This is a genomic window from Tistrella mobilis (genome assembly GCF_039634785.1).
GTDB classification, from domain to species: Bacteria; Pseudomonadota; Alphaproteobacteria; order Tistrellales; family Tistrellaceae; genus Tistrella; species Tistrella mobilis.
In genome coordinates, this window is sequence record NZ_JBBIAB010000025.1 from 1 (window position 1) to 57,671 (window position 57,671).

Sequence of the window (57,671 nt, forward strand, 5' to 3'; positions counted from 1 at the left end):
CCAATCGCTTCGCCCAAGGCCCCACACGGTTCCATCCATCCCTCCCAAGCCAACAACGTCGACAATGAGAGATTCAGACTTTTTCCGTCCTGTCACGCACAGTTTCACCCGATTGCCCTGGCCAGCCCCGCTCTCCCCATAGCCCCCCACCCCCCCCCCTGCTAGAGTGCCAGCCCCATCCCGCACGCCTGCCCCGGAGCCGTCACGATGTCCGCCCCCACCCCCCGTTCTCAGGCGCCGGCCGGCCGTGGCAAGCCGCGGGTGTCGCCCTTCTCGCCCAAGGCGCCGGTGCAGCCGTTGTGGAAGCCCTATCTGGCGTTTCTGGTGCCGATGATCGGCAGCAATCTGCTGCAGGCGGCCTCGGGCAGCCTGAACAACATCTATGTCGGGCAGATGCTGGGGGTGTCGGCGCTGGCGGCGGTGACGTCGTATTTTCCGCTGATGTTCTTCATGATCTCGCTGATCATCGGGCTGGGCGCAGGCGCTGCGGTGTTGATCGGGCAGGCCTTCGGTGCCGGCGAGACCGGGCAGATCAAGGCGATCGCGGCCACGACGTTGAGCGTGGTGGTGGCGGCCGGGCTGCTGGTGGCCGTTTTCGGGGGCACGGCCACCACCGCGATCCTCAGCCTGCTGGGCACGCCGCCCGATGTGCTGCCGCAGGCGGTGGCCTATGCGCGGATCATGCTGATCGCAACCCCCGGCATCTTCCTCTATCTGCTCGCGACATCCATGCTGCGGGGCGTGGGCGACACGATCACGCCGCTCTTCACCCTTGGCCTCGCCACGCTGATCGGCATGGTGCTGACCCCGGCGCTGATCCGCGGCTGGGCCGGGCTGCCGCAGATGGGGGTGACCTCACCGGCCTGGGCCTCGATCATCTCGATGACCATCGCCACCACCTGGATGGTGATCCATCTGCGCCGCCGCAACCACCCGCTGGCGCCGGACGGGGTGTTCCTGCGGGCGCTGGGCTTCAACCGCGCCCTGCTCGCCAAGGTGCTGCGCATCGGCCTGCCCACCGGCATCATGCTGGTGCTGATCTCGCTTTCCGAAATCCTGATCCTGTCGCTGGTCAACCGCTTCGGCTCGGATGCGACCGCATCCTATGGCGCGATCACCCAGATCGTGAACTATGTCCAGTTCCCGGCGATCTCGATCGGCATCACCGCCTCGATCTTCGGCGCCCAGGCGATCGGCGCCGGGCGCACCGACCGGCTGTCCGAAATCCTGCGCACCGCGCTCACCTTCAATCTGGTGCTGACCGGCAGCCTGGTGGTGCTGGTCTATGTGTTCTCAGGCCCCCTGCTCGGCCTGTTCCTGGCCGATCCGGCGGTGGTCGCGGAGGCCCGCACCCTGTTGCACATCGTGGTCTGGGCGCTGGTGATCTATGGCATGGGCATGGCCACGTCCAGCCTGATGCGGGCCAGCGGCATGGTGCTGCTGCCGACCCTGGTTTCGGGCACCGCCATCCTGGCCATCGGCCTGCCGGTCGGCTGGGCGCTCTCGGCGCAGATCGGCATCGAGGGGGTGTGGATGTCGTATCCGGTCGCCTTCTGCCTGCTGGCGGCGGGGCAATCGGCGCTCTATCACCTGGTGTGGAAGAAGCGGCCGATCCGGCGGCTGGTCTGACGGGCGGGAAAGCCTTGCCCCGGCATGGCCGCTGACCTAACATCCCGCCCCATGAGCATCATGACCGCCAGACCCAGCGCGAACCTGTTTCCAGCCTGAACATATCGTTCAAGGCTGTCGTACCATCATGCCCGGCGCATGGCGGAAATACAGGACGACGCGCAGCGGAATGCTCAATCAATGACCACACCCTTTCTGACCAATGCCTTCGACAGCCCGTATAAGGGCCGCGAAATCCGCGACCAGATCACCAACCCCAACATCATCGCCGGCCGGTTCAGCTATTATTCCGGCTGGTATCATGGCCACGGTTTCGACCACTGTGCCCGCTATCTGATGCCCGACCGCGATGATGTCGACCGGCTGATCATCGGCTCGTTCTGCTCCATCGGCACCGGCGCCGCCTTCATCATGGCCGGCAATCAGGGGCACCGGGCCGACTGGATCTCCACCTTCCCCTTCTTCTGGTGGACGGGCGAGGCCGCCTTCGCCGGGGCGGAGAACGGCTACCGGCCGGCGGGGGATACGGTGGTCGGCAGCGATGTCTGGATCGGCGCGGAAGCGGTGATCATGCCGGGCATCACCATCGGCCATGGCGCGGTGATCGCAACCCGCGCAGTGGTCACCCGCGATGTCGCCCCCTACACCATCGTCGCCGGCAATCCGGCCCGGCCGGTGCGGCAGCGCTTCGACGACGAGGCCGTGGCCATGCTGCTGGAGATGGCGTGGTGGGACTGGCCGCTGGACGAGATCCGGCAGGCCATGCCGCTGCTCTGCTCGGGCGATGTGGCGGGGCTCTACGGCTTGTGGCGAAACACACGCCAGGCGTGACCGCAGGATGCCCGGCCGTTGATCCGGCCGGGCATCGCCCCAACTCCAGTTCCATGACCGGATATCTGCCCTCCCGCCGCCGGCTGATCACCGGCGGCCTCGCGCTCGCCGCCGCCACCGTCATCGCCCCGCGGGCCGGGCGGGCGGCGGCGCCCGCGCTCGCCCGGCTGCTCGACGATGCCCGGCGCCTGACCGGCCTGCACACGCTGATCGTGGCGCAGGCGGGCGAGGTTCTGGCCGAACGGGTCTATCGCGGCCCGCCGGCCGCGCGACCGGTGAACGTCAAATCGCTGTCGAAAAGCATCATCGCCCTGCTGACCGGCATCGCGATCGATCGCGGCGTGCTGACCGGCACCGGCCAGAAGGTCGCAGACCTGCTGCCCGCCGACCTGCCGGACGATCCCGATCCGCGGCTGGATCGGCTGACCATCGGCCATCTTCTGTCGATGCAGGCCGGGCTGGAGCGGACCTCCGGCCCCTATTACGGCGCCTGGGTCGAAAGCCGGAACTGGGTGCGCACGGCGCTCGCCCGGCCCTTCGTGGCGGAGCCCGGCGGGTGGATGCTCTATTCCACCGGCAATTCGCATCTGCTGTCAGCGATCCTGACCCGCACCAGCGGCGAGAGCACGCTGGCGCTGGCCCGCGACTGGCTGGGGGATCCGCTCGACATCACCATCCCGCCCTGGACCCGCGATCCGCAGGGCGTCTATATGGGCGGCAACCAGATGGCGCTGTCGCCCCGCGCCCTGCTTGCCATCGGCGAGATGCTCCGCCGGGGCGGGGTTGCGGCAGACGGAACCCGGCTGGTGTCGGAGGGGTGGATCCGCGAGATGTGGACGCCCCGCACCACCTCGCCCTTCACCGGCGATGCCTATGGCTATGGCTGGTTCCTGCGTGAGACGGGCGCCCGGCCGGCGGTCTATGGCTGGGGCTATGGCGGGCAGCTGCTCTATCTGCTGCCCGGCATCGACATGGTCGTCGTGATCACCTCGGACCCCGACACGCCATCCGGGCGCACCGGTTATGTCGACGAGCTGCACGGGCTGGTGGCCGGGATCGTGCGGACTGCAACGTGAAACATCGAAGACCGGTCTTGACGTGATCACCCACGCAGGCGCAGGCTTACCGGCTGGGGGGAAACAGCCAATCACCTGAGCGCCGCCGGCCCGATCATCGCTGCATCATGCGGGGCGGATCGCGGTTTTTGTCCGGCTCCTGACGGAATGTCGTCAGGAGGTGACCGGCATCATGTCCGTCCACGTCCATCAGATGTGACCATGCCACGAAACCGATCGCTGCCCGGACCGACCGTCATGCCCGATGCACCCCTGATGTCCCGCCTGTCGAACCTGGCCACGCCCCTTGTCCTCGACTGGATCGAGGCCGTGAACGAGGATGATTTCGACAGTTTCCGCCAGCTGTTCACCGAAGGCGCCGAGGTGGTCCGGGGCGACCGGCTGATCCATGGCCGGCCGTCGATCGGCGCCTGGGCGGCGCACGAGATCTTCGCCATCCGCCTGCGCTTCACCCCGATCGACTGGCAGGAAGCCGGGGCGGAGGTTGCGGTCAGGGTGGCGGTGGCGGGCGATTTCGACCCGACCGGCCTGCCCGACCCGGTGGTCATTCTGCTGCGCTTCACGCTGGCGGCCGACGGCATCAGCCGGCTGGTGGTGGCACCGGTCGGTGCACCGATACCCGGCCCGGCCGGGTTCTGACCGCCGGAGACGAGCTTGCGCCGCTTCCTGCCCAGCCTGTCTGCCCTCCACGCCTTCGATGCGGCGGTGCGCTATCTGAGCTTCACCAAGGCGGCAGAGGATCTGTGCATCACCCAGAGCGGCATCAGCCGCCAGATCCGCAATCTTGAAGAGTTTCTGGGCGTCACCCTGTTCGAACGCGCCGGCCCGCGCATCATCCTGACCGCAGCCGGCCGGGCCTATTACGAGGAAATCTCGCATCTGCTGGACCGGATGGAGGAGGTCTCCATCGATGCGGTGCGCGGCCGGACCACCGAGGATTTCCTGCGCATCGGCATGTCGCCGACGCTTGCCCGGCGCTGGGCCCTGCCGGTGCTGAAACATTTCGCCCGGGCCGAGCCCGAGATCCTGTTCGAGGTGGTGGCCTGCCCCAACACCCAGGATCCGACGGATTTCGACGCCAATCTGTTCTTCCTGCGCGGCGTGGGCAACTGGGCCGCCTGCCGTAGCCATCTGCTGTTCGAGGAAGACCTGGTGGTGGTCGGCGCCCCGGCCCTGCTGCCGGCCCAGGGCTTCCTCGCCGAAGACGATCTGCGGCGGATCACCCTGATCCAGAACGTCTCGCGGCCGAGCCTGTGGATGCACTGGCTGCGCGCGGCCGACATCCCCTTCACCGGGCCGATCCTTGGGCCGCGCTTCTCGGTCACCGACATGATCATCGAGGCGGCGATCGCCGGCATGGGGCTGGCGGTGGTGCCGGAAAGCTATGTCCTGGCGGAACTGGCCGACGGCCGGCTGAAACCCGCCTTCCCCCAGCGCTGTTCTTCAGGCGAAGGCTTCTATATGTGCTGCCCGGAAGCCTTCATGAGCCAGAACGGCGTCGCCGCCTTCCGCCGCTGGTTTCTGGCCGAGGCGCGGCGGCGGAACCTGCTGCCCGCGCCGCGCCCCACCGCCCGAGATGATCCGGCCGCGTGATCACACGCACCGCAGGGATGCGCCGGCCTCAGCGATAGCCGTGATCGGCGCTGTCCAGCGCCATCGGATCCTCGCCGCGCCGGCGCAGCCAGGAATAGACCGGCGGCACCCGCTCGGCCAGGGATTCGATCCTGAGGTCGATGAAGCACGGCCCGTTCTTCCAGGCGAAGGCCTGGGCCAGGACGTCGTCGAGTTCGGCCCCCGTGCGCGCCGTCCAGGCCTTCAGCCCGAAGGCCTCGGCGATGGCCTGACCCTCCGGCGGCAGGAAATCGACGCCGAAACACTGATTGTGGCCCTTCAACCGGTGCAGGCCTTTGATCCAGCCATAGGTACCGTTGTTGAAGAGGATCAGGATCGCCGGCACCTGAAGCCGGACCAGGGTTTCCAGCTCGCCCACGCTCATGCCGAACGAGCCGTCGCCGAACAGGCCGATCGGCCGCTTGGCGGGATCCGCCGCCCAGGCGCCCACCGTCGCCGGCAGGGCCGAACCCAGCCCGCCGAAGGCGCGCGGGATGGCAAAGCGGGTCTCGCGGTCGTTGATCTTCAGGAAGCGGGTCATATAGGGCGTGGGGGTGCCGGCGTCGGAATAGATCAGCGCCGGGGCGCCCGAGGCTTCGAGCGCCCGGTTGAAGGCATGCACCGCCCGTTCGGGCCGCAGCGGCACCCGCTCGTCGGTCAGCAGCGGTGCCGCGCTCTGCCAGAAACGCGCGCGATCGGCATTCAGCTCGTCCACCCAGCCGCCGCGCCGGGCGGGATTGGTGTCGGTTTCCATCTGCGACAACCGCTGGAAGACGAGTTTCGCATCGCCCTGCACCGAGAGCAGGTTTTCGTAATTATTGGCCATCACCTCGGGCGAGATGTCGATCTGGACCAGCCGGCGGTTCAGCGTCACCTGCGGGAAGGTCCAGCCGATGGTGACCACCGATCCGATGCGCGAGCCCACGAAGATCGCGAGGTCGGATTTCTCCAGCGCCAGATTGGCATGGGGGTGATAGCCGTTGTCGCCGATCACCCCGATCGCCAGGCGATGATCGTCGGGGATCGAGCCCTGGCCGGTCATGGTGGTGCAGATCGGGATGTCGTGGCGCTCGGCGAAGCCGGTGATCACATCGCCCGCATCGGCGCGGTTGACGCCGCCGCCGGCGATGATCAGCGGCCGTTCGGCGCGGGCGATCAGCTCCAGCAGGCGGGTCAGCTTGGTCTCGGGCGGCAGGGTCGGATAGGCCGGGAAGGTCCGGCATTCCTCTTCGACATGGAGCGAAATCCGCGCCGGATCGACCTCGGCCAGCAGCATGTCCTCGGGGATCTGGAGATGCACGGCGCCGGGCTTGCCCGAACAGGCGGCGCGGAAGGCGCGGCGGATGATTTCGGGCAGTTTTTCCGGCGACTTCACCTGCACCGACAGCTTGGTCACCGGCTCGAACAGCTTCGCGCAGTCAAGCTCGGTCAGCACGCCCCGGCCCTCGCCCGGCAGCGGGATGTCGATGGTCAGCAGGATCACAGGCACCGAGGATCCGTTGCTTTCGGCCACCGGCGGCAGCGAATACATCGCCCCGGCGCCCGAGGGGCATTCGAACACGCCCGGCCGGTTGGTGAAGCGGCCATAGGCATCGGCCATGAAACCGGCGGAGCGTTCGTCGCGCGCCATCACATGGCGGATCTCGTCGGCGCGCAGCTGCAGCGCCTCGTAGAACGGCACATTGGTGTCGCCGGGCACGCCGAAGATGGTGTCAACGCCGTAACCGATCAGCATCTCGACCAGAATGTCTGCACCACGCATCGTCGATCCTTTTGAGGCAAGGGTCATCGCGGGACCGGTCACCACCGGAAGCGCGTCGCAGCGAACGGCGCGGGCGACAGGGGTGGCGTGGATCCGGTGACCAGGGCGGCGACCAGCGCCGCGCTTTTGGGGCCGGCGGCCAGGCCGACATGGCCATGGCCGAAGGCGTAGAAGACGTCGGGGCTGCGGCGGGCCACCGAAATCACCGGCAGCCCGTCGGGGGTGGAAGGGCGGTTGCCCATCCAGCGGCGCACCGGCAGATCGCGGGCAAGCCCCGGCCAGGTGGCGTAGAGATGGCGGAGCAGGATCTCCGCCCGGCGCCAGTCGGGCGGCGCCCCGGGCCCCGCCAGCTCCACCTGCCCCGCCGCGCGCAGCCCTTCGCGGGTGACCGTATTGGCCATCTTGCCGTCGCTCGGCATCACCGGCAGATGCGGCCCGCCCGGGGCGCCGCCGGTCAGCTGAACGTGATAGCCGCGCTCGGCCTCCAGCGGAACGCGGTCCCCCGCCGCGGCGGCAAGCCGTGCCGAGGCCATGCCCGCCGCCACCACCGCCCGGTCGCAGGCGATCGGCCCCTGATCGGTCTCGACCGCCCGCAGCCGGTCGCCATCGAAAGCGAAGCCGGTGGCCCGGGCGGCAACCCGGCGCACGCCGAGCCGCGCCGCATGCGCGGCCAGGGCGGCGACATAGGCGCCCGGATCGGCGCAGTTCGCCGCTGCCGGCACGTGGATGCCGAAGCCATAGGCCGGCGACAGCGCCGGCTCGAAGGCGCGGAGCGCCGCCGCATCCAGCTCCCGCCAGACCACGCCGGCGGTACGCCGCAGCCGCCAGGACAGGGCTTCGGCTGCAAAGGCCGCACGGTCGGGATAGACATAGAGCACGCCCCGCCGCTCAATCAGCCCCGGCACCTCTGCCGCCGCGGCCAGGGCGGCATGGCGGTCGGGCGCGTCGTGCAGCAGGCCGGACAGGATGGCGGCGGTGCGCTCCACCCGCGCGGTGGTCATGCCGGCTGCCAGAAAACGCAGCAGCCAGGGGGTGAGCCGCGGCAGATGCCGCCAGCGGATGGTGAGCGGCCCGTCCCGGTCCAGCAGATAGCCCGGCACCTTGCGCCAGAGGCCCGGCACCGACATGGGGATGATCGAGGCGGGGGTGATGAAGGCGCCGTTGCCATAGCTCGCCGCCTGCTCGCCGCCCGGCTCGTCCGGGTCGACCAGGGTGACGGCCAGGCCGGCCTGGCGAAGGGCCAGCGCCGCGCACACGCCGACGATGCCGGCGCCGATGACGACGGCCTGCGTCTCGTTCGTCTGGGACATCTCTGCTTCCTGGGGGCGCCGCCGCGGCGCCGGTATCAGGCCCGCAGCGGCGGCATGTCAGGCTTCGGCGAGGATGCGGGCATTGCCGCGCACCGACTGTTCCGTCACCTCGATGCCGAGGCCGGGGCCGGTGGGGACGATCACCCTGCCATTGCGGTTGGGAACCCGCTCCAGCAGCACATCCTCGGTCAGCACGTGATGGGGCATGTAGAATTCGCAGCCGAGCGACATGCCCGGCGTCGCGGCGATGAACTGGGTGCCGGCCGCAAGCGCGATGCCGCCTTCCCAGAGCGTGCCGCCATAGCCCGGCAGATGCAGCGCATCGGCAACCGCCATCAGCGCCTGCGCCTTCAGGATGCCGCCGGCTTTCATCAGCTTGACCGAGACGGCATCGGCGGCACCCAGCCGGGCGATCTCCAGCAGGTCGCGGGCATCGAAACAGCTTTCATCGGCCAGGATCGGCGTGTCGAGGGCGGCCGCGAAGGAGGCCATCGCCGCCAGGCAGTCGCGCGGCACCGGCTGTTCGATGAAGGTGGGCCGGAACCGGTCGACATCGCGCAGGATGGCGATGGCCCCAAAGGGATCGAGCGCCTGGTTGTAGTCGAGCCGAAGATCGACCATCTCGCCGAAGGCGTCGCGGATCGCCTCCAGATGCGCCATGTCTTCGGCATGGGGCTTGACCCCGGTCTTGACCTTGAAGATCCGGTTGCCGGCCGGAACCATGGCCTGCATGCGGGCGAAATCGGCGTCGAAATCGGGGTCCGCGATCGAGAAGGAGAGCGGAATCTCGTCCCGTACCCGGCCGCCCAGCAGCTCGGCGACCGACAGCCCCGACCGCTTGCCCAGAATGTCGAACAGCGCGGTCTCGATCGCGAGCTTGGCCTCGCCATGGCCGACCAGGGCCTTGTCCATCGCCCGGGTCAGCTCGCGGATGCGATTGACCGGCGCGCCGGTCACCAGCGGCCGCAGATAGATGTCGATCGCGGCGAAGGCCGCTTCGGCCGTACCGGTGAACACCTCCCAGGGGGCCGCCTCGCCCCAGCCGACAAGGCCGGAGGTGGAGGTCGCCTCGACCAGGACGCGCTTGACCGTACCCTTGACGTTGCCGACGCCCTGCAGCCGGGCCATCGCGATCGGGCTTTCGATCAGGAAGACGCGCAGTCGTTCAATGCGCTCCATGGCTTGGTCCTAGATGGCTTTGTGGAAATGGCTGAGGAACTGGCGGGTGGCGTCCTGGCGGGGATCGCCGATCACCTGGGCGGCGGGGCCGTCTTCGACCACCACGCCGTCGCGCATGAACACCACCCGGTCCGATACCTCGCGCGCGAAGGCGATCTCGTGGGTCACGATCACCATGGTCATGCCGTCGGCGGCGAGTTTCAGGATCGTCGCCAGCACCTCGCCCACCAGTTCGGGATCGAGTGCCGAGGTCGCCTCGTCGAACAGCATCACCTCGGGTTCCATGGCCAGCGCCCGGGCGATCGCCACCCGCTGCTTCTGGCCGCCCGACAGCGTGTCGGGCATCTGCCCGGCCCGGTCGGCCAGGCCCACTTTTTCAAGCTGGGCCAGCGCCATCTGCCGCGCCTCGGCCTTGGGCCGGCGCCGCACCTGAACCGGGGCCTCCATCACGTTCTGGAGCACGGTCATATGCGGGAAGAGGTTGAAGTTCTGAAACACCATGCCGGTGCGCGCCCGGAAACCCGCCAGCTCGCGATGCGAGGGCAACGGCGCACCGCTGCCGAAGACGAAACGGGCATCGCCGACGCGGATGCTGCCGCGATCGGGCGTCACCAGCAGGTTCATGCAGCGGAGCAGGGTGGACTTGCCCGAGCCCGACGGTCCGATCAGCGAGACCACGCCGCCCGCGGGCACGGTGAAGCCGATATCGCGCAGCACGGCCAGGGGCCCGAAGGATTTCTGCAGGCCGGCGATCTCGATCTTGGTGTCTTGCGGCGCGGTTTCAGCGGCGGTCATGACCGGCTCCCCAGCCTGCGCTCCCGATGGCGGACGAACAGCGTCAGCGGGAACAGGATGACGAAATAGGCGACCGCGATCGCGGTATAGGTCTCGAGCGGCCGGAAGCTGTCATGGGCGGCCATCTGGCCCTGATAGACCAGATCGGGCACCGCCAGCACCGAGACCAGCGAGGTGTTCTTGAACTGCAGGATCGACTGGTTCATCAGCGCCGGGATCATGCGCCGGAGCGCCTGGGGCAGGATGATCCGCCGCATGGTCAGCGCCGGCGTCATACCCAGCGCCGCCCCCGCCTCGCTTTGGCCGGGATCGATCGAAACGATGCCGCCGCGGATGATCTCGGCATAGAAGGCACCGCCATAGCAGGACAGCGCGATCAGCGCCGCGCTGGTGGCGCTGAGTTCGATACCCGCCAGGATCGGCAGGGCGTAGTAGCACCAGATCAGCTGCACCAGGATCGGCGTGCAGCGGAAAACCTCGATGAAGGCGAGGCTGGCCAGGCGCAGCGGCGCGAAACGGCAGAGCAGTCCCAGCGCACCGACCAGCCCGACCGCAAGGCCGCCGGCCACGATGGCCACGGTGAACGACACCGTCACCCACAGCCCGTCGAGGAAGAGCCAGCGATAGCCCCACAACAGGCCGAAATCCCACTCGTACATCCGGATCTCCCGGTCCAGGGTGGCAGCGGATCCGCGGCGGCGGCAGCCGGCCCCGCCGCGGATCCGGGGAGATCAGACGTCGAAACCGGGCGGGAAGTCGGACTGTTTCACGCCCACCAGCTGCATATTGCGGATGATCGCGTCCTTGATGAAGCCGCTCGCACGGTTGGCCTTGATCCAGCCGTCGACGAACTGCCGCCAGGACTGGTCGTCCTCGCGCCGGAAACCGGCATTCGAGGTGGTGTAGTCGGCCGGCGTCGGGATGATCAGCTTGCCGATCTTCGGGTTCTTGGCCCGAAGCGACAGGCCCAGCACCAGCACCAGGCATTGCGCATCCGCCCGCCCCGATTGCAGGGCGGCGGTGGCGTCGCTCTGGTTCTTCAGGCGCACGACGGTGGCGTTGGGCGCATGCCGCGTGACGGCCGCATCATGCGACGAGCCGGCATCGACCGCGATCCGGATTTCGGGCTTGTTCACGTCTTCCCAGCTGGTCGCCTCCAATCCGTCTTTCGCGACCAGCGAAAAGGCGTTGTTGAACACCGGCACCGAGAAGTCGATGACCTTCTGCCGCTCGGGCGTCGGGTTCAGGCCGAAGAAGACATCGACCTTGTCGGCCTGAAGATCCAGCACCGAATTGCCCCAGGTCGTCTCCAGCACCGACAGCTCAAGACGCAGATCGTCGGCGAGCTTCTTGCAGATATCGATATAAAAGCCCTGCCAGCTGCCGTCGGTCAGGCTCTTCTTGTAATAGGGGGCTCCGTCCGGCACGCCGCCGATGCGCAGAACTCCCGAATTCTTCACCCGCTGGAAGGAACCATCGGCCGCAAAGGCCTGCCCCATCCCGATTTTCAGCCCTGCCGCAGCCGAGACCATGCCCGCGCCGAGGAAGGTGTTGAACCGCCTGCGATTCATCATATCCCGCATGTCTCCTGACCTTCATTTTTATTTGTAGGTCGAGTATGGGATCATCCAGCCGGCATCACAACGCATGAACATTGGGCATTGCATGACGAAAAATCATGCTACTGGCCGCGGAGCAGACCGGATTGTCCTCCAGGGGATCAGAGGTTGCGCCCCGACCGGGCAAACATGAATATCTGGAAAATGCTCGACGCGAAGGTCATGACGCCGATCAGTGCGATGAGCACCGAACTGGAGACGATTCTGTCGATCCAGTCAGGGCGCAGAATGACCGGAGTGCCCACCCCGAAATAGGCCACCTGCAGTTCGACCTCACCCCGTTCGGACAGCGCGACCAGGCGCATCCCTTGTTCCGCCGACGGCGTGATATTGCCAAAGAGCGTGGCAGGCATGCCGGCTTTGAGAACCTGAACCGAGCTGCCCAAGGTGAAGTCGCCACGCTTCACCACCTCGGTGACGTCCCGGAACAGAGAATTGGCAATGCCGGTCTGCCGCACGTCCCACCTGCCGGCGCGCAGATAATCGCGGGCCCCCGTTGCCATATCACCGCCGATGCGCGCAGAGCCGACGAAGGTCAAAGCCCCCTGCCTGCCCCATATATCGGCGGGTACGACCAGAAAGGCGCGCTCGGGCACATCGGTCTCCTGACGTCGCCTGATCTCGATCTCCAGCCGCCCCTCGCCGTCGACCGAAACGGCCACCTCGTCGCTGTGGTGCCAGTGGATCGAAAGGTCCGTCCGCTCCACCACTTCGAAGAACGCCGCGCTACAGGCGGTATCCCGATCCGCCGCTTCCGCCGTCACCTGTCGCAAATCAGGTATCGCCCGTGGCAGACACAGGATGGAACGCGGGAAGTTCCAGGTGTTCTGGTCGCCTTGGAAGGTGATCGCTGCCCCCAGGGTCTCCGCCTCGATCTGGAACGAGCGGTCATTCGCGGTCGTCGCCAGAAAGACCACCGTCACCACGACCAGAACGCTGAAGCCCGAGACGAAGCGCCTCAGGAAGGCCATGTATCGCACCACCTATTCCTGCGGCAACCAGAGAATGAAATCGGTGGGCGGTGCAACTTTGCGCGCCACCATGCGAAGGATCTCGATCCGCGTGGGGCCGGCAAGACCGCCGACAGGCAGATCGCAGGCAGCGTCGAAAGCGCTTCGGGCCGGCAGATCGATCGCACGGCAGCGAATCGGCGTCTCACGCCCGGCGACATACAGATAGACCGCATCGGCCCGGAAGGAGTTGAGCAGGACGGTCAGCCTGTCACCGCCTTCACCGTTCCAGATCGCAAAGGACATGTCGCGCCCCAGCTCCGCGCCGCAGGCATTCCGGCTGAGACGGATCGACAGGCCGTCGGATCCGGCACCCAGAAGAACGTCGGCATGCACGGTCGGGAATGGAAGCTGAGCGATCCCACCAGACCAGTCAGCCGGAATCCTGTAGGTCGCCGTTGCCTCATAGAGCCCGTTGATCGTAAGAACAGATGCACAGATGTTTTCCCCCGCCCAACGCCGGGGGACGAAGCCACGCATGGAGATATCGCCCTGTGCAGCAGCATAGACCTGAACACCGGTGACGACCGTACCGGAAATCAATGCGCTCGGCCGGACGATCTCCCTGAAGCCATTCTGGCCGAGTTCAAGTGCCGGTTCGTTCTGTGCCATTGCCTCCGACATGGGAATCAAGAGAGCCGCGAGAACGACAGACATGATCCTCTTCCGTAACGTCACGGCCATAATCCTTTCGGCACTCGCCCTGTCGGCAATTTACGGAACATCCGCACAGGCACAAACCGTTTCGGTGAAAAACGGTGAAGGCGAGAACGGCTTCGGCTGGATGTTCGGTCAGGCAGGCACCTGCTATGCGGTGATGCCCCGCCATGTGGCAGGCATCTTTCCGCGGGTGACCATCTCCACGGCGGCCCCGGTGCAGACCGGGACAGGCACGGTGATTGCCCCCTTCTGGGAGGGGATCGACCTGGCGATCGCCGTCGTGCGGGGCATAGAAGAAGATCGCTGCACCGAGCGGCTGGATACTCTCAATATCGATTCTGCCGGCCGACGGGCTGCCGAAGCCAGCCTGCTGCGCCTTTCTCCCTCGGGAGAAGAAGAACGGGTGCCGCTGCGCATCATGCGTCGTGACTACCTGACACTTGAGGCGAGGATCGAAGGCGGTCGCGAGATCATGCAAGGGACATCCGGCGCCTTCGCCTTTGTGGGTGAGACACCGATCGGCATGGCCTATGCGTCGGCGGACCCCGGCCAGGCGACGTTCATGCGTTCGGAAGAGATCCTGATAAACCTGCGCCGCTTCCTGAACGAGCAGGGGGCCGCCTATGCGGCCCCGTCTGCAGCTGTCACGCTGCCGCCCGCCGACCCGTCCGCCCGGGGGGGATTGCAGCTGGTCGTCGCCAACAGTTCGACGCCGCCGATCAATCCGCGCTTCGCTCCTGAAAATCTGGTCGGCGACGGGGTCTTCGTCTATGACGGTGTGCCGGGCGCACGGATCGTGTTCGGCTTCGCCACCGGCGATGTCGCTGCGGTGCAACGTCTCCGGATAACCGCACCGACGACGGCAGGGTATGCCCTGCCCAGGACGATTATCGTCCAGTACTCCCTGGATGCCGAGGGGCGTCGGTTTCGGGAATGGACCCGTGGCCAGATGGCCCCTGATGGTCTGTTCGATACAGGTCAGATGGCGCCACGCAACATGCGTTGGGTCGCGCTCACCATCCTTGATGCCTGGAGCACCGGGCCCGTGGCAATCGACGAGGTGATCGTCGACTAAGCTCATTCGAGCAACTTTATCGTGAATGGTACCGGGTCATCGACAGCCCCCAAAGCGGCTGACCCCGAGATGGTACCGTCATCACCGATTGTGCCACGGGCATTTAGATAACTTGCCGTCAGAAAAATACCGTCGGCATTGACGGTTACGAAGCATTCATTTCCTGCACTCGCGTTCACATAGCAACGTTTGTCGGGTGAATATTCGCCAACACCGATCCTCCAGTACCCGATCTTCTCCGGCGTGACGTTTCCATTCCATCGGTCACGAATAACAACGGTGTAACTGTCGTCCTTTACCGCTCTGCCGTCCAGACGAATTGAGAAGATCGGGCGGGTCTTGAGAAAGCTCTCCAGGGCCGTTCGCTTGACAGACGGGTTTGGTGACAGCAATCCGAAATCAAGCGCAAGCCGGGTCAGTTCCGGATCGTCGCTTTCCAGCATGATCTGCATCGCAGCAAGACTTCGTGCAGGATCCGGATCATTGAGAAGTTCCTGATAAGGATTGAGCGCGGAAACGCGCTTGTCCACCAGGGCCCGCAATTGTTCCGGGCTGAGGCTCTGTGCACCCGCCGTCTGGGCAGACATAGCCATGGCGGCTGCAAAGGTGAAGAGTACAACGCGACCGGTTCTGTTGAGCATACCACACCTCTTCGGGACCTGGTCACATATTAGACCAGATGGAGATCCGGTGGAACTGCCGAACAACGGAAGCTGTGCCGCAGCGTGTTCTTCAGTCACCGGATCCATCCCCGCCATCGCCCCCGCCATCCCAGCCGCTCTCCGGCACATAGACCCCGCCATCGCGATAAGAGGGTGCCGGCAGTCCGGACGGCAGATCGGGGGTGACCTGCCGCTTCAGCAGCTGGCGCGCCCCCTGTGCCACCAGCCCCAGCGCCATCAGGGCGGTGCAGACGAGCGCCAGGCGGTCGGCACCGGTGCCCTCGGCCAGGATGGCGGGAATGGCGGCGAAGCCCGGGCCCGAGGCCAGGCGCCAGCCGGCCCCGACGAGGGCGGCCAGGATCGGGAGGGTGGCAAGGGCGGCAGACCCCCGCCCCACCCGCTCCGTCCGATGGCTGGCGAGGATCAGGAATGCGGTGTAGAGCAGCAGCACGGCCACGGTCAGCATGGCGCCGCCGGTGCCGGCCAGCATCATCTGCCGGTGGGTGATCACCAGATCGGCCAGCACCCCGGCACCGCCCGCGAGCAGCGTGGTCGCCAAAAGGGCCGAGGCGGCGGCGACGGCGGCCCGCGGCCGGCCACCGCGGGCCAGGCCATGGATGACCAGCTGATGGGCCGCCACCTGCACGCCGATGGCGAGCACGCCGGTCATCAGCACCAGACCGGGTCGGGCGGTCCCTGCCCCGATCCCGGTCAGGACATGGAAGATCCCGACCGCGGCCGCCGCCAGCAAAGCCAGGGCGGCGAGGCGGCGCAGCAGGGCCATGACTGTCCTCATTGCCGGATCGCAGGATCGGGAGCCGCTCAGGCCCCCTGCAGCACGTCGGCCGGCTCATCCGCCTGGATGAACCCGCCCGACTGGCGATGCCAGAGCCGGGCATAGAGGCCGCCGGCGGCGATCAGCTGATCATGGGTGCCCTGTTCGACGATGCGGCCCTGATCCATCACCACCAGCCGGTCCATGGCGGCGATGGTCGACAGGCGATGGGCGATGGCGATGACGGTCTTGCCCTCCATCAGCCGGTCGAGATTGGCCTGGATCGCGGCCTCGACCTCGGAATCGAGCGCCGCCGTCGCCTCGTCGAGGATCAGGATCGGCGCATCCTTGAGCATGGCGCGGGCGATGGCGACCCGCTGGCGCTGGCCGCCCGAGAGCTTCACCCCGCGCTCGCCCACATGGGCGTCATAGCCGCGGCGGCCATGGCTGTCGACCAGGGTTGCGATGAAATCATCGGCCTCGGCCCGGCGGGCGGCGCGGATCATCTCGTCATCGGTCGCGTCGGGGCGGCCATAGACGATGTTGTCGCGCACCGAGCGATGCAGCAGCGAGGTATCCTGCGTCACCACGCCGATCGCGGCGCGCAGCGAATCCTGGGTGACGCCGGCGATGTCGGTGCCGTCGATGGTGATCCGGCCCTGTTCGACATCGTAGAAACGCAGCAGCAGGTTCACCACCGTCGACTTGCCGGCACCCGACCGGCCGATCAGCCCGATCTTCTCGCCCGGCTTCACGGCCAGGTCGAAATCGCGCACCACCGGCCGGCGGCCGCCATAGTTGAAGCCGACATGCTGGAAACGGATTTCCCCCGTCACCGGCCCCAGCTCGCGCGCATCGGGGCGGTCGGCCACTTCATAGGGCAGCGAGATCGAGCCCATGCCGTCCTGGACGGTGCCGATATTCTCGAACAGCCCGGCCATTTCCCACATGATCCACTGCGACATGCCCATCAGGCGCAGGGTGAACGACACCGCCACCGCAATCTCGCCGACGCTCACCGCCTGCACCGTCCAGAGCCAGATGCCGAGCGCCGCCACCGAGGCGATCAGCATATAGTTCAGGCAGAGATTGCCGACCTGAACCACGGTCGACATCCGCATCTGCAGATGCACGGTCTTGAGGAAGCTTTCCATGGCGTCGCGGGCATAGTCATCCTCGCGCCGGGCATGGGAGAACAGCTTGACGGTGGCGATGTTGGTGTAGCTGTCGACGATCCGCCCGGTCATCTCGGAGCGGGCATCGGCCTGGGCCTGAGAGACGGCGCGCATGCGCGGGATGAACCAGCGCAGCAAAGCGGCATAGAGCACGATCCAGGCAAGGAAGGGCAGCATCAGCCGCCAGTCGGCCGAGGCGGCGACGATCAGCGCGCCGGTCATGTAGACCAGCACGTAATTGCCCATGTCGAGCAGCTTGATCACCGTCTCGCGCACCGCAAGCGAGGTCTGCATCAGCTTGGTGGCGACCCGGCCGGCGAACTCGTCCTGGAAATAGCTCATCGACTGGCGCACCAGATAGCGGTGCAGGCTCCAGCGGATGCGCATCGGGAAATTGCCGAGCAGGGTCTGGTGAATGATCAGCGAATTGCCGAGCGCGATCGCCGGCATCACCACCAGCACCAGCACCGCCATGCCGGCGAGCTTCCAGCCTTCGGCGGCGAACAGCCCCTCGGGCGTGTTCGCCTGCAGCAGGTCGACCAGCGAGCCCATGAACGAGAACAGCGCCACCTCGGCCAGCGCGATGGCGGTTGAGAGCAGCGCCATCACGATCAGCCAGGGTTCCGCCCCCCGGGTGTAATGGCGGCAGAAGGCGACCAGCCCGCGCGGCGGCTGGGTGGGTGCCGCCGGCGGATAGGGGTCGAGCCGGGACTCGAACCACCGCATGATCCGGCTGGCCGGGGACCGGCCGTTCAGGCGGCCGGTATCGATCGGAGACATCAGAGGCGGGTCCTGTTCACGCGGGGGACGACGGCAAGCCCCCACATATATGACCGCAGGGGCGCCGCGACCAGAGCCCCCGAGCCTAATCCACCCCGGTCGGGTCTGCGGTGAGGCTGGTCACGATCGCCCTGAGCCTGGTTTCGAACAGGCCGGGGTCGTCGAGCGCGCGGGCCAGAACCAGGGCCCCCTGGATGTCGGCGACCGCCGTGACCGCCCGGTCGCGCGCCGTGGCCGGGGCAAGCCCCATCGCGCCCAGCGCCGCGGCCAGGGCATCGATCCAGGCCGCGAAATAGCCGGCGACCGCCGCCGCGAAGCGGTCGCGCACACCGTCGAGCGCGAAGGCGCCGACCAGGCAGATCCGCCGCCCGCCGCGGAAATACCGCCCGACCGCGGCCGCCGTTTCCTCGATCGCCGCCCGGGCGCGCCGGCGATCGCCCGAGGCGGCGGCGGTCTCTAGGGTCCGGAAGATCTCGTCCCGGAACCAGCGGTCGATATCGGCCAGCACGGCCGCGGCCATCTCTTCCTTTCCGCCGGGGAAGAAATTGTACAGGCTGCCGCGGCCGAGCCCGGTGGCGGCACCGATCACCTGCAGGCTGGCCCCCTCATAGCCATGGGCGCGGAACACCTCGCCCAGAAGCGGGATGATGTCGCTGCGTTCCCTCACCAGCCGTGCCATGGCGTCGGGCTCCCCCTCTCTCCTACAGACCCAGATCGCTCAGGCCCGGATGATCATCCGGCCGCCGGCCCAGAGGCCAGTGGAATTTGCGGTCGGCCGCGGCGATCGGCAGATCGTTGATGCTGGCGATCCGGCGCTTCATCAGCCCGTCGGCGTCGAACTCCCAGTTCTCGTTGCCGTAGGAGCGGAACCAGTTGCCGCTGTCGTCATGCCATTCATAGGCGAAGCGCACCGCGATCCGATCCCCTGCCGTGGCCCAGAGTTCCTTGATCAGCCGGTAGTCGTGCTCACGGGTCCATTTCGCGGTCAGGAAGGCCACGATCTCCGCGCGGCCGCGCACGAAGCTTGCCCGATTACGCCACAGGCAGTCGGGCGTATAGGCGGCGGCCACCCGCTCGGGGTCGCGGCTGTTCCAGCCGTCTTCGGCGGCGCGCACCTTCGGGGCGGCGGTTTCGGCGGTGAAGGGTGGGATGGGCGGGCGCATGGGCGATCTCCGATGATCTGTACCGTTTGATAAAATCTGTATCGAACAGTACAAACATGACGCCGCGAGTCAAGCCTGACGCAGCCCCGGGCAGCGGCTATGATGCGCAGCCGAGCCATGCAGCATATGCAAGCCCTGATGCTGCAAACGCCGATACTGATGTTCTGGACATCACCTTTGAAGGTATTAACATGAGAATTGCCAGTCCGGACCGGAGGACCCCTTGATCACCGCGGCCCAGATGCGCGCAGCCCGCGCCCTGCTCGGCATCGACCAGCGTCAGCTGGCCGAGCTTGCCGGCGTGTCGCTCCCCACCATCCAGCGGATGGAGGCGAGCGAGGGAACGGTGCGCGGGGTCGTCGACACCCTGACCAAGGTGATCGAGGCCTTCGACCGGGCGGGTGTGGAATTGATCGGCGACGGGGCGCAGAGCCTCGGCCAGGGTCGCGGCGTGCGCCTGAAAGAGGCACCGCCCGGCCGTTGACCGCCTGTCCCCGCCACCGGCCCCGATCGTGCACGTCCTGATCGTGCAAGGCTCGATCACGCAAAGGGATCCGGAACGGATGGCCGCCTCAGCCCAGGGCCCGCGCCTGGCGGAGCTTTTCACCCCCAAACTCGTCACCGTGCTGCGCGAAGGCTATGGCCTGGGCGCGCTGCGCGCCGATGCGATCGCCGGCCTGACGGTCGCGATCGTCGCCCTGCCGCTGTCGATGGCGATCGCCATCGCTTCGGGTGTGGGGCCCGAACGCGGGCTTTATACCGCGATCATCGGCGGTTTCCTGGTCTCGGCGCTGGGTGGCAGCCGCTTCCAGATCGGCGGCCCGGCCGGCGCCTTCATCGTGCTGGTGGCGTCCACCGTCGCCGCCCATGGCGTCGACGGGCTGATCCTGGCGACGATGCTGTCGGGGTTGATCCTGCTTGCGATCGGGGCACTCCGGCTCGGCACCTTCATCAAATACATCCCCTATCCGGTGACGGTGGGCTTCACCGCCGGCATTGCGGTGATCATCTTCTCAAGCCAGATCAAGGATCTGGCGGGGCTGCATCTGGCGGGCCCCGAACCCGCCGCCATCCTGCCCAAGCTCCGCGCGCTGGCCGATGCTGCGGGCACCGCCGGCCCGGCGGCGATCGCACTGGCCCTGGCCGCCATCCTGATCATCCAGGGCACCAGGCGCTTCGCGCCGCGCCTGCCCGGCATGCTGATCGCGGTGGTCGGCACCGCCCTGGTCGCCGCCCTCGCCGGCCTGCCGGTTGAGACCATCGGCAGCCGGTTCGGCGGCATCCCATCGATGCTGCCCGCCCCCGCCCTGCCGGCGCTCTCCGTCGAGAAGGTCATGGCCGTGCTGCCGGCCGCCCTCTCTTTCGCGCTGCTGGGCTCGATCGAAAGCCTGCTCTCGGCGGTGGTGGCCGATGCCATGACCGGCCGGCGCCACCGGTCGAACTGCGAACTGGTCGCCCAGGGTGTGGCCAACATCGCCTCGGCGCTGTTCGGCGGCATCTGCGTGACCGGCACCATCGCCCGCACGGCCACCAATGTCCGTTCGGGCGCACGCGGCCCGGTCTCGGGCATGCTGCACGCCCTGTTCCTGCTGGGCTTCATGGTGATCGCGGCGCCGCTTGCGGCCTATATTCCGCTTGCAGCACTGGCCGGCGTGCTGGCGGTGGTGTCGTGGAACATGATCGAGCGCCACGCGATCGGCATCCTGCTCCGCGCCTCACGCGGGGATGCCGCGGTACTGGCCGTCACCTTCCTGCTGACGGTGTTCGAGGATCTGACCGCCGGCATCGTCGCCGGCTTCTCGCTGGGCGCGCTGATCTTCCTGCATCGCATGGCCGGCACGGTGGCGGTGGAAACCGGCGTGCCGCTGATCGAACCCGACCGCGCCGACAGCGACCGCCCGGAAACCGGCGGCCGCACCGCCTGGCAGCCGGCCGAAGGCGACGAGCGCGCAGTGGCCGTGCTGCGCATCTCGGGGGCCTTCTTCTTCGGCGCCGCAGCGACCGTCGGCGCCACGCTCGACAATGTCGGCGCCGCGGCCCCCAAAGCCTATGTGCTGGATATGAGCGCGGTGCCCCTGCTCGATTCCACCGGCGCCGCCACCATCGACGGTTTCCGCCGCAAGGCCGACCGCCAGGGCGCCACCTTGTGGATCGCCGCCGCCCGCCCGGCCGTGCGCCACATGCTCCACCGCCACGGGCTGACCCCGCCGGCGGTCCATTTCCGCGGCGATACAGGCACGGCGGTTGCCGCGGCGCGGCAGGCGCTGACCGCCGGATAGCGGTCAGCGGGCGCCGAGATGCGCCTCCAGCGCCGCCACGAACAGGCGGACCTTGGGCGGCACGAAGCGGGTGGTGGGGTGGATCGCCCAGATGGTCCAGGGTTCGGGCGCGCCGTCTTCAAGCGTCACCAACCGCAGACGGCCCTCGGCGACGTCTTCACGGGCGTTCCAGCCGGCGATGATGGCAAGGCCCAGCCCGTCGATGCAGGCCTCCTGCAGGGCATCGATCGAGGTGGCGGTGAAGCGGCCGCGCACCCGCTGGCGGAGCGTGCCGGCGGGCGCCGCAAAAGACCAATGGCCGGTGCCGGGTGTGGTGAGGCAGTCATGATCCGCAAGCTCCGCCACCCGGCGCGGCGTGCCGCGGAGGGCCAGATAGGCGGGCGAGGCCACCAGCAGCCGCGGATTGGGCGCCACCCGCCGCGCGATCAGGGTGCTGTCGCGCAGGGGCGCGATGCGGATCGCGAGATCCAGCCCCTGGGCCACGATGTCGACGACCGCATCGCTCGCCACCAGCTCCACCTCCAGCGCCGGATTGTCGCGCAGGAAGCCGCCCATCATCGGCGCCACCACCTTGCGCGCAAAGGGCACCGAACTGGTGACGCGCAGCCGGCCCGCCGCCCCCGACGCGGCCGGGCGCACGGCGGCGCGGCCATCGGTCGCGTTTTCCAGCAGGGTCTGGGCATAGGGCCAGAAGGCCTCGCCCTCGGGCGTGAGGGACAGGGCGCGGGTGGTGCGGTGGACCAGCCGCACGCCGAGTTCGTCCTCCAGCGCCGCCAGCCGGCGCGAGGCGACCATCGGGCCGATGCCCAGCCGGCGGGCCGCCCCCGCCAGGCTGCCGGCCGCCACCGCCTCCACCAGCACCGCGACGTCGTTCAGGTCAATCATATCGTTTTCCGATAGGCAGGCTGATCAATCGCGGCCGGTACCGCGGATCTTGAGGGTAGGCCAGATTAGCGGGGCCAACAAGATGCGAGGCGATCATGACCGCAGGAACCGCAGCCGGCACGGCCGGCCAGGCCGCCCCGGCCACCGGGATCGGCCGGGGCCTGAGCTTCACCATGGCAGCCGCAACCGGGATTGCTGCCGCCAATATCTATTACAACCAGCCATTGCTGGGGTTGATCGGGCAGGACCTCAGCGGCACCGCCACCGCGCTGGTGCCCACCGCCACCCAGCTGGGCTATGCCGCAGGGCTGTTCCTGCTGGTGCCGCTGGGCGATCTGGTAGAGCGGCGGCGGCTGATCACCCTGCAGTTCCTGGCCCTCGCCCTGGCCCTGGTCGGGGCGGCGCTGGCGCCCGATGCGCTGCTGCTGGTGGCGGCGTCGTTCGCGATCGGCCTTGCCGCCACCGTCGCCCAGCAGATCGTGCCCTTCGCCGCCCATCTGGCGGCGCCCGCACGCCGGGGGGCGGTGGTCGGCACGGTGATGTCGGGGCTGCTTGCCGGCATCCTGCTCAGCCGCACGCTGGCCGGATTCGTCGGCAGCCATGCCGGCTGGCGCGAGATGTTCTGGCTGGGCGTGCCGCTGGCGCTCGGCACCGCGGCCCTGCTCGCCTGGCGCCTGCCCCATGCCCCGGCCCGGCCGGCCGGGGGCCTGACCTGGGCTGCGTCGCTCCGCTCTCTCGCCGGGCTCTGGCGGGCGCATGGCGCGCTGCGCCGGGCGGCGGTGACCCAGGCGCTGCTCTTCGCCGCCTTCTCGGTGTTCTGGACAGTGCTCGCCTTCCGGTTGCAGGATCCGCGCTTCGGCCTGGGGGCGGATGCCGCCGGCGCCTTCGGCCTGGTCGGCATGGCCGGCGTGCTGGCCGCGCCCCTCGCCGGCCGCATCGCCGACCGCCGCGGCCCCGACCGGGTGATCCTGGCCGGCGCCCTCGGCACCCTCGCCGCCTGGGCCATCTTCGGCGCCTGGACCAGCCTCGCCGGCATGATCATCGGCGTCGTCCTGCTCGACTTCGCCGTCCAGGCGGCCCTGGTCTCCAACCAGCACGTCATCTTCGCCCTCGCCCCCGAGGCCCGCGCCCGGATCAACACCCTGTTCATGGGCGCCATGTTCCTGGGCGGCGCCACCGGCTCCGCCACGGCCACAGCGGCCTGGCAGGCGGGCGGGTGGACGGCGGTCACCATTCTGGGCGCGGGGTTTGCGGCGGTGGCGAGTGTGATGCGGCTGCGCCGCCGGCGCTGACGCCCGATATGGGCGTCACGCCTCGTCCGGATCGGCAAACTCCGCCGCGATTTCGCGGAAGCGGTCGGCGAGGGTCAGGAAGGCGTCGACGATGTCGGGGTCGAAATGGGTGCCGCGGCCCTGGGTGATGATGTCGACCGCGGTGTCGTGGGAATAGGCGGGCTTGTAGATCCGCCGGCAGATCAGCGCGTCATAGACATCGGCCACCGCCATCAGCCGGCCCGAGAGCGGGATGGCATCGCCGGCCAGGCCGCGGGGGTAGCCGCTGCCGTCCCATTTTTCGTGATGGGTATGGGCGATCTCGCGGGCGTAGCGCAGGAAGGAATTGCCATTGCCCGAGCCGATCCGGGCCTCGGCGGCGGCGATGGCGGCGCGGCCGAATTCGGCATGCTGCTTCATCACCTCGAATTCCTCGGGCGTCAGCCGGCCGGGCTTGAGCAGGATGGCGTCGGGCACGCCGACCTTGCCGATATCGTGCAGCGGGGCGGATTTGTAGAGCAGGTCGATGGTGGCATCGTCGAGGTCCGCGCGAAAGCGGGGATGATCCCTGAGGGCCAGCGCCAGTTCGCGGACATAGGTCTGGGTGCGGCGGATATGGTTGCCGGTCTCGTTGTCGCGGGTTTCGGCCAGCGAGGCGAGCGAGAAGATGGTCAGGTCGCGGACCAGGGCCAGTTCGCGGGTGCGCTCGTCCACCCGCCGCTCCAGCTCGGCATTCTGGCGCGCAAGCCGGGCATTGGCTTCCCTGAGCGCCAGATGGGTGCGCACCCGGGCGCGCACGATCTCGGGCGAGAAGGGCTTGGTGATGAAGTCGACGCCGCCGGCCGCGAAGCCCGCGCGCTCGTCGCGCTCGTCGTGGAGTGCGGTCAGGAAGATGACCGGAATGTCGGCGGTGGCCGGATCGGCCTTCAGCCGCCGGCAGACCTCGTAGCCGTCCATGCCCGGCATCATCACGTCCATCAGCACCAGATCGGGCCGGCCCTCGGCCCCGGCGGCGATCTCCAGCGCCTTGGCGCCGCCGGTCGCGATGCGGGTGCGGTAGTCGTCCTTCAGCACCGCATTGATGATGGTGAGATTGGACGGCGTGTCGTCCACCAGCAGAATGGTCTTGCGGTCGGTCATTCGTCCGCCTCCAGGGTGCCAGTGATCAGGGTTTCCTCGATCAGGGTGCTGGCCCCGTCGAAATCGAAGGCATCGATCCGCCCGCCCAGTGCCGCCAGCATGGCCGGGGGCAGGATTGCGGCAAGCGTGCCGCGCTCGGCCTCGAACAGGTCGGCGGCGGCGCCGTCGCTGTCGCGCAGCAGGGCGGCCAACCGTGCAAGCGCATCATGCGCCCGGGCGACGGCGGCGGCATCGGCCGGTGGCGGCGGGTCCGGCTCAGCATCCTCCAGCCCCGCCAGGGGCCGGATGACTTCGGCTGCGGCATCGAAGGCCGATTCAAGCGCCGCGACCGCCGCCTCGGGATCATCCCCCGGCGTGGTGAGCGCCGCTTCCATGCGGCGTGCGGCGTCGGCAAGGGTCGTGACGCCCAGATTGGCGGCGACACCGGCGAGCGCATGAGCGATCATCCGCGCCTCTGCCGCATCGCCGGACCCGAGGGCGGTGCGGATCCGGCCCGCGGCATCGGCATGATCGGCCAGCAGGCGCAGCAGCAGGTCACGATAGAGCCGGGCATTCCCGGCCAGGCGACGCAGGGCCGCCTCTACCTCGATGCCGGCAAGCGGCGGCAGGGCCGCCAGATCGCGCGGCGCCGGCAGGACCGGCAGCAGGCCCGCCAGATCGCCGCCGGGGCGGACGAAACCCGCCACCACCGCCATCAGCCGCTCCGGATCGACCGGCTTGGTGACGCAGTCGTTCATACCCGCCTCCAGGCAGCGCTGGCGTTCCTCGGCCAGGGCATGGGCGGTCATCGCCACGATCGGCAGATCCGCCAGGCCGGGGGTCGCCCGGATCGCCCGCGTCGCCTCGTAGCCGTCCATCACCGGCATCTGCAGGTCCATCAGCACCAGATCGTGCACCGGCGGCCGCGGCCCCGCCACCAGCCGGTCCAGCGCCGCCCGGCCGTCGGTTTCGACATCGACAACCAGCCCTGCGGCCTCCAGCAGCTCCAGCGCCACCTGCTGGTTGAGGGCGTTGTCCTCTACCAGCAGCACCCGCCCGCCCCTGAGATCGGGCAGAAGCTGGGCGGTGGTCGCGCGGAGATCGTCGCCGCCGCCGTCGTCGAAGACATGCATGATGGTGTCGAACAGGGTAGAGGCGTTGAAGGGCTTGCCCAGCACCGCCCGGATGCCCGCCGCCTCGGCCGACTGGCGCAGATCGTCGCGCCCGAAGGCGGTGATCATCACGATCGGCGGCACCGGCGCGCCCGCTTCGGCCGCCGCCTGGCCGATCAGCCCGGCGGTGGCGAGCCCGTCGAGCCCGGCCCCCAGCCGCCAGTCGAGCAGGACCAGGCCATAGGGATCCTCCACCTCGCGGCCGCGGGCGAGCGCTTCCAGCCCCGCCTCCCCCGAGGACACGGCCACCACCCGGAAAGCCATGCCCTCCAGCATGCCGGTCAAGACCTGGCGGGCGAGCGGGTTGTCGTCGATCACCAGCACATGCAGGCCGCGCAGATCCGGCCGTGCCGTGATCCGCGACCAGCGGGCACGGCTGCGGCCGAAGGCGGCATCGAAGGTGAAGACACTGCCGACACCGGGCGTGCTCTCAACCGTCACCTCGCCATCCATCATCCGGACCAGGCGGCGGCTGATGCTGAGGCCGAGCCCGGTGCCGCCATAGCGCCGGGTGATGGAGCCGTCGGCCTGGGTGAAGGGCTCGAACAGATGCGACATCTGATCAGGCGTCATGCCGATGCCGGTGTCGCGCACCGCGAAGCGCAGCCGGTGGCCATCGGCATCGGAGGTCACCAGCCGGACCGAGACCACCACCTCGCCGGTCTCGGTGAACTTGACCGCATTGCCGGCCAGATTGATCAGCACCTGGCCCAGACGGAGCGGATCGCCCAGCAGCGTGCCGGGCACGTCGGGGGCGACGTCGAAGATGAATTCCAGCCGCTTCTCTTCCGCGCGATGGCCGATCACGGTCGCAAGATTGCCGAGCACGTCGTCGAGGCGGAAATCCACCGCCTCCAGCTCCAGCCGGCCGTTCTCGATCTTCGAGAAGTCGAGGATGTCGTTGATGATGCCGAGCAGCCCGTCGGCCGCCCCCTGGATCTTCTGCAGATAGTCGCGCTGGCGGGGGGTGAGATCGGTCTTGAGCGCCAGATGGGTCATGCCGATCACGGCATTCATCGGCGTGCGGATTTCATGGCTCATATTGGCCAGGAAGTCGCTCTTCAACCGGCTGGCCTGCTCGGCCAGATCGCGGGCGCGGGCCAGTTCGCCGGCCGCCCGGCGGCGGGGGGTGATGTCGCGCACGAAGACCACGCCATGCCAGGCGCCGTGCAGGCGGAAGGCGGACAGGCTGAACTCCACCGGCAGTTCGGTGCCGTCGGCGCGCCGCGCCTCGATCTCGCGGGTGCGCGTCCAGGGGGTGTCGCCGGAATCGGCCATGGCGTGGGCTGCCCCCGCCCTCAGCGCCGCCCGGTGGCGGTCGGGCGTGATCAGGTCGTGGACATTGCGCCCCACCGCATCGGCCGCGGCATAGCCGAAGAGCTGCTCCGCCGCCGGGTTCCACAACAGAACATGCTCGTGAGAATCGATCATGACGATGGCATCGAAGGCCGAGGCGATGATGCCACGGAGCGTCGCCTCGCTCGCCTCCAGCGCCCGTTCCGCGCGCACCCGGTCGGTGACGTCGGTTGCGACACACAGCACCCCGTCGGCGGTGGAGGGGGAGCGCACCACATTGACCGAACGCCCGTCGGGCAGGGTGAGGAAAGTGGCCAGCGTGCCGGTGCTGGGGGCGCCCAGAAAGGCATCCCAGCGCCGGCGCGCGACGGCCTCCGGATCGTCGGTCGGCCCGTAGACGCCTTCGGTTGCGAAGCGGCGGACGACGTCCATCATCGCCATGCCGGGCCGGGCGAGGTCTGCCGGCACACCGAACAGGCTGGCGAAGCCGGGGTTCACGAAGCGCAGCCGGCCGTCGGGCCCGATCAGATAGACGGCGCCGGGCAGCAGATCCAGGATCATCCGCAGCCGCGCCGTGGCCTCGGCACTCTCCTCTTCCGCGCGCGCCCGCTCGGCGACCTCTGCCTTCAGGCGCCGGTTCCAGATGCCGAAGATCGCGAGCGCCGCCAGGATCGCGGCCGCGGGCGGCAGAATCCAGGGCAGCACGACCGACAGATCCAGCCGCTGTTCGAACCGCCCCTCCTGCCAGCGGGCGGTGATGGCGTTGAGCGTGCCGGTGTCGAGATCGGCACCCGCCACCCGCAGGATACCGGCCAGCATGTGGCTGTCGGCCAGGACCGCCAGGCCGAAGACGACATCATTGCCGCCCGGCAGACCGGTCAGTTTCAGATTGCCCAGGCCCAGCCGGCGGATCTCCCAGCTGGCCACCGCAAGCTCTGCCGCGGCCACATCGGCGGCACCGCCGGCCACGGCCTTGAGCGCCGCCTCGGCCGTCGGCCATCGGGTGACGACCAGCCCCGGTGCGATACCTTTCACCGCCGCCGCGACCGCACTGCCGTCGACCACCGCGACCCGCCGCCCGAACAGGTCACCCGCCGCCTGGATCGGCTTGGTGTCGATCCGGTCGACCAGCACCCAGGGGGTGCGGGCATGGGCGACCGGAAAGACGATGCCGTCTTCCACCTCGCGCAGATGGCCGAGGCTCGCCACCGCATCGACCCGGCCTTCATACAGCAGACGACGCGCCTCGGCCGGGCTGTCGGCCGGCACCAGATCGATGGTGAAACCGGCGGCGGTGGCGATGTGGTCGAGCACATCGGCGGCGATGCCGGCATGGTGGCCATTGCGGTCGATGAAGCCGAGCGGTGCGGTCCCGCGGGTGGCCGCGACCGTCAGCACCCGGTGGCGGGCGATCCAGTCGGACTGACGATCATCCAGGCGCGGCCGCGCCACATCCAGCATGCCGACGGCGACCGAAGACAGCCACCGGCCGCGGATCTCGCGGTGCTGTTCGGGTGTCAATGCGCGGATGCCGGCCGACAGAATTCCGGTCAGCGGCGGCAGGTTGCGGGTGACGGCGATGGACAGCGCGCCGGTGTTGAGATCGGTCACGGCGCCGATCTGCAGCCCGTCCAGCCGGCGGTGGCGGATGATCCAGCTCGCGGCCGCCATTTCGCCGACATAGGCGGCGGCCTGGCCCGAGGCGACCATGTCGAGCGCCGCGGCGGTATCGGCGACCAGGGCGAGCCGGATGGCGGGATAGCCGGCGGCGAGATGCTCGGTGGTGGCATAGCCGCGTTCCATGGCGACGGTCTCGCCCGCCAGGTCGTCCAGGGATGTCGGCGGCAGGCGGTCGCGCGGAGAGACGATCACCGCCCGGCTGGTGACATAGGCGGTGGTGAAGCTCATCGCCGCTTCACGCGCCGGCGTGCGGTTCATGCTGGCCAGGGCATCGATCTGCCCGGCGCTCAGGGCAGTGATGGCGGCGTTCCAGTCGGGAAAGCGGACCTCGCGGATCCGGGCGCCCACCGCGCGGGCGATGGCGGCCACGTAATCGGCGCTCATCCCCTCCCAGCTGCCGTCTGCGGTGACGCTGTCATAGGGTGGCCAGCCGGCCTCCACCACCCCAAAGGTGACCGGACCGTAAGCGGCAAGCCAGGCCTGCTGCGCCGGATCCAGAACCGGCCCGGCCGCGCCCGCATTTGCGTCAACAGCCTGTCCCTGCCGCCCGACGATGCAGAGCAGCACGACCACCAGGCTCAGGATGACGCCCCGGACGGACACGCCGATGCTCCGCAGGTCACTACACATTGGCCATCATGTGACCGGTACGGGGGGATGAAAAGCGAATTCGGAGGGCGACCGGCGTCTGTGTGCACCAACCTCAGGGCGGATCAGCGCGCCTGTGTTGAAAATTGCATCTATGATGCGACAATCATCGGCACACGGCGATCATCGCCACAAACCGAAAGCCCCGGCCATGCCACTCCCCGGACGACATATCCTGCCCATGCTCGCCATGCCGGCCCTGCTCATGGGTCTTGCAGCCATGCCGGCGCAGGCGGAAGACGCCGCCGCCCGCTACCGCTCGATCTTTACCATCAATGGTCAGCCGCAGGCGGTGATGCTGACGCTCGACGGGGCGCAGGGCCCGGACCGCCGGCTGCGCCTGGCCTTCGGCGCACCGCGTAACTGCATCATCGATTTCGAAGCCGCCGGCAGGCGGGAGGGCGCGCAGAGCTTCGCCGCGCGGCGCGCATCGCCCGGCAGCTGGTGCGAACGCCAGCTGGGAGAGATGGCCGAGGTCCGTGTGCTCGGGATTGAGGGCGACGAGATCAGCTACGAGTTCCGGACCGCCCGCGCCCCGGCCGAACGGCATGTGGGTCTGAAATAGCCGCGGGCGGGCGCGCGCGCCTTGCGGGACCCGCTCAGGCCGTCTTGAGCACGCTGGGCGGGATGGCGGCGATGAAGTCGGTCAGATTGTCGCCCAGCAGGGTGACGTGATCGCGCATCGCCGCCTGGGCACCTGCGGAATCGGCGGTCAGAATCGCGTTCAGCACCCGCTCGTGCTCGTCCAGCGTTGCGGTCATCCGGCCGGGCAGGAAGGTGACGTAGCGGCGATAGGGCGACACGCGGTTGCGCAGCGCCAGCGTCTGCTCGGCGATGAATTCGGAATTCGAGGCATCGTAGATCGCCTCGTGGAATTCCCGGTTGACCTCGTAGAAGGCCTCGGGCTCGTCGTCCTGGATCACCCGGACCAGGCGCTCGTGGATGGCCTGAAGGTTGCGGCGCTGGGCGGCATTGGCGCGGCGCGCGGCAAAGCTGGCGCAGAGGCCTTCCAGCTCGGCCATGATCTGGAACATCTCCAGCAGCATCGAAATCGACACGGTGGACACCGTCGCCCCCTGGCGGGAACGCATCTCGATCAGCCCGGCGGCGGCTAGCGCATGCAGGGCCTCGCGCACCGGGGTCCGCGACACGTTGAAGCGCTCGGCCAGTTCCACCTCGTCCAGCCGGTCGCCGGGGCGCAGCTCGCCACGGACGATCTGCTGTTCCAGGCTGCGGCGCAGGCTTTCGGCACGGGTTTCGGTCACCACGGGCACCGTCTTGATCTTCATGACACCATCTTCTTCGGAGCGCGTGCGGATCCGCTCGGGGGAGACGGCGGAGCGCTACCGCCCCGCGGACAATACCGGTTTTATCGTCGCCGTGCACGCAGAACTGCCGGATGAGCATGCGTGCAGCTATCTTCTGCATCAGTCGGGGACGAAATTCCGCGGCCGCGACATCACCTGACGCACCAGCGGTTCGAAATCCGCCAGGGTCAGGGACCGGTAGTCGCGATCGAAGGCCGCCTGATCATAGAGTTCGCAGAATTCGGCGGTGAAGCCGAACAGGCGATGACCCCGGTATTTCTCGCGCGCATCGCGGTCGCGGCCCAGGAAGTGCCAGTAGTAATAGCCCTGGAAGCTGCCGTGATGGCGGACCATCCAGTAGAGATCGTCGGTGACATAGGGGCGCAGCATCGCCGCCCCGGCCTCGGGATGATTGGCGGGTGCAACGGCATCGCCGACATCGTGGAACAGGGCCGCGAAGACATAAAGCTCGTCCCGGCCGTCGCGCAGGGCGCGGGTGGCCGTTTGCAGGGAATGGTCGAGCCGGTCGATCGGGAAGCCCAGATGCGGGGTGGCCAGCCCGGCCAGCAGCCGCAGATACAGATCCGGCGTGGCCTGGCGATGCCGCGCCATGTGGCGCTCCTGGATCTCGTAATCCCGGGCCTGACTGTCGCGGATGCTGCGATAATCCGCCCGCTCGTCGGGCGTGAAGGGCAGCGCCGGGCTGCCGGCGGCGGGCGGTACGTCGACCATGTCGCCATCTCCTGCATGCAGATCTGAACTTTTTGTATCGGGAAGCGCACCGTCTGTCCAGATACGGCCGGCATCTTCCTGCCTTTTTCCTGAGCACATGTGCATCATTGCCTAAATTACAGGCTGATATGGCGTCATATGGCCATTTTTTATGCGATATTCGGCGTTCTTGCATACAAGAATGCCGGGATACGCATTCGTAAAAGCCCCGTCGACAGCGCAGTCTGCCGCCGATTGCCGGCAGGACCGTCACGCCACCGTCATGGTTCGCCGCGTCTGGCACGGCCGTTGCAACGCTCCGGCAGGGTGCCGCAGAGGCAGCACCCGCATGACATGGCATGCAGACAGGTTCCGCAACCCGGACCGCAGGCCCATGGTCGACATCACCGCCGCCACGCCTTCAACGGCCCCCGACGATCGAGGAGACCAGACGACATGGCTTTCGCACCCCTCTTCGCGAAAGGCGCCCGCCGGGCCGCCGTCGCCCTTGCGCTTGCGGCACCGCTGCTGGCGGCCGCGACCCTTGGCGGCGCCCAGGATGCCCGGGCGGCAGAGAAGGCCTCGCTCCGGCTGAAATGGCTGCCCCAGGCGCAGTTCGCCGGCTTCTACGTCGCGAAGGCCAAGGGCTTCTACGAAGCCGAAGGCATCGACCTGACCATCAATCCGGGCGGCCCCAACCTGAATGCCGAGGCGCTGGTCGCCTCGGGCGCCGACACCTTCGGCCTGACGGGCGGCGTGGAAAGCCATCTGGCGGCGGTGGACAAGGGCATGCCCCTGGTCGCGATCGGCGTTTCGCATCAGAAGACGCCCTATGCCTTCGTCACCAAGCCCGACAGCGGCATCAAGACGCTCGCCGACTTCAAGGGGAAGAAGGTCTCCACCTGGTATACCGGCGCGCAATACACGCTGAAGGCGATGCTCGCCACCGGCGGCGTCGGCGAGGGCGATTTCACCCTGATGCCGCAGTCCGTGTCGCTGAACCCGTTCATCGACGGCGAGGTCGATGTCGCGACCGCGACGCTCTACAACGAGCTGAACACGCTGAAGTCGCGCGGCCTGACCGATCTGGTGCTGTTCCAGCCCGATGATTTCGGCATCACCGTGCAGCGCGACACGCTGGTCACCACCACCGACACCGTCAAGGACAAGCCGGCGCTGGTGCAGGGCTTCCTCACCGCCACGCTCAAGGGCTGGAAGTATGCGCTGGAGCACAAGGCCGAGGCGATCGACATCATGATGAAGGCCGATCCCGGCATGGATCGCAAGCATCAGGAAGCGATGATCGAGGCCATCCAGGACGTGATGGTCTATGGCAAGGGCGCCAGCGACGGCCTGCTCGCGATCGATTTCGACAGCCTGCAGAAGCAGCACGACATCCTGCTCGCCAACGGCGTGATGAAGGCTCCGGTCGATCTGAAGGCCGCGTTCGACCCCTCCTTCTGGGACAAGGTCCCGGCCGAAGACAAGAAGCTCTGAGAGCGGAAAGGCGGATGATGCCCCCCTCCTCCACCAGCACCGCGATGGCACCCTCGTCGTCTTCCGTCTCCTCCCCCGCCGCGGCGCCGGCCGTGGCGGGGGAGAAGCCGCCCCTGCTTGAACTGGTCAATCTGTGGAAGCGGTTCGGCGACGGCCCGGCGCAGGTGACCGCGGTCTCGAACGTCAACCTGAAGATCCGTGAAGGCGAGTTCGTCTGCCTGGTCGGGCCATCGGGCTGCGGCAAATCCACCCTGTTCAACATGGTGGGCGGGCTGCTGCCGGCCGATGACGACGGCTCGATCCTGATGCATGGCCGGCCGATGGCCGATGGCGCCCTGCTGGGCAAGGTGTCGTTCATGCCGCAGCGCGATCTTCTGTTCGCCTGGCGCAATGTGGTCGACAACGCCATCCTGGGGCTGGAGGTGGAGGGCACGCCCAAGGCCGCCGCCCGCGCCAGGGCGCTGGAGATGCTGCCGGATTTCGGCCTGAAGGGCTTTGAGAAACACTATCCGCATCAGCTGTCGGGCGGCATGCGCCAGCGGGTGGCGCTGATGCGCACCTTCCTGTTCGAGCGCGACATGATCCTGCTCGACGAACCCTTCGGCGCGCTGGATGCGTTGACCCGGGCGATGATGCAGCGCTGGCTGCTCGACATCTGGGCGCGCTATCGGCGCACGGTGCTGTTCATCACCCACGACATCGACGAAGCGATCTTCCTGGGCGACCGGGTGGTGGTGATGACCGCCCGCCCCGGCACGATCAAATGCGACGAGGTGATCGAGCTGCCGCGCCCGCGCGATGCCGGCATCGTCACCTCGCCCGAATTCATCGACATCAAGCGCCGCCTGCTGGGCGCGATCGAGGAGGAAGCCCGCAAGAGCTTCGTCTCCACGACCGGGGGTGCGGGATGAGCGCCGCCCGGGCATCCGGCGGACCGGCGAGGCAGCTCTGGCAGGCGGTGCGGCTGCCGATCCTGAGCATCGTCATCCTGGCCGTGCTCTGGGAGGGCGTCACCCGGATCTTCGCGGTCCCGGCCTCGTTCTTCCCGCCGTTGTCGGTGGTGCTGGCCGATGCCGCCTCGGTCTGGTCCTATCTGCTGCGCAGCACCGGCCGCACCTTCCTTGAAACCGTGCTGGGCTTCCTGACCGGATCGGCCTTTGGCATCTTCTGCGGCGTGGTCTTCGCCTATTCCCGCAATCTGGAGCGGGCGCTGTTTCCGCTGTTCGTGGTGTCGCAGACCATCCCGGTCATCGCCTTCGGCGCGCTGGTGATCATCTGGTTCGGCAATACCATCCTGTCGAAGGTGATCATCGCCTTCTACGTGACCTTCTTCCCCGTCACCGTGAACACCCATCGCGGCCTGCTGGGCTGCGACCCGCAGAAGGTGGCGCTGATGAAGAGCTTCGGCGCCGGCGAATGGACCATCTTCCGCAAGCTGCGCTTCCCCACCGCCCTGCCGGTGATCGCGGTGGCGCTCAGGCTCGGCATCTCGCTCAGCCTGATCGGCGCGATCGTGGGCGAATGGTTCGGCGACACGGTGGGGCTGGGCGTGATGCTGATCCAGGCGATGTACACCGAAGCCGTGCCGCGGCTCTGGGCGATCATCCTTGCCTGCGGCCTGCTGGGCTCCGCCCTCTATGCCGTGGTCTCCCTGTTCGAAAGGAAGTTCATATGGTGGCGGCAGGATTGAACATCGGCGCGGTTCTGCGCGAGCGGGTCCTGCCGGTGGTCCTGGGCCTGGCGGTCATCGGCGGCATCTGGGAGACCGCCATATGGGCCTTCGACGTGAAGCCCTATGTGCTGCCCTCGCTCACCGCCATCTTCGGCGCCACCATCGACGACCTGCCGATGATGCTGACCGCCCTGCAGGCGACGCTTTATGAAGCGGGCCTCGGCTATGCGCTCGGCACCGCCATCGGGGTGGGGCTGGCCATGCTGATGGTGTTTCTGCCGCCGATCGAGCGCGCGGTCATGCCGGTGGTGGTGGCGATCAATTCAGTGCCGGTGGTGGCCTATACCCCGCTCGCGCTGATCTGGCTGGGTATCGGCCCGGCCTCGAAGATCGCCATGGTGACGCTGGCGGTGGGGTTCGTGATCCTGGTCAACACGCTGCACGGGCTGAAGCGGCCGGAAGAGGCCTCGATCAATCTGATGCGCAGCTTCGGCGCCGGGCCGCTCACCATCATGATGAAGCTGCGGGTGCCGGCGGCCCTGCCCTCGGTTGTGAACGGGCTTCGGGTCGCGGTGGTCCGCGCGGTGCTGATCGCGATCGTGTCTGAAATGCTGGGCGCCTATGCCGGCATCGGCTGGGTGATCTTTCAGGCCACCCAGCAGGTGGATTTCCTGCTGGTCTGGGCCGGCGTGCTCACCGCATCGGTCGCCAGCATGATCCTGTACCTGCTGCTGGTCTGGGTCGACCGCAAGCTGGTCTGGTGGCAGTGATTTCCTGAAAACGAGGACATGATGTCCGTCTCCGACCATCCCGCGACCGAAGACGAGCTGCGCCGTCAGCTGGCCGCCTGCTATCGCCTCGTCGCCCATTTCGGCATGGACGACCTGATCTACAACCACATTTCCGCCCGGGTGCCGGGAAGCGATCACCACTTCCTGATCAACCCCTATGGCATGTTCTTCCGCGAGATCACGGCAAGCTCGCTGCTCAAGATCGATCTTGAGGGCAACAAGCTGTGCAATGGCGCGGGCGAGGTCAACCGGGCCGGGTTCGTGATCCATGCCGCCATCCACCGCGCCCGCGCCGATGCGATCTGCGTGCTGCATCTGCATTCGGACGCGGCAACCGCGGTTTCGGCCCTGCCCGAGGGGCTGCTGCCGGTCAGCCAGTTCGCGATGCATTTCCACAACCGGATCGGCATCCACCCCTATGAAGGCGTGGCGCTGGATCTGGAGGAACAGGACCGGCTGGTGGCCGATATCGGGCCGCACCGGGTGCTGCTACTGCGCAATCACGGCTTCCTGACCGTGGGCCAGACGATCCCCGAGGCCTTCATGCTGGCCTATTACTTCGAACGCGCGGCCCGGATCCAGCTGAAGGCCCAGGCGGCCGCGGCGGCATCCGGCGGCAGCCTGGCCCTGCCGCCGCCCGAGGTCTCGGAAAAGGCCGCCCGCCAGTTCACCGAATTCGCCGGCGACATCAAACGCCCGGGCTTTCGCGAATGGCCGGGCTTCCTGCGCCTGCTCGACGACGTGGCCCCCGGCTACGCCGACTGACGACGACCGACAATTCCCCCACGTCTGCACGGAAGGATCAGTCTCATGGAGATCAAGGAACTCTCGCCCGTGATCGGCGTCGAGATCCTGGGCGTCGACGCCTCGGCGCCGATTTCCGATGCCATGGTCGCGGAGATGCGCGACCTGCTGAACACGCATTCGGTGCTGCTGCTGCGCGGCCAGAACCTGACCGAGGCCCGGCACGTCGCCTTCTCGCGCCATTTCGGCGATCTGCAGATCCACGTGCTGACCCAGTACCTGACGACGGCACATCCCGAAATCTATGTGCTGTCCAACGTCAAGGAAGCCGGCCGCTCGATCGGCAACCACAAGGAGGGCTGGAACTGGCACTCCGACTGGTCCTATCTGGAGATCCCCTGCTTCGGATCCGTGCTCTACGCCCGCGAATGCCCGCCGGAAGGTGCCGATACCCTGTTCTCGTCGATGCATGCCGCCTGGGAGGCGCTCGACCCCGAGATGCAGGCGAAGATCCGCCATCTGAAGGCGGTGCATTCCTATGCCGGCTATTACGACAAGGCCTTCGGCGATCGCGAGCCGCTGACCGATGCCCAGCGCGCCGCCACCCCGGATGTCGTGCACCCGGTGGTGCGCACCCATCCCGAGACCGGCCGGCTGTCGCTCTATGTGGGCGAGGATATCGTGAAGGAGATCCTGGACCTGCCGGCGGACGAGGCGGCCGCCCTGCTCGCCACGCTCAACGCCCATGCGATTTCCGACGAATTCGTCTACCGCCACAAATGGCAGGAAGGCGATCTGCTGATCTGGGACAACCGCTGCACCATGCACAAGGCGACCCCCTATGACGACGTGAAGTACCGGCGGATCATGCACCGGACCACGATCAAGGGGACCGACCGGCCGGTCTGACCGGCCGGGTCCACCCGCCGCAGAAGCTGCGCCGCATGCCGCCCCGTTCGCCCGGACGGGGCGGCATCTGCGTCTCTGCCCATATGTGACAATTGCCTGCATTTTAGGCGTCTGATCATTCAATGAGCGTGCACCATGCTGCACCGCCGTGGCCGACCAGGGTTTTTCGGGTGAGTTTTCCGTGACTTCCGAAATTGGCGCGAAGTTTGCCTTAAGGGGCGGTGGCCGCGTCCGGGCCTGTCCGGCCCGCCGATGAAGACCGACTTTCGACCGCTTCGCAGTCATGCAGTTCCTCGAGGACCAGGGGATAGTAATGAAGCACCTGAAAACCCTACTCGCTGCGGCGCCCGCCCTCGCCTTGTCGGCGCTGCCGGCCTGGGCGCAGGATGCGGCACCCGCAGCCGCAGAGGCGGCCACCGAGGCCGCCGTGACGATGGACAAGGGCGATACCGCCTGGATGATGGTCTCCACCATCCTGGTCCTCTTCATGATCCTGCCGGGTCTGGCACTGTTCTATGGCGGCCTGGTGCGCGCCAAGAACATGCTCTCGGTGCTGATGCAGTGCACCATGATCACCGGCGTGGTGATCATCGTCTGGACGCTCTGGGGCTATTCGATGGCCTTCGGCGATGCCCCCAGCATGTTCTGGGGCGGGCTCGACAAGGCCTTCCTCGCCGGCGTCACCATGGACAGCGTCGCCGCCACCTTCACCGACGGCGTGGTGATCCCGGAATACGTGTTCATCTGCTTCCAGATGACCTTCGCCTGCATCACCCCGGCGCTGATCGTCGGCGCCTTCGCCGAGCGCATGCGCTTCACGGCGGTGGTGCTGTTCGTCATCCTGTGGGTCACCTTCGTCTACTTCCCGATCGCCCACATGGTGTGGGATTCGGACGGCATGCTCTTCGCCTGGGGCGCGCTGGATTTCGCCGGCGGCACGGTCGTGCACATCAATGCCGGCATCGCGGGCCTGGTGGGCTGCATCATGGTCGGCAAGCGCACCGGTCTCGGCCGTGACATGATGGCCCCGCATTCGATGACCCTGACCATGGTCGGTGCTTCGATCCTGTGGGTCGGCTGGTTCGGCTTCAACGCCGGTTCCAACCTGGAAGCCACCGGCGGTGCCGCACTTGCCATGATCAACACCTTCACCGCCACCGCCGGCGCGCTGGTCGCCTGGGTGGTGATCGAAAGCCTCGCCCGCGGCAAGGCCTCGATGCTGGGCGCCGCCTCGGGCATCGTCGCCGGCCTGGTCGCCGTCACCCCGGCCGCCGGCCTGATCGGCCCGGTGGGCGCGATCGTGCTCGGCATCATCGCCTCGGCGATCTGCTACTTCTTCGTGACCGTGGTGAAGAACAAGCTTGGCTATGACGACAGCCTGGACGTGTTCGGCGTGCACGGCATCGGCGGCATCGTCGGCGCGGTCGGCACCGGCGTGTTCACCAGCGCGTCGCTCGGCGGCATCGGCTATGCCGACGGCGTGACCATGGCCGACCAGGTCTGGACCCAGATCCTGGCCGTGCTGGTCACCATCGCCTGGTCGGGCATCGGCAGCCTGATCCTCTACAAGATCGTCGATCTGATCGTCGGCCTGCGGGTCAGCAAGGAATCCGAGACCGAGGGCCTGGACCTGTCCAGCCATGGCGAGGCCGCCTACCACAACTGATCCCGCCGCCCCGCCAGGGGCTGGTCAGTACAACCGGAACCCCCGCCATCCATCGGATGGCGGGGGTTTTCGTCAGGGCCGCAGCATCACCTTCACGCAGCCATCGGCCTTGTCGCGGAAGGTGGCGTAGAGATCGGGCCCGGCATCCAGCCCAGCCTGATGGGTGACGACGAAAGAGGGATCGAAGCGGCCCGAGGTGATCAGCTCCATCAGCCGCGGCAGATAGCGCTGCACCGGCGTCTGGGCCATGCGGAAGGTCAGGCCGCGATTGATCGCCGAGCCCATCGGGATCTTGTCGAGCAGCCCGCCATAGACGCCCACGATCGAGACCGTGCCGAAATTGCGGCAGCACTGGATCGCCTGACGCAGCACATGCGGCCGGTCGGTGCCCATGAAGGCTGCGACCTTCACCCGGTCGATCACGGCATCAAGCCCGCTTCTGGTCTCGGGCTCGGTGCCGACCGCGTCGATACAGGCATCGGCGCCGCGGCCGCGGGTCAGTTCCTGAACCCGGTCGTAGATGTCCTCGGCCATGAAGTCGAGCGTCAGCGCCCCGGCGGCCTGCGCCATGGCCAGACGCTCGGGCACGGTGTCGATGGCGATCACCCGGCCGGCCCCCAGCAGAAAGGCGCTGCGGATCGCCATCTGCCCGACCGGCCCGCAGCCCCAGACGGCAATGGTGTCGTCGGGCTGGATGTCGCAGAACTCGGCCGCCATATAACCGGTGGGGAAGATGTCCGACAGGAACAGCGCCTGTTCATCGGGCATGCTGTCCGGCACCCGGATCGGCCCGATATCGGCATAGGGCACGCGCAGATATTCCGCCTGCCCCCCGGCATAGCCGCCCAGCAGGTGGGAGTAGCCGAACAGCCCCGCCGGGGACTGCCCCCAGAGCTTCTTCGCATCGGCCGCATTGGGGTTGGAGCGCTCGCAGCCCGAGAAGAAACCCCGCCGGCAGAAGAAGCATTCGCCGCAGGAGATGGTGAACGGCACCACCACCCGATCGCCGACCGACAGCGCCTGATTGTCGCGCCCGACCTCTACCACCTCGCCCATCGCTTCATGCCCCAGCACGTCGCCATGATGCATCGACGGCATCACCCCGTCGAAGAGATGCAGGTCCGATCCGCAGATCGCGCAGGAGCTGACGCGGATGATCGCGTCCCGGCCGTGTTCGATGGCGGGATCGGGAACGGTTTCGCAGCGGATATCGCCCTTGCCGTGCCAGGTGAGCGCCTTCATCTCGACCTCGTTTCGCGTTGAACGAGGGGCGCGGCCGACCCGCGCCCCGTTGGACGACAACGACGCGCCGGACCGGCTGTTCCCGGGCCGCCCCTGCCGGGCGATACCGCAGATGCGAAAGCCGTTGACAGCGCCCACGCCACGGCCTGGAGTGGAGCATGCCCCCGCGAGATCGCCCCATCCGCTCCCGACATCATCCGGACGCCGATGCCCAATCTGCTCTCACCCCTGCCGCCCCGCTCGATCGACGAGGCCTTCACCGAGATCCTGACCCGCCCCGGCATCCGCATCGAGCGGATCGTGTCGTGGGGCCAGGCCACGCCCGAGGGGGAGTGGTACGATCAGGGCTGGGATGAATGGGTGCTGCTGCTGACCGGATCGGCCGGGCTGCTGATCGAGGGCCAGGGCGAAACCGTGCTCGGCCCGGGCGACCATGTGATGCTGCCCGCCCGGCTGCGCCACCGGGTCAGCTGGACCGACGATCACCAGCCGACGGTGTGGCTGGCGGTGCATCTGGGCACCGAGATGGCGGGCAGCGAGGGGGCGGGGTAAGGTTCAGCCGACGCTGCGACCAAGGAGGACATCATGCCGACCCCTGCCGCCCCCCATCCGCTTGCCCGCATTCTGCTCGCCACCGATCTCAGCGCCCGCAGCGATCGGGCGCTCGACCGGGCGGTGGCGCTGGCCCGCGAGACCGGGGCGGCGCTGACGGTGCTGCATGTGAGCGAGGCCGACGCTGCCGAAGAGATCGACACCGAAGACCGGCTGCGACAGGCCGAAGCCCGGCTGCTGGCCGATCTGCCGGCGGCCGTGCTGGCGGAGATCGGCGCCCCGTCCGGCCCCGTCACCATCCGCACCCGGGTGGCGGATGGCGACCCGGCGGCGGTGATCCGCCGGATCGCCGAAGACGACGGCTTCGATCTGATCGTCACCGGCCTTGCCCGCAGCGAGCCCCTGGGCCGGCTGCTGCTGGGCGATACGGTGGACCGGCTGCTGCGCCGATCGGCCGTGCCGGTGCTGGTGGTGCGGCGGCGGGCGACCGGCCCCTATCGCCGGATGCTGATCGCCACCGATCTTTCGGCCCCTGCCCGCCGGGCGGCCGAGGCGGCGCTGACCCTGCTGCCCGAGGTGCCGGCCACGGTGATCCACGCCTTCGAAACCCCGTTTCAGAAGATCTCGACCGATCCGGCCGTTCAGATCCGCGCGCATGGCGATACCGCGGCACGCCGGCTGACGGATGAAATCGACGCGCTGGCGGTGCCGACCGCCCGGCTCGACGGGCTGACGCGCATCGTGCTGCCCGGGCCGGCAGACGATGCGGTGGCGACTGAACTGGCCCGCGACCATGCCGATCTGGTGGTGCTGGGCACCCGCGGCCAGGGCGTGGTGGCCGAGGCGGTGCTGGGCAGCATGGCCAAACGCATCCTGGCGAGGGTGGAGCCCGACGTTCTGGTCGTGCCGCGCGGCCACTGATCGGCAGCTGCCGTCAAGCGGCGGCGTGGCGCATGTAAACCGCCATTTGCAGAGCAGAATTCGCGACATGAAACGCGGTATGTGACCTTCACTTCATATGGTTAAAAATCAGGAAATCCGGGGCGTAAAGCATCATCTGGCGCACAGCTTAACAGCCGTTGTGTGACGATCGGGGTTTACTGTTGCGTGATGCAAAGCTTTGGTGAAGGATGATGAGGCACGGGCCTGACCAGGCCCGTGTTGACCCCTGTCCGACATATCCTTCCCGGGACGTCCTTACGATGATGCAGCGCGGCTCCACCGCCCGTCTGGTTCTTCTTGCCGCCACGCTTGCGGCGACCCTCGGCCTGGCGGGCACCGCCGGCGCGGTGGCGCAGAGCGCGCCCGCCGCAAAGCCGGCCGATGCCCCCGCCCCCGCCGAACCGCAGAAGGTGGACGGCTCGGCCCCGGCCTGGACGGTGACCTGCGTGTCGCGCGGGCGCGCCGCCGCGGCCGACTGCACCATGGAGCAGCGGCTGTTCAACAGCGATAACGGCCAGCTGATGTCGGTGGCGGTGGTCAGCGTGCCGGGCGAAAGCCGCAAGCCCGAGCTGGTGCTGCAGCTGCCGACCGGCCTGACCCTGACCGAGCCCGTGACCCTGGCGGTGGATGACGGCACGCCGGTGCCGGTGACCGTGCGGTCCTGCGACGGCCGCGGCTGCTTCGCGGCCCTGCCGCTCAGCGGCGATCTTCTGAAAGCGATGCGCGCCGGCAAGGTGATGTCGGTCCGTGCCGTCGCCGGCAACGGCGCCGTGCTGACCTTCCCCCATATGCTGATCGATTTCACCGCCGCCTTCGACGCGGTGAAGTGAGTTCAGAGGCCCGCCCCGTGCGGCCGGGCAATTGCGGACGACAGACCTGAACGGCGGCGGCGCAGACCGCCGGGCCGACGACACGAGAGGCAAGACCGATGGCGAAGTCGGGTTCCTTCCTGAATTGCGGGAACATGACGGCCATCGGGGCCCTCCTCGGTCTCGGCGTCACGGGATGCCTGATCACAGGAGCCATGATCACGGTCGGGCCGGCATTTGCCGGCAATGCCGAGGTCTCGACCGGGCCGGCCTATTATTATGTCAACCAGCAGCCCTCGCCCGGCACCGGATCCAAGGGATCGAACGCCAGCTTCAACGGCTTCAGCTGCGACAAGCCCGATAGTGGCGGCCAGGGCCCGACCGGCACCGCCGTGACCGCGACCGTCACGCCCGGCATCTCCACCACCACCGCCTATGGCGGCACGCTGGTGGTCGCCGGCAGCACCGGCGGTACCGGTGGCACGGGTGGTTCCGACAAGACCGGCGTCTGCGGCAATGGCCGCGGCGGCGGCACCGGCGGCACGGGCGGTGCCGTCACCGTCACGCTGAACGGCGCCAGCAGCGACGTCTATCCCATCGCCAACACCACCATCGTCGCCTACAGCCAGGGCGGGACCGGCGGCACCGGCGGCAACACCAACGATCCCGGCGCCCATGGCGGCGATGGCGGGTCGGGCGGTGCCGGCGGCACGGTCACCGTCACCAACAACATGGCGCTCAACATCCAGGGCGGTTCGTCGTCGCTGGGGATCGTGGCCCAAAGCGCCGGCGGCCAGGGCGGCGACGGTGGCAACAACAATGGCGGCCTCTGGGGCAATGGCGGCGACGGCGTGCCCGGCGGTGCCGGCGGCAACGTCACCATCACCAACAATGCCGCGATCACCACCGCGGCCGGCACCCCGCTCGCCGCCCAGTCGATCGGCGGTTTCGGCGGCGATGGCGGCAGCAGCAACGGCACCTTCGGCGGCTATAGCGGCGGCGGCGGCTATGGCGGCAATGCCGGGCTGGTCACGATCAACAATATCGGCGTGCTGACGGTCGGCACGGCCGCGAACCCCTCGGCCGCGGCCGGTGCGACCGCGATCTATGCCCAGTCCGTCGGCGGCGGCGGCGGCAATGCCGGTGTCGCGGCCGGGCTGGTGGCGCTGGGTGCCGATGGCGGCAAGGCCGGATCGGGCAGCCTGGTCACGGTCAACAATTCCAGCACCATCACCGCCTATGGCCCATCCTCGGTGGGCATCTTCGCCCAATCGGTGGGCGGCGCCGGCGGCAGCGGCGGCATGGCCTTCTCGGCTTCAGGCAGCAGTGCTTCGGTCGCGGTCGGCGGGTCGGGCGGCGATGGCGGATCGGGCGGGTCGGTGGCGGTGAACAACACCGCCGATATCTGCACCGGCAATGGCTGCATCCCCTCGCTCGCCACCACCCCCGTCACCACCGACTCGGCCGGCGGCGCGGTCGGCGTGCTGGCGCAGTCGGTGGGCGGCGGCGGCGGTGTCGGCGGCATGGGTCTCTCGGGCTCAGGCTCGGGCCTCGCCTTCGCGGTCGGCGGCTCGGGCGGCGGCGGCGGCAATGCCGGCTCGGTCGCCGTGCTCAGCACCGGTTCGATCACGACGGTCGAGGTGAACTCGGCCGGTATCCTCGCCCAGTCGGTGGGCGGCGGCGGCGGTGTCGGCGGCGGTGCGGTCGCGCTCTCGGCCAGTTCCGGACAGAGCGCCTCGCTCTCCCATGGCGGATCGGGCGGCAGCGGCGGTTCGGCCGGGTCGGTCGCGGTCAACTGCAACAGCTTCAGCGGCGATTCCTCCGCCGCCGGCGCCTGCAGCGGCCAGGGCCGGCTGGGCGGGTTGACCACGGGCAAGACCATCTCGACCGTCGGCGACGGCTCGTCGGCCATTGCCGGCCAGTCGATCGGCGGTGGCGGCGGCTCCGGCGGCTATGCGGTCTCGCTGGCCGCCGGCTTCCAGGGCAGTTTCGCGCTGTCTTACGGCGGCAAGGGCGGCAAGGGCGGCAATGGCGGCCAGGTCTATGTCAGCCCCAACGGCATCACGCTGACCACCACCGGCGTCGGCGCCTCGGCCCTGGTCGGCCAGTCGATCGGCGGCGGCGGCGGTGGCGGCGGCTCGACGGTCGATGCCAGCCTGGCGGTCGCGAACAGTGCCCTCAGCTTCGGCGTCGGCGGATCGGGCGGCGCCGCGGGTGCCGGCAGCACGGTGATCGTCGAGAACACCGGCAGCGTCATCACCACCTCGGGCGACAGCTCGCACGGCATTCTGGCCCAGTCCATCGGCGGCGGCGGCGGCTCCGGCGGCTCGGCGCTGGGGCTTTCGGCCAGCCCGCAGCTGGCGGTGTCGCTGGGTGTCGGCGGGTCGGGCGGCGCCGGCGGTGCCGCGGGCGCGGTCACCGCCCACAATTATGCCGCCAACAGCAGCCAGACCGCTGCGATCACCACCTATGGCTATGGCGCCAGCGCCATTCTGGCGCAGTCGATCGGCGGTGGCGGCGGCAATGGCGGCTACACCACCTCGGGCGCGCTCAGCTATTCCAGCGGCGCTTCGGCCGCGATCGGCGGTGCCGGCGGCAGCGGCAATAATGGCGGCACGGTCCAGGTGGTCAACACCGGGCTGATCAACACCTATGGCGGCGGTGCCGCGGCGATCGCCGCCCAGTCGATCGGCGGCGGCGGCGGTTCGGGCGGCTATGCGGTCGCAGGTTCGATCAGCGGCTCGGTTTCGGCCAATATCGGCGCCGGCGGCAGCGGCGCCTCGGGCGGTGCCGGCGGTGCGGTGACCCTGGTCAATCAGGCCGCCGTGACGGTTTCGGCCGCCAGCACCGGCAACGCCCCTGCCCTTCTGGCGCAGTCGATCGGCGGCGGCGGCGGCTCGGGTGGCTTCTCAGGCGCCGCCGGTCTCAGCTCGAACGGCACCGCCAGCATGGCGGTGGGCGGCGGCGGCGGCAATGGCGGCACCGGCGGCACGGTCACCGTCGACAATTATTCGGCCCTCACCGTCACCGGGCCGCTCTCGCCCGGCGTGGTCGCCCAGTCGATGGGCGGCAATGGCGGCTCGGGCGGTTTCGCCATCGCCGGCTCCTTCGGCGAAAGCGGCGCGGTCTCGGCCGCGATCGGCGGCGGCGGCGGCAAGGGCGGCCGCGCCAGCCAGGTGACCGTCACCATCCAGGGCGGCGGGCGCGTCTCGACCACCGGCCATCAGTCTGCCGGCGTTCTGGCCCAGTCGATCGGCGGTGCCGGCGGCAATGGCGGCTGGGACATCGCCGGCAGCCTGGGCGGGCTGGGTTCGGCCGGCGTCAGCCTGGGCGGCAGCGGCGGCGGCGGCGGTGCCGCGGGCGGCGTGACCATTGCCACCTACGACACCATCACCACCACCGGCCTTCTGTCGCACGGCATCGTGGCACAGTCGATCGGCGGCAGCGGCGGCCTCGGCGGCTTCAGCGCCGGTGCGGCGGGATCGACCATCGCGGCCCCGGCCGTCGCGGTCGGCGGCTATGGCGGCAGCGGCGGCACCGGCGGCACGGTTACGGTCAACACCTATACCGGCATCTCGACCGCAGGCGATCTTGCCACGGCAATCATCGCCCAGTCGATCGGCGGCACCGGCGGCAGCGGTGGCGCCGCCTATTCCGGCTCGGTGTCGACCGGCAACCCGGCCTCGAAGATCTCGGTCGGTGCGGCCGGCGCCACCGGCGGCAGCGGCGGATCGGGCCAGAATGGCGGCGCGGTCTCGGTGACGGTCGCCAACAACCTGGTCACCAGCGGGTTCGACGCCTATGGCATCATCGCCCAGTCTATCGGCGGCGGCGGCGGCAATGGCGGCAATGCCTCGGCCTTCGCGGCCTCGGCCTCGGGCGGCGGCGAGAAGTCGGAAAGCGGTTCGGCCTCGGTCGCGATCGGCGGGTCGGGTGCGGCCGGCGGCAATGCCGGCGCGGTCGCGGTCACGCTCTCCGGCAGCATCCAGACCGGCATGGCCGGTGTCGCGCCGGGCAATCCGGGCGCCGGTGACCGCTCGGTCGCCATCCTGGCCCAGTCGGTGGGCGGCAGCGGCGGCAATGGCGGATCGGCCTATGCCAATGCGATTTCAGGCACGGGCGCCATTTCGGTCGCGGTCGGCGGCGGCGGCGGCACGGGCGGCACCGGCGGCAAGGTCACGGTCTGCGGCAATGTCAGCTCGGGCAGCTGCAGCAATCCCTGGGGTGGCGTCACCGCCACCGGCGGCAGCATTCTGACCTATGGCAACCACGCAAGCGCCATCTACGCCCAGTCGGTGGGCGGTGGCGGCGGCCGCGGCGGCTATTCGGAAAGCAGTGCGTCCAGCAACAAATACGCCGCCTCGCTGGCGGTGGGCGGCTTCGGCGGCGGCGGCGGCAATGCCGATGCGGTGACGGTGGTCGCCGGCGGCACGCTCGCCACCACCGGTGCCGGGTCGACGGCGATCTTCGCCCAGTCGGTCGGCGGCGGCGGCGGCGATGGCGGCACGGCCACCGCTTCGGCCACCGGCCAGCAGGGCGGCGCACTGGATGGCGGTGTCGCGGCCTATACCGGCACCGGCTTCGCCCAGCAGACCAATACCGGTGCGGCGGTCGCGACCGCCGCCCAGTTCTCGCAGAGCGGCCCGGCCGCTTCGACCGACGAGGAAGCCGATAACGGCGTCGGCGCCTCGCTCGCCATCGGCGGCGCCGGCGGCAAGGCCGGCAATGGCGGCGCCGTGCTGGTCAGCAGCGTCGCCACCGTCACCACCTCGGGCATGCTGTCGAACGGCATCACCGCGCAGTCGGTGGGCGGTGGCGGCGGCAATGGCGGCTCGGCCACCACCAATGCGGCCGGCGGCAATTATGCCGGCTCCATCAGCCTGGGCGGCACCGGTGGTGGCGGCGGCGCCGGGTCGACCGCAACGGTCGTGAACACCGGCAGCATCACCACCAGCGGCCTGCAATCGGCGGCGATCTTCGCCCAGTCGGTCGGCGGCGGCGGCGGCAATGGCGGGGCGGCCTCCAGCACGGTCGAAAGCGGCGGTTCGGGCGCGCTCTCCTTCGGCCTCGGCGGATCGGGCGGCGGCGGCGGTGCGGCCAATCTGGTCACCGTGCTGAATTTCGGCACGCTCAGGACCACGGGCATCAATTCGGCCGGCATCTTCGCCCAGTCGGTGGGCGGCGGCGGCGGCAATGGCGGCGGCGCCACCACGGCGGCCACCGCGGCCCCGGCCTCGGACGACGACGAGGAAGACGGCTCGACCAGCGCCTCCACCGGCTCCGTGCCGACCTCGGGTTCCGGTCAGTCGAACAGCAGCCACAATTCGGCCTCGGCCGGCAAGACCGGCTCCACCTCTCAGGGCAGCCAGGCGGGCGCCGATGGCGGCTATGCCGCCGGCCTCGCGATCGGCGGCTCGGGCGGCGGCGGTGCGGCCGGCGGCGGCATCGTGGTCACCAACTCGGCCAGCATCACCACCGGCACCTCCGACGGCAAGGGCGGGCTCAATTCGCAGGCGATCTTCGCCCAGTCGGTCGGCGGCGGTGGCGGCAATGGCGGTTCGGCCAGTTCCAACGCCGATGCCGGCAAGGCCAGCGTCGCGCTTTCGATGGGCGGTACCGGCGGCGGCGCCGGCGCGGGCGGTGCGGTGAATGTCGGCCTCGGCGGCGGCACGCTCACCACCTATGGCGCCAATGCGGCGGCGGTCTATGCCCAGTCGGTGGGCGGCGGCGGCGGCAATGGCGGCTCGTCCAGCTCCACCACCGGCTCGGGCGGCTCGGCCTCGGTGGCGCTCGGCCTCGGCGGCTCGGGTGCCGGGGGCGGCGCCGGCGGCAGCGTGAATGTCTGCGGCAGCATTTCGAACAACATCTGCAACGGCGATCAGGCGCGCCCCACCTCCATCACCACCTGGGGCGATCTCTCCTACGGCATCTATGTCCAGTCGGTGGGCGGCGGCGGCGGCAATGGCGGCGCGGTCACCACCTCGGCCACCGCCGGCCAGGCGGATGACAGCGAACCCGGCGCCAGTGTCTCCAGCGGCTCCACCGGGACCTCTGCCTCCACCTCCAAGGGTGTGGCGATGTCGGCCGGCCTCGGCGGCTCGGGCGGCGGCGGCGGGTCCGGCGGCACGGTTTCGGTGAACAGCGCCACGACCATCCAGACCGCGGGCGCCCATGCAACCGCGATCTACGCCCAGTCGGTGGGCGGCGGCGGCGGCACCGGCGCCTCGGCCACCACCAATGCCAATAGCGGCGCCTATGCCACCAGCTTCGCGCTCGGCGGATCCGGCGGCAATGGCGGGGCCGGCGGCGCCGTCTATGTCGTGAATGACGGCACGCTCGCCACCTACGGCTTCCTCTCGCACGGCATCTTCGCCCAGTCGGTCGGCGGCGGCGGCGGCGATGCCGGCGGCGCATCCTCGACCTCCGCCCAGGGGGGTGAAGCCTCGCTCGCCATGGCCCTCGGCGGATCGGGCGGCGGCGGCCAGAACGGCCAGGGCGTCACGGTCACCAGCCGCGGCGTGATCACCACGGCGGCCGGCGCCGCGCATGCGATCGTCGCCCAGTCTGTTGGCGGCGGCGGCGGCCTCGGCGGCTCGGCACAGTCCAGCGCGTCGGGCGGCAAGATTTCGGCGCCGGTCACCCTCGGCGGCGGCGGCGGCATTTCCGGGTCGGGCGGAACCGTCAGCGTTTACATCACCCGCGACATCACCGCCTCGGGCATCGGCAGCGGCGCGGTCATCGCCCAGTCGATCGGCGGCGGCGGCGGCATTTCCGACATCATCGACATCACCAGCGCCACCCGCGCCTCGGCTTCGGCCAGCCTGACGCTCGGTTCGTCGTCGAGCAATGCCGGCGACGGCGGCAAGATCCTGGTCAGCACCGGCGGCGGCACCTCGGCGCTGATCCAGACCGGCGGCGACAATGCCAGCGCGCTGGTCGTGCAGTCGATCGGCGGTGGCGGCGGCATCGCAACCTTCAGCGCCGGCAAGATTTCGGGCGCGGTTTCGCCCACCTTCACCCTCGGCGCCAGCCGGGGCGGCGGCAGCGGCGGCACCAGTGCGGCCGATGCGGTGATGCTGACCCTGGGCGACAGCGGCGGCACCACCTCGATCGAAACCTGGGGCCGCAATTCGATGGGTGTCGCGGTCCAGTCGATCGGCAGCGGCGGCGGCATCGCCGGCTTTGCGACCACCTCGGCCGGCAGCACCACCGCCACGGCGCAGCTCGGCCAGTCGGGCGGCGGCGGCAATGGCCGCGCGGTTACGCTGTCGGGAACGGCCAGCATCATCACCCATGCCGACAATGCAATCGGCGCGGTGGTCCAGTCCGTCGCCGGCGGCGGCGGTGTCGCCCTCGCCGCGGCCGGCCCCGGGGCCATCTTCTCGGGCAGCACGCGGCTCGGCGCCACCGGTGGCGGCACGGGTGACGGCGGCACGGTGAACGTCAACCTGACCGGCGGACGGATCGTCACCAACGGCTTCAACGCCCATGGTCTGGTCGTCCAGTCGATCGCGGGCGGCGGCGGCCTTTCCGGTATCCGCACCACCAGCCTCACGCTCGGCGGCGTGGTGGCCGGCTATGGCAACACGGTCACGGTCGCCAGTTCGTCGGCCATCACCACCTATGGTACCTCCGCCTCGGGCATCATCGCGCAGTCGATCGGCGGCGGCGGCGGTATCGGCACCAGCGACGGCCAGGTCAGCTTCGCCAGCGCGCCCAGCGGATCGAATTCCCGCCAGGTCCTGGTCACCACCACCGGGGCCGGCGCGGTCCAGACACAAGGGGCCACCTCTTTCGGCATCCTGGCGCAGTCGATCGGCGGTGGCGGCGGCGCGGTCTTCGGGCCGAACCGGCTGTTCGGCGCAACCTTCGGCGCCTCTGTCGCCTATGCCGAGAGTATCGGCGTCGATGTCGGCGCCAATGTCATCACGACGGGTATGGCCTCGGTCGCCGTGCTCGGCCAGTCGATCGGCGGCGGCGGCGGCGTGGTCGCCTCCACCGCGGCGGATGCGGGTTTCACCTCTTACGGCACCGGCCTGAACGGCGCCAATGCCAGCGGGCTGAACGCAGGCACCGTCGCCATCACCACCCGCAACCAGACCATCGCCACCGCCGGCGCCAATGCCGCGGCGGTGGTGGGCCAGGCGGTGGGCGCAGGCGGCGCCTTCTTCACCCAGGCCAATACCGCAAGCCAGGGCTCGGTCGGCATCACCGCCTGGCTCGGCACCGTCAATGGCAGCGGCAATGGCGGCGCCGACGTGGCCGACGCGATCAAGATCGCGCTGGGTGCAGGCGGCACCACCACCATCGACACCTCGGGCGCCAACGCCTTCGGCGCGGTCGCCCAGGCGGTCGGCGGCGGCGGCGGCATCATCGCGATGTCCAACCAGGCGACCGGCGGCACCATCAACGGCGCCAATCTGGGCCAGCGCGGCGGCAGCGGCAGCGGTATGGCCACCACCCTGACCGGCACCGCGAATATCGTGACCCGCGGCACCAATGCGCTGGGTGCGGTTGCCCAGTCGGTCAGCAATGGCGGCGGCATCGTCGTGGTCTCGGGCCAGGCGGGGGCGGCCTTCACCGGCAATGTCCGGCTGGGCGCCATCGGCGGCAGCGGCAGCAACGGCCGGACGGTCACCGTGAACCTGACCAATGGCAGCATCGCCACCGGCGGTGCCTATGCCCATGGTCTGGTGGCCCAGTCCATCGCCGGCGGCGGCGGCATTTCCGGCGTGCTCACCAACGACGTGACGCTGGGCGGCGTGGTCGCCGGCAATGGCGGCGCCGTCAGCGTCGCAAGCTCAGCGGCGGTCACCACCTACGGCACGGCGGCAGCCGGCATCGTCGCCCAGTCGATCGGCGGCGGTGGCGGGCTCGCCATCGGCACCGGCGCCGTCACCTTCGCCAATACGCCCAGCGGGTCGAATGCCAGCCAGGTGACCGTCACCACTTCCGGCGGTGGCGCGGTTCAAACCCAGGGCGCCACCTCTTTCGGCATTCTGGCGCAGTCGGTGGGCGGCGGCGGCGGCGCGATCTTCGGGCCGACGGCCCTTCTCAGCACCAATCTCGGGACCGGCATCGGCTATGCCGGCAATATCGGCATCGATGCCGGCGCGAACGTCGTCACCTCGGGCACGGGTTCGGTCGCCATCCTGGTTCAGTCGATCGGCGGCGGCGGCGGCGTGATCGCCTCCACCACCTCGAATGCCGGCTTCGTCAATTACGGGACGGGGCTGAACAGCGCCGGCAACGGCAATCTGAACGCCGGCACCGTCGCCGTCACCACCCGCAACCACACCATCGCGACCTCGGGCGCCAATGCCGCAGCCGTGGTGGGCCAGGCCGTGGGTGCCAGCGGCGTGTTCTTCACCCAGGCGAACAGCGCCAGCCAGGGCGCGGTCAACGTCACCGGCTATCTGGGCACCGTCAGTGCGGGCGGCAATGGCGGCGCGGATGTCGCCGACGCGATCAAGGTCACGCTCGGCGCCGGCGGTCTCACCACCATCGACACCTCGGGCGCCAATGCCTTCGGCGCGATCGCCCAGTCGGTGGGCGGCGGTGGCGGCATCGTCGCGATTGCCACCCAGGCGACCGGCGGCACGGTCAAGGGCGCCATTCTGGGCCAGCGCGGCGGCAGCGGCACGGGCCTTGCCACCACGCTGACCGGCACCGCGAATATCGTGACCCGCGGCACCAATGCGCTGGGCGCGGTCGCCCAGTCGATCAGCACCGGCGGCGGCATCTTCGTGGTGTCGGGCCAGTCGGGGGCGACCTTCACCGGCAATGTCCGGCTGGGCGCCACCGGCGGCAGCGGCAGCGATACCCGTGCGGTGAATGTCAACCTGTCGGGCGGCAGCATCGCCACCGGCGGCGCCTATGCCCATGGTCTGGTGGCCCAGTCCATCGCCGGCGGCGGCGGCATTTCCGGCGTGCTCACCAACGACGTGACGCTGGGCGGCGTGCTGGCCGGCAAGGGCGGCACGGTCGCCGTCTCCAGTTCGGCAGCCGTCACCACCTATGGCACGGCGGCGGCCGGCATCGTCGCCCAGTCGATCGGCGGCGGTGGCGGGCTTGCCATCGGCACCGGCGCCGTCACCTTCGCCAATACGCCCAGCGGGTCGAATGCCGGCCAGGTGACCGTCACCACCTCCGGCGGCGGCGCGGTTCAAACCCAGGGCGCCACCTCTTTCGGCATTCTGGCGCAGTCGGTCGGCGGCGGCGGCGGCGCGATCTTCGGGCCGACGTCTCTCCTCAGCACCAATCTCGGCACCGGCATCGGCTATGCCGGCAATATCGCGGTCGATGCGGGCGCGAACGTCGTCACCTCGGGCGCGGGCTCGGTCGCCATCCTGGGTCAGTCGATCGGCGGCGGCGGCGGCGTGATCGCCTCCACCACCGCGAATGACGGCTTCGTCAATTACGGGACGGGCCTGAACAGCGCCGGTAACGGCAATCTGAACGCCGGCACCGTCGCCGTCACCACCCGCAACCAGACCATCGCGACCTCGGGCGTGAACGCCGCAGCCGTGGTCGGCCAGTCGGTGGGCGCCGGCGGCGTGTACTTCACCCAGGCCAATACCGTCAGCCAGGGCACGATCAACGTCAGCGGCTATCTGGGCACGGTCAGTGCGGGCGGCAATGGCGGCGCCAATGTCGCCGATGCGATCAAGGTGACGCTGGGTGCAGGGGGTGTGACCACCATCGACACCTCGGGCGCCAATGCCTTCGGCGCGGTCGCACAGTCGGTGGGCGGCGGCGGCGGCATCGTCGCCATCTCCACCCGCGCCAGTTATGGCAACGCCAAGGGGGTGCAGCTCGGCCAGCGCGGTGGCAACGGCATGGGCATGGCGACCACGGTGACGGGTGCCGCCAGCATCGTCACCCGCGGCAACAACGCCTTCGGCATCGTCGCGCAGTCGGTCAGCAATGGCGGCGGCATCCTGGCCGTGGCGACCCCCGGGCTGGAGTTCTTCACCGGCACGGCAATCCTCGGCGCCCGCGGCGGCAGCGGCAACAATGCCGGCAATGCCACCGTCAACCTCTCGGGCGGCGGCGGCATCACCACCACCGGCGTGTTTGCCCATGGCATCGTCGCCCAGTCGATCGCGGGCGGCGGCGGCATCTCGACGCTGAACACCGATACGGTGCAGATGGGCGGCGGCACGGCCGGCATCGCCGGGGTCGCCAGCGTCACGGCGCTGGCACCGGTTGCGACGTCCGGCATCGGCGCCAGCGCCATCGTCGCCCAGTCGATCGGCGGCGGCGGCGGCCTGGCGCTCACCAGCTACAATGCCCAGTTCATCAGCACCACCGGCGGCAGCGATGCCAGCACGGTGGGGGTCACCACCACCGGCAATGGCTGGCTGCAGACCACCGGCAATCTGGGCTTCGGCATCCTGGCCCAGTCGATCGGCGGCGGCGGCGGTGCCTTCATCGCCCCCAATCACGGCGTCATCGCCAGCTTCGGCGCCTCGGCCGCCTATGCGGGCGGGGTCTATGTCGATGCCGGGGCGAATGTGGTGACCACCGGCCAGGGCTCCACCGCCATTCTCGCCCAGTCGGTGGGCGGCGGCGGCGGCGTCATCGCCTCCAGCTTCGCCGATGCCGCCTATACCAGCTATGTCGCCAATGTCTATGGCAGCAGCGGCGGCAGTGACTATGGCAACAATGTCGCCGTCACCACCCATGGCCAGACCATCGCAACCTCGGGCGCCAATGGCGCGGCGGTGATCGCCCAGTCGGTGGGCGGCAGCGGCGTGTATTACGCCCAGACCAACACCGCCGCCCAGGGCAGCATCCATGCCACCTTCAACCTGGGCAGCGGGGTCGGCAGCGGCAATGGCGGCGTCAGCCAGACCGATTCGGTCAAGGTGACGCTGGGCAGCGGCGGCGCCACCACCATCGACACCTCGGGCGCCAATGCCTTCGGCGTGGTCGCACAGTCGGTGGGGGCCGGCGGCGGCATCTATGCCATCGCCACCCAGTCGACCGGCGGGTCGATCGACAGCAGCCGGCTCGGCGCCCGTGGCGGCGGCGGTGTCGGCCTCGCCGCCACCGTCACCGGGGCGGCGAACATCACCACCCGCGGCACCAATGCGCTGGGCGTGGTCGCGCAGTCGATCAGCGGCGGCGGCGGCATCGCCGTGGTCGCCGGCCAGTCGGGCAGCACGGGCTATTCGGGGCCGGTGACGCTCGGCACCTATACCGGCGGCGGCGGCAATGGCGGGGTGGTCAATGTCAACCTCTCCGGCGGCAGCATCACCACCGGCGGCGTCTTCGCCCCGGGCCTGGTGGCGCAGTCGATCGCCGGTGGCGGCGGCATTTCGGGCGTTCACAGCAGCGGTGTCTATCTGGGCGGCTATGTTGCCGGCAACGGCAACACGGTCACCGTCAGCAGCGGTGCCGCCATCGGCACGATCGGCAATGCCTCGGCCGGCATCGTCGCCCAGTCGATCGGCGGCGGCGGCGGTCTCGCCCTCGCCAATGGCGGCAATGCCGTCATCCTGAACGCGCCCAGCGGCTCCAACGCCTCGCAGGTGAGGGTCACCACCACCGGCAGCGGATCGGTCCAGACTCAAGGGGCCACGGCCTTCGGCATTCTGGCGCAGTCGATCGGCGGTGCCGGCGGCGCGGTGTTCAGCCCGGTGAACCAGGCCACGGCCGGCTTCGGCGCCGGCATCGCCTATGGCGGCAGCATCGTCATCGACACGGCGGCGAATGTCGTCACTTCGGGCGCCGGCTCGGCGGGCATCGTCGGCCAGTCGATCGGCGGTGGCGGCGGCGTGATCGCCTCGGCCTTCTCCAATGCCAACGTCACCAGCTATGGCGTTACCCTGAACGCCGCCAACGCCAGCGGGCTGAACGGCAACACCGTCGCCGTCACCACGCGCACCCAGACCATCGCAACCGCCGGCGCCAATGCCGCGGGCGTGATCGCCCAGTCGATCGGCGCCGGCGGCACCTATTTCACCCAGGCAAATGCCGCCTCGCAGGGGGCGGTGCACACCGCGATCAATCTCGGCACCCCGGTCGGCAAGGGCGATGGCGGCCAGAACACCACCTATTCCACCAACGTCACCCTGGGCGCCGGCGGCGTCACCACCATCGATACCTCGGGTGCCAATGCCTATGGCGTGGTCGGCCAGTCGATCGGCGGCGGCGGCATCGTCTCCATCGCCACCCTGTCGAGCGGCGGCTGGATCGATGCCGGCATCATCGGCCAGCGCGGCGGCGGCGGATCGGCCATGCCGACCAGCGTCAGCGGCACCGCGAACATCGTCACCCGCGGCACCAATGCCGCCGGCGTGATCGTGCAGTCGATCTCGGGCGGCGGCGGCGTCGCCAGCCTGTCCTCTCAGTCCGGCGCCTGGTTCTCGGGGATGGTGACGCTCGGCGCCACCGGCGGCAACGGCGCCAATGCCAACACCGCCTATGGCTATCTGGCGGCCGGCAGCGTCACCACCAGCGGCGCCTTCGCCCCCGGCCTGGTGGTGCAGTCGATCGCGGGCGGCGGCGGCATCGCGGGCATCCATACCGATGCCGTTCGCCTGGGCGGGCCGCTCAATGGCAATGGCGGCACGGTCTCGGCAACAAGCTCGGCGCTGATCACCACCTATGGCGGCGCCTCTCCCGGCATCGTCGCCCAGTCGATCGGCGGCGGCGGCGGTCTCGCCCATGGCGCCGGCCAGGTCTATTTCAACTCGGCCGTCAGCGGCTCCAATGCCGGCAATGTCTGGCTGACCACCGGCACCGGCGGCACGGTGCAGACCGTCGGCAGTGTGTCCTATGGCATCCTCGCCCAGTCGGTGGGCGGTGCCGGTGGCGCGGTGTTCTCGGAATACCGCCAGCTTTCGGCCAATTTCGGCTCGGCCATCGCCTATGGCAGCGCCGTGACGCTGAACGTGCCGACCAGCGTCATCACCAACGGTGTCGGCTCCACCGCCATCCTGGCCCAGTCGGTCGGCGGCGGCGGCGGCGTGGTCGCCTCGGTCTTCGCCGATGCCAATGTCACCAATTATGGCATCGGCAATATGGGCGGCGGCGGCAGCAATCTGAACGGTGGCGCCGTCTCCATCACCACCCAGAACCAGACCATCGCCACGACGGCAGCCAATGCAACGGCCGTGGTCGCGCAGTCGGTGGGCGACAACGGCATCTTCTTCACCCAGACCAACACCGCCGCGCAGTCTTCCGCTTCGGTCAACCTGCAGCTCGGCGCGGTGCGCGGTTCGGGCAATGGCGGGCCGTCGCAGAATGATGCGGTGGCGGGCTATCTGGGCAATGCGGTCATCCAGACCTCGGGCGCCAATTCGCTCGGCGTGCTGGTGCAGTCGGTGGGCGGCGGCGGCGGTTTCGCCTCGATCGCAACCCAGGCCTCGGGCGGCAGCATCAATGCCCGCCTCGGCCAGCAGGGTGGCGCGGGTTCCGCCCAGGACATCACCATCACCGGCGCGCCCAAGGTGCTGACCCAGGGCGTCAACGCGGCCGGCGTGGTCGCCCAGGCGATCACCGGCGGCGGCGGCGTGATGGCGGTGTCCGGCACCAGCGGTGCGGTCTTCTCGGGCAGCGTCTATCTGGGCGGCACGGGCGGCGGCACCAGCGGCAATGCCGCGGTCTCCATGACCCTCAGCGGCGGCAGCATCCAGACCGGCGGCAGCTTCGCGCCGGGCCTGGTCGCCCAGGTGATCTCGGGCGGCGGCGGCCTCTCGGCCATCAACGCCACCTCGGTCAATCTGGGCGGGACGGTCGCCAGCAAGTCGAACACGCTGACGGTGACCAATGGCGCGGCCATCACCACCACCGGTGCCGCCTCTCCCGGTCTCGTCGCCCAGTCGATCGGCGGCGGCGGCGGTCTGGCGCTGGCTGCCACCGGGGCCAGCGTCCGGGTCGGCAACAAGGCGAGCGGCGCCGACGGCAGCAACATCACCATCACCAGCAATGGCCAGATCTACACCACCGGCGTGAACTCCTTCGGCATTCTGGCGCAGAGCGTCGGCTCCGGCGGCGGCACGGTGCTCACCACCGGCGGCACGGTCTCGGCGGCGGCCAATGCGTCCAGCAAGGCCAGCGCCGGCAGCGTCACGGTCGGCGTCAACGCGCCCATCACCACCACCGGGGCGGGTGCCCATGGCGTGGTCGCCCAGTCCGCCGCCGGCGGCGGCGGCATCGTCACCAACGGCACCACCACCCTGTTCCTGTCGGGCAATGGCGGTGGCAGCAGCCATGCCGTCTCGGTCTATGTCTATGCCCCGATCACGGTCAGCGGCGCCGGTGCCAGCGCGGTGGTGGCGCATTCCACCACCGACCCGGTGGTGGAGATTGCCGAAGGCGTGGTGGTCACCGGCGCGGCCGACGGCCATGCCCTGCT

Annotated in this window: 40 protein-coding genes (1 of these 40 running past the window's edge); 21 read left to right on the forward strand and 19 right to left on the reverse strand. The window is 69.1% G+C overall.

Annotation, left to right across the window (positions count from 1 at the left end; genetic code table 11):
* The first annotated feature begins 207 nt into the window (after positions 1-207).
* From WI697_RS23685 to WI697_RS23705, 5 genes are all read left to right on the forward strand, one after another.
* On the forward strand, positions 208-1,629 hold the full coding sequence (locus tag WI697_RS23685) for an MATE family efflux transporter (protein WP_385999177.1): 1,422 nt from the start codon (positions 208-210) through the stop codon (positions 1,627-1,629).
* A 195-nt stretch (positions 1,630-1,824) separates the two neighbouring features.
* The gene (gene catB / locus WI697_RS23690) at positions 1,825-2,460 is read left to right on the forward strand and encodes a type B chloramphenicol O-acetyltransferase (protein WP_345960188.1); all 636 of its coding nucleotides are present in this window, start codon (positions 1,825-1,827) and stop codon (positions 2,458-2,460) included.
* A gap of 53 nt (positions 2,461-2,513) precedes the next feature.
* Positions 2,514-3,536, forward strand: coding sequence for a serine hydrolase domain-containing protein (locus WI697_RS23695; protein WP_345960153.1), 1,023 nt, complete (start codon positions 2,514-2,516; stop codon positions 3,534-3,536).
* 237 nt (positions 3,537-3,773) lie between these two features.
* On the forward strand, positions 3,774-4,175 hold the full coding sequence (locus tag WI697_RS23700; protein WP_345960154.1) for a nuclear transport factor 2 family protein: 402 nt from the start codon (positions 3,774-3,776) through the stop codon (positions 4,173-4,175).
* Positions 4,176-4,190: 15 nt separating this feature from the next.
* Positions 4,191-5,129, forward strand: coding sequence for a LysR substrate-binding domain-containing protein (locus tag WI697_RS23705; protein ID WP_062764285.1), 939 nt, complete (start codon positions 4,191-4,193; stop codon positions 5,127-5,129).
* 28 nt (positions 5,130-5,157) lie between these two features.
* Here the strand turns inward: WI697_RS23705 and WI697_RS23710 are convergent, their stop codons facing one another.
* The 8 genes from WI697_RS23710 to WI697_RS23745 all read right to left on the reverse strand — a co-directional run bounded on the left by WI697_RS23710 (position 5,158) and on the right by WI697_RS23745 (position 13,479).
* Positions 5,158-6,909, reverse strand: coding sequence for a thiamine pyrophosphate-binding protein (locus WI697_RS23710; RefSeq protein ID WP_345960155.1), 1,752 nt, complete (start codon positions 6,907-6,909; stop codon positions 5,158-5,160).
* A 38-nt stretch (positions 6,910-6,947) separates the two neighbouring features.
* Positions 6,948-8,219: an NAD(P)/FAD-dependent oxidoreductase gene (locus WI697_RS23715; RefSeq protein WP_345960156.1), complete on the reverse strand. Its 1,272-nt coding sequence runs from the start codon at positions 8,217-8,219 to the stop codon at positions 6,948-6,950.
* Between the two features lie 57 nt (positions 8,220-8,276).
* Entirely contained in the window at positions 8,277-9,398 is a 1,122-nt protein-coding gene (locus WI697_RS23720; RefSeq protein WP_345960157.1) for an enolase C-terminal domain-like protein, read from the reverse strand.
* A 9-nt stretch (positions 9,399-9,407) separates the two neighbouring features.
* Positions 9,408-10,193, reverse strand: coding sequence for an amino acid ABC transporter ATP-binding protein (locus WI697_RS23725; RefSeq protein ID WP_345960158.1), 786 nt, complete (start codon positions 10,191-10,193; stop codon positions 9,408-9,410).
* Complete coding sequence (locus WI697_RS23730; protein ID WP_014752818.1) at positions 10,190-10,852, reverse strand: amino acid ABC transporter permease; 663 nt, start codon at positions 10,850-10,852, stop codon at positions 10,190-10,192. The genes WI697_RS23725 and WI697_RS23730 overlap by 4 nt, the downstream gene beginning before the upstream one ends.
* 72 nt (positions 10,853-10,924) lie before the next feature.
* The gene (locus tag WI697_RS23735; RefSeq protein ID WP_345960159.1) at positions 10,925-11,767 is read right to left on the reverse strand and encodes a transporter substrate-binding domain-containing protein; all 843 of its coding nucleotides are present in this window, start codon (positions 11,765-11,767) and stop codon (positions 10,925-10,927) included.
* 146 nt (positions 11,768-11,913) lie between these two features.
* Positions 11,914-12,783 carry a cupin domain-containing protein gene (locus WI697_RS23740; RefSeq protein ID WP_345960160.1) on the reverse strand — a complete coding sequence of 290 codons (870 nt, stop codon included), beginning with the start codon at positions 12,781-12,783 and terminating at the stop codon, positions 11,914-11,916.
* Between the two features lie 12 nt (positions 12,784-12,795).
* Positions 12,796-13,479, reverse strand: a complete 684-nt coding sequence (locus WI697_RS23745; protein WP_345960161.1) for a hypothetical protein — start codon at positions 13,477-13,479, stop codon at positions 12,796-12,798.
* Between WI697_RS23745 and WI697_RS23750 the strand changes: the two genes are divergently transcribed.
* On the forward strand, positions 13,478-14,557 hold the full coding sequence (locus WI697_RS23750) for a hypothetical protein (protein ID WP_345960162.1): 1,080 nt from the start codon (positions 13,478-13,480) through the stop codon (positions 14,555-14,557). The genes WI697_RS23745 and WI697_RS23750 overlap by 2 nt on opposite strands.
* 2 nt (positions 14,558-14,559) lie before the next feature.
* On the opposite strand, the gene WI697_RS23755 is transcribed toward WI697_RS23750, so the two are convergent.
* From WI697_RS23755 to WI697_RS23775, 5 genes are all read right to left on the reverse strand, one after another.
* Positions 14,560-15,198: a hypothetical protein gene (locus WI697_RS23755; RefSeq protein ID WP_345960163.1), complete on the reverse strand. Its 639-nt coding sequence runs from the start codon at positions 15,196-15,198 to the stop codon at positions 14,560-14,562.
* Positions 15,199-15,289: 91 nt separating this feature from the next.
* Positions 15,290-16,003 carry a hypothetical protein gene (locus WI697_RS23760; RefSeq protein WP_345960164.1) on the reverse strand — a complete coding sequence of 238 codons (714 nt, stop codon included), beginning with the start codon at positions 16,001-16,003 and terminating at the stop codon, positions 15,290-15,292.
* Positions 16,004-16,041: 38 nt separating this feature from the next.
* Positions 16,042-17,949: an ABC transporter ATP-binding protein gene (locus WI697_RS23765; protein WP_345960165.1), complete on the reverse strand. Its 1,908-nt coding sequence runs from the start codon at positions 17,947-17,949 to the stop codon at positions 16,042-16,044.
* Positions 17,950-18,034: 85 nt separating this feature from the next.
* Positions 18,035-18,628, reverse strand: a complete 594-nt coding sequence (locus WI697_RS23770) for a TetR/AcrR family transcriptional regulator (RefSeq protein ID WP_345960166.1) — start codon at positions 18,626-18,628, stop codon at positions 18,035-18,037.
* Between the two features lie 22 nt (positions 18,629-18,650).
* Positions 18,651-19,112, reverse strand: coding sequence for a nuclear transport factor 2 family protein (locus WI697_RS23775; protein WP_345960167.1), 462 nt, complete (start codon positions 19,110-19,112; stop codon positions 18,651-18,653).
* A gap of 223 nt (positions 19,113-19,335) precedes the next feature.
* On the opposite strand from WI697_RS23775, the gene WI697_RS23780 reads away from it, so the two are divergent.
* A complete protein-coding gene (locus WI697_RS23780; protein ID WP_014752794.1) occupies positions 19,336-19,596 on the forward strand; it encodes a helix-turn-helix domain-containing protein in 261 nt (86 codons plus the stop codon).
* 79 nt (positions 19,597-19,675) lie between these two features.
* Positions 19,676-21,391, forward strand: a complete 1,716-nt coding sequence (locus tag WI697_RS23785) for a SulP family inorganic anion transporter (protein ID WP_345960168.1) — start codon at positions 19,676-19,678, stop codon at positions 21,389-21,391.
* A gap of 3 nt (positions 21,392-21,394) precedes the next feature.
* On the opposite strand, the gene WI697_RS23790 is transcribed toward WI697_RS23785, so the two are convergent.
* Positions 21,395-22,276 carry a LysR family transcriptional regulator gene (locus tag WI697_RS23790; protein ID WP_345960169.1) on the reverse strand — a complete coding sequence of 294 codons (882 nt, stop codon included), beginning with the start codon at positions 22,274-22,276 and terminating at the stop codon, positions 21,395-21,397.
* Positions 22,277-22,371: 95 nt separating this feature from the next.
* On the opposite strand from WI697_RS23790, the gene WI697_RS23795 reads away from it, so the two are divergent.
* Positions 22,372-23,568: an MFS transporter gene (locus WI697_RS23795; protein ID WP_345960170.1), complete on the forward strand. Its 1,197-nt coding sequence runs from the start codon at positions 22,372-22,374 to the stop codon at positions 23,566-23,568.
* Between the two features lie 15 nt (positions 23,569-23,583).
* Here the strand turns inward: WI697_RS23795 and WI697_RS23800 are convergent, their stop codons facing one another.
* Positions 23,584-24,687, reverse strand: coding sequence for a response regulator (locus WI697_RS23800; RefSeq protein ID WP_345960171.1), 1,104 nt, complete (start codon positions 24,685-24,687; stop codon positions 23,584-23,586).
* The gene (locus WI697_RS23805) at positions 24,684-29,417 is read right to left on the reverse strand and encodes a response regulator (protein ID WP_345960172.1); all 4,734 of its coding nucleotides are present in this window, start codon (positions 29,415-29,417) and stop codon (positions 24,684-24,686) included. The genes WI697_RS23800 and WI697_RS23805 overlap by 4 nt, the downstream gene beginning before the upstream one ends.
* A 196-nt stretch (positions 29,418-29,613) precedes the next feature.
* Between WI697_RS23805 and WI697_RS23810 the strand changes: the two genes are divergently transcribed.
* Complete coding sequence (locus tag WI697_RS23810) at positions 29,614-30,027, forward strand: hypothetical protein (RefSeq protein ID WP_345960173.1); 414 nt, start codon at positions 29,614-29,616, stop codon at positions 30,025-30,027.
* A 34-nt stretch (positions 30,028-30,061) separates the two neighbouring features.
* On the opposite strand, the gene WI697_RS23815 is transcribed toward WI697_RS23810, so the two are convergent.
* Together WI697_RS23815 and WI697_RS23820 are read right to left on the reverse strand one after the other, a co-directional pair.
* A complete protein-coding gene (locus WI697_RS23815; RefSeq protein WP_062764319.1) occupies positions 30,062-30,751 on the reverse strand; it encodes a GntR family transcriptional regulator in 690 nt (229 codons plus the stop codon).
* 138 nt (positions 30,752-30,889) lie between these two features.
* Positions 30,890-31,501: an HD domain-containing protein gene (locus WI697_RS23820; protein WP_062764321.1), complete on the reverse strand. Its 612-nt coding sequence runs from the start codon at positions 31,499-31,501 to the stop codon at positions 30,890-30,892.
* 435 nt (positions 31,502-31,936) lie between these two features.
* On the opposite strand from WI697_RS23820, the gene WI697_RS23825 reads away from it, so the two are divergent.
* From WI697_RS23825 to WI697_RS23855, 7 genes are all read left to right on the forward strand, one after another.
* Positions 31,937-32,977 (forward strand): ABC transporter substrate-binding protein, encoded by a 1,041-nt coding sequence (locus tag WI697_RS23825; protein ID WP_345960174.1) that lies wholly within the window; start codon positions 31,937-31,939, stop codon positions 32,975-32,977.
* Between the two features lie 17 nt (positions 32,978-32,994).
* Complete coding sequence (locus WI697_RS23830) at positions 32,995-33,888, forward strand: ABC transporter ATP-binding protein (RefSeq protein WP_345960189.1); 894 nt, start codon at positions 32,995-32,997, stop codon at positions 33,886-33,888.
* Positions 33,885-34,667: an ABC transporter permease gene (locus tag WI697_RS23835; RefSeq protein WP_345960175.1), complete on the forward strand. Its 783-nt coding sequence runs from the start codon at positions 33,885-33,887 to the stop codon at positions 34,665-34,667. Before WI697_RS23830 ends, WI697_RS23835 begins: the two co-directional genes overlap by 4 nt.
* On the forward strand, positions 34,649-35,419 hold the full coding sequence (locus WI697_RS23840; RefSeq protein ID WP_062764328.1) for an ABC transporter permease: 771 nt from the start codon (positions 34,649-34,651) through the stop codon (positions 35,417-35,419). Before WI697_RS23835 ends, WI697_RS23840 begins: the two co-directional genes overlap by 19 nt.
* 21 nt (positions 35,420-35,440) lie before the next feature.
* The gene (locus tag WI697_RS23845) at positions 35,441-36,205 is read left to right on the forward strand and encodes a class II aldolase/adducin family protein (RefSeq protein WP_322111336.1); all 765 of its coding nucleotides are present in this window, start codon (positions 35,441-35,443) and stop codon (positions 36,203-36,205) included.
* Positions 36,206-36,250: 45 nt separating this feature from the next.
* Entirely contained in the window at positions 36,251-37,093 is an 843-nt protein-coding gene (locus WI697_RS23850) for a TauD/TfdA dioxygenase family protein (protein ID WP_082828545.1), read from the forward strand.
* Positions 37,094-37,406: 313 nt separating this feature from the next.
* Positions 37,407-38,759 carry an ammonium transporter gene (locus tag WI697_RS23855; RefSeq protein WP_062764332.1) on the forward strand — a complete coding sequence of 451 codons (1,353 nt, stop codon included), beginning with the start codon at positions 37,407-37,409 and terminating at the stop codon, positions 38,757-38,759.
* Between the two features lie 72 nt (positions 38,760-38,831).
* Here WI697_RS23855 and WI697_RS23860 read toward each other — a convergent pair whose 3' ends face one another.
* Positions 38,832-40,001, reverse strand: coding sequence for a zinc-dependent alcohol dehydrogenase (locus WI697_RS23860; RefSeq protein WP_345960176.1), 1,170 nt, complete (start codon positions 39,999-40,001; stop codon positions 38,832-38,834).
* A gap of 207 nt (positions 40,002-40,208) precedes the next feature.
* Between WI697_RS23860 and WI697_RS23865 the strand changes: the two genes are divergently transcribed.
* The 4 genes from WI697_RS23865 to WI697_RS23880 form a co-directional block, all read left to right on the forward strand.
* Entirely contained in the window at positions 40,209-40,553 is a 345-nt protein-coding gene (locus WI697_RS23865; protein ID WP_345960177.1) for a cupin domain-containing protein, read from the forward strand.
* 33 nt (positions 40,554-40,586) lie between these two features.
* The gene (locus WI697_RS23870) at positions 40,587-41,474 is read left to right on the forward strand and encodes a universal stress protein (protein ID WP_345960178.1); all 888 of its coding nucleotides are present in this window, start codon (positions 40,587-40,589) and stop codon (positions 41,472-41,474) included.
* A 281-nt stretch (positions 41,475-41,755) separates the two neighbouring features.
* Positions 41,756-42,325: an invasion associated locus B family protein gene (locus WI697_RS23875; RefSeq protein WP_345960179.1), complete on the forward strand. Its 570-nt coding sequence runs from the start codon at positions 41,756-41,758 to the stop codon at positions 42,323-42,325.
* Between the two features lie 194 nt (positions 42,326-42,519).
* Positions 42,520-57,671, forward strand: the 5' portion of a protein-coding gene (locus tag WI697_RS23880) for a hypothetical protein (RefSeq protein WP_345960180.1). 1,729 nt of this gene lie beyond the right edge of the window; the window shows 15,152 of its 16,881 coding nt (coding positions 1-15,152); the start codon lies at positions 42,520-42,522; the stop codon falls past the right edge of the window.

Coding starts and splice junctions, on each gene's coding strand:
- WI697_RS23870 (WP_345960178.1), top strand. CDS start 40,587: ATGCCGACCCCTGCCGCCCCCCATCCGCTTGCCCGCATTCTGCTCGCC.
- WI697_RS23770 (WP_345960166.1), bottom strand. CDS start 18,628: ATGGCACGGCTGGTGAGGGAACGCAGCGACATCATCCCGCTTCTGGGC.
- WI697_RS23825 (WP_345960174.1), top strand. CDS start 31,937: ATGGCTTTCGCACCCCTCTTCGCGAAAGGCGCCCGCCGGGCCGCCGTC.
- WI697_RS23775 (WP_345960167.1), bottom strand. CDS start 19,112: ATGCGCCCGCCCATCCCACCCTTCACCGCCGAAACCGCCGCCCCGAAG.
- WI697_RS23720 (WP_345960157.1), bottom strand. CDS start 9,398: ATGGAGCGCATTGAACGACTGCGCGTCTTCCTGATCGAAAGCCCGATC.
- WI697_RS23700 (WP_345960154.1), top strand. CDS start 3,774: ATGCCCGATGCACCCCTGATGTCCCGCCTGTCGAACCTGGCCACGCCC.
- WI697_RS23735 (WP_345960159.1), bottom strand. CDS start 11,767: ATGATGAATCGCAGGCGGTTCAACACCTTCCTCGGCGCGGGCATGGTC.
- WI697_RS23745 (WP_345960161.1), bottom strand. CDS start 13,479: ATGTCTGTCGTTCTCGCGGCTCTCTTGATTCCCATGTCGGAGGCAATG.
- WI697_RS23685 (WP_385999177.1), top strand. CDS start 208: ATGTCCGCCCCCACCCCCCGTTCTCAGGCGCCGGCCGGCCGTGGCAAG.
- WI697_RS23810 (WP_345960173.1), top strand. CDS start 29,614: ATGCCACTCCCCGGACGACATATCCTGCCCATGCTCGCCATGCCGGCC.
- WI697_RS23835 (WP_345960175.1), top strand. CDS start 33,885: ATGAGCGCCGCCCGGGCATCCGGCGGACCGGCGAGGCAGCTCTGGCAG.
- WI697_RS23840 (WP_062764328.1), top strand. CDS start 34,649: ATGGTGGCGGCAGGATTGAACATCGGCGCGGTTCTGCGCGAGCGGGTC.
- WI697_RS23820 (WP_062764321.1), bottom strand. CDS start 31,501: ATGGTCGACGTACCGCCCGCCGCCGGCAGCCCGGCGCTGCCCTTCACG.
- WI697_RS23875 (WP_345960179.1), top strand. CDS start 41,756: ATGATGCAGCGCGGCTCCACCGCCCGTCTGGTTCTTCTTGCCGCCACG.
- WI697_RS23790 (WP_345960169.1), bottom strand. CDS start 22,276: ATGATTGACCTGAACGACGTCGCGGTGCTGGTGGAGGCGGTGGCGGCC.
- WI697_RS23865 (WP_345960177.1), top strand. CDS start 40,209: ATGCCCAATCTGCTCTCACCCCTGCCGCCCCGCTCGATCGACGAGGCC.
- WI697_RS23850 (WP_082828545.1), top strand. CDS start 36,251: ATGGAGATCAAGGAACTCTCGCCCGTGATCGGCGTCGAGATCCTGGGC.
- WI697_RS23730 (WP_014752818.1), bottom strand. CDS start 10,852: ATGTACGAGTGGGATTTCGGCCTGTTGTGGGGCTATCGCTGGCTCTTC.
- WI697_RS23755 (WP_345960163.1), bottom strand. CDS start 15,198: ATGCTCAACAGAACCGGTCGCGTTGTACTCTTCACCTTTGCAGCCGCC.
- WI697_RS23785 (WP_345960168.1), top strand. CDS start 19,676: ATGGCCGCCTCAGCCCAGGGCCCGCGCCTGGCGGAGCTTTTCACCCCC.
- WI697_RS23795 (WP_345960170.1), top strand. CDS start 22,372: ATGACCGCAGGAACCGCAGCCGGCACGGCCGGCCAGGCCGCCCCGGCC.
- WI697_RS23860 (WP_345960176.1), bottom strand. CDS start 40,001: ATGAAGGCGCTCACCTGGCACGGCAAGGGCGATATCCGCTGCGAAACC.
- WI697_RS23800 (WP_345960171.1), bottom strand. CDS start 24,687: ATGACCGACCGCAAGACCATTCTGCTGGTGGACGACACGCCGTCCAAT.
- WI697_RS23715 (WP_345960156.1), bottom strand. CDS start 8,219: ATGTCCCAGACGAACGAGACGCAGGCCGTCGTCATCGGCGCCGGCATC.
- WI697_RS23760 (WP_345960164.1), bottom strand. CDS start 16,003: ATGGCCCTGCTGCGCCGCCTCGCCGCCCTGGCTTTGCTGGCGGCGGCC.
- WI697_RS23830 (WP_345960189.1), top strand. CDS start 32,995: ATGCCCCCCTCCTCCACCAGCACCGCGATGGCACCCTCGTCGTCTTCC.
- WI697_RS23765 (WP_345960165.1), bottom strand. CDS start 17,949: ATGTCTCCGATCGATACCGGCCGCCTGAACGGCCGGTCCCCGGCCAGC.
- WI697_RS23855 (WP_062764332.1), top strand. CDS start 37,407: ATGAAGCACCTGAAAACCCTACTCGCTGCGGCGCCCGCCCTCGCCTTG.
- WI697_RS23845 (WP_322111336.1), top strand. CDS start 35,441: ATGTCCGTCTCCGACCATCCCGCGACCGAAGACGAGCTGCGCCGTCAG.
- WI697_RS23750 (WP_345960162.1), top strand. CDS start 13,478: ATGATCCTCTTCCGTAACGTCACGGCCATAATCCTTTCGGCACTCGCC.
- WI697_RS23710 (WP_345960155.1), bottom strand. CDS start 6,909: ATGCGTGGTGCAGACATTCTGGTCGAGATGCTGATCGGTTACGGCGTT.
- WI697_RS23725 (WP_345960158.1), bottom strand. CDS start 10,193: ATGACCGCCGCTGAAACCGCGCCGCAAGACACCAAGATCGAGATCGCC.
- WI697_RS23815 (WP_062764319.1), bottom strand. CDS start 30,751: ATGAAGATCAAGACGGTGCCCGTGGTGACCGAAACCCGTGCCGAAAGC.
- WI697_RS23695 (WP_345960153.1), top strand. CDS start 2,514: ATGACCGGATATCTGCCCTCCCGCCGCCGGCTGATCACCGGCGGCCTC.
- WI697_RS23740 (WP_345960160.1), bottom strand. CDS start 12,783: ATGGCCTTCCTGAGGCGCTTCGTCTCGGGCTTCAGCGTTCTGGTCGTG.